Annotated in this window: 53 protein-coding genes and 1 riboswitch (1 of these 54 only partly in view); of the genes, 30 read left to right on the forward strand and 23 right to left on the reverse strand. The window is 63.5% G+C overall.

Features of this window, described 5'->3' with window-relative positions:
* The 4 genes from JQ574_RS35590 to JQ574_RS35600 form a co-directional block, all read right to left on the reverse strand.
* Positions 1-2,242 (reverse strand): autotransporter-associated beta strand repeat-containing protein (locus JQ574_RS35590; RefSeq protein WP_212384131.1); only part of this gene is annotated, 2,242 nt, incomplete at its 3' end.
* A gap of 262 nt (positions 2,243-2,504) precedes the next feature.
* A complete protein-coding gene (locus JQ574_RS35595) occupies positions 2,505-6,017 on the reverse strand; it encodes a cadherin-like domain-containing protein (protein WP_283813787.1) in 3,513 nt (1,170 codons plus the stop codon).
* Between the two features lie 180 nt (positions 6,018-6,197).
* Entirely contained in the window at positions 6,198-7,334 is a 1,137-nt protein-coding gene (locus tag JQ574_RS29955) for a helix-turn-helix transcriptional regulator (protein WP_212212912.1), read from the reverse strand.
* A 124-nt stretch (positions 7,335-7,458) separates the two neighbouring features.
* Positions 7,459-7,584 carry a hypothetical protein gene (locus JQ574_RS35600; protein WP_283813788.1) on the reverse strand — a complete coding sequence of 42 codons (126 nt, stop codon included), beginning with the start codon at positions 7,582-7,584 and terminating at the stop codon, positions 7,459-7,461.
* Between the two features lie 855 nt (positions 7,585-8,439).
* Between JQ574_RS35600 and JQ574_RS29960 the strand changes: the two genes are divergently transcribed.
* Complete coding sequence (locus JQ574_RS29960; RefSeq protein ID WP_212212915.1) at positions 8,440-8,649, forward strand: hypothetical protein; 210 nt, start codon at positions 8,440-8,442, stop codon at positions 8,647-8,649.
* Between the two features lie 369 nt (positions 8,650-9,018).
* Positions 9,019-10,533: a CYTH and CHAD domain-containing protein gene (locus JQ574_RS29965; protein ID WP_212212917.1), complete on the forward strand. Its 1,515-nt coding sequence runs from the start codon at positions 9,019-9,021 to the stop codon at positions 10,531-10,533.
* 119 nt (positions 10,534-10,652) lie between these two features.
* Here the strand turns inward: JQ574_RS29965 and JQ574_RS29970 are convergent, their stop codons facing one another.
* Both JQ574_RS29970 and JQ574_RS29975 read right to left on the reverse strand, forming a co-directional pair.
* Positions 10,653-11,309 carry a hypothetical protein gene (locus JQ574_RS29970; RefSeq protein ID WP_212212919.1) on the reverse strand — a complete coding sequence of 219 codons (657 nt, stop codon included), beginning with the start codon at positions 11,307-11,309 and terminating at the stop codon, positions 10,653-10,655.
* Positions 11,310-11,324: 15 nt separating this feature from the next.
* Complete coding sequence (locus tag JQ574_RS29975) at positions 11,325-12,338, reverse strand: TAXI family TRAP transporter solute-binding subunit (protein ID WP_312014708.1); 1,014 nt, start codon at positions 12,336-12,338, stop codon at positions 11,325-11,327.
* A gap of 648 nt (positions 12,339-12,986) precedes the next feature.
* Here JQ574_RS29975 and JQ574_RS29980 point away from each other — a divergent pair.
* Complete coding sequence (locus JQ574_RS29980) at positions 12,987-13,205, forward strand: hypothetical protein (RefSeq protein ID WP_192737681.1); 219 nt, start codon at positions 12,987-12,989, stop codon at positions 13,203-13,205.
* A 100-nt stretch (positions 13,206-13,305) separates the two neighbouring features.
* Here JQ574_RS29980 and JQ574_RS29985 read toward each other — a convergent pair whose 3' ends face one another.
* The 3 genes from JQ574_RS29985 to JQ574_RS29995 all read right to left on the reverse strand — a co-directional run bounded on the left by JQ574_RS29985 (position 13,306) and on the right by JQ574_RS29995 (position 16,235).
* On the reverse strand, positions 13,306-14,103 hold the full coding sequence (locus JQ574_RS29985; protein WP_249119693.1) for a substrate-binding periplasmic protein: 798 nt from the start codon (positions 14,101-14,103) through the stop codon (positions 13,306-13,308).
* The gene (locus tag JQ574_RS29990; protein WP_212212921.1) at positions 14,096-14,434 is read right to left on the reverse strand and encodes a cytochrome c; all 339 of its coding nucleotides are present in this window, start codon (positions 14,432-14,434) and stop codon (positions 14,096-14,098) included. The genes JQ574_RS29985 and JQ574_RS29990 overlap by 8 nt, the downstream gene beginning before the upstream one ends.
* A 76-nt stretch (positions 14,435-14,510) precedes the next feature.
* Positions 14,511-16,235, reverse strand: a complete 1,725-nt coding sequence (locus JQ574_RS29995) for a PQQ-binding-like beta-propeller repeat protein (protein WP_212212923.1) — start codon at positions 16,233-16,235, stop codon at positions 14,511-14,513.
* A 361-nt stretch (positions 16,236-16,596) separates the two neighbouring features.
* On the opposite strand from JQ574_RS29995, the gene JQ574_RS30000 reads away from it, so the two are divergent.
* Positions 16,597-17,475: a dihydrofolate reductase family protein gene (locus tag JQ574_RS30000; protein WP_249119694.1), complete on the forward strand. Its 879-nt coding sequence runs from the start codon at positions 16,597-16,599 to the stop codon at positions 17,473-17,475.
* 67 nt (positions 17,476-17,542) lie between these two features.
* On the opposite strand, the gene JQ574_RS30005 is transcribed toward JQ574_RS30000, so the two are convergent.
* From JQ574_RS30005 to JQ574_RS30015, 3 genes are all read right to left on the reverse strand, one after another.
* A complete protein-coding gene (locus JQ574_RS30005) occupies positions 17,543-18,352 on the reverse strand; it encodes an SDR family NAD(P)-dependent oxidoreductase (RefSeq protein WP_212212925.1) in 810 nt (269 codons plus the stop codon).
* 179 nt (positions 18,353-18,531) lie between these two features.
* Positions 18,532-19,158 (reverse strand): 6,7-dimethyl-8-ribityllumazine synthase, encoded by a 627-nt coding sequence (locus JQ574_RS30010; RefSeq protein WP_212212928.1) that lies wholly within the window; start codon positions 19,156-19,158, stop codon positions 18,532-18,534.
* A gap of 74 nt (positions 19,159-19,232) precedes the next feature.
* Positions 19,233-19,381: riboswitch (FMN riboswitch) on the reverse strand.
* Positions 19,382-19,687: 306 nt separating this feature from the next.
* Positions 19,688-20,506, reverse strand: coding sequence for an LON peptidase substrate-binding domain-containing protein (locus JQ574_RS30015; protein WP_212212931.1), 819 nt, complete (start codon positions 20,504-20,506; stop codon positions 19,688-19,690).
* Positions 20,507-21,019: 513 nt separating this feature from the next.
* Between JQ574_RS30015 and JQ574_RS30020 the strand changes: the two genes are divergently transcribed.
* Both JQ574_RS30020 and proC read left to right on the forward strand, forming a co-directional pair.
* Positions 21,020-21,520: a YbjN domain-containing protein gene (locus JQ574_RS30020; protein ID WP_212212934.1), complete on the forward strand. Its 501-nt coding sequence runs from the start codon at positions 21,020-21,022 to the stop codon at positions 21,518-21,520.
* Positions 21,521-21,722: 202 nt separating this feature from the next.
* On the forward strand, positions 21,723-22,550 hold the full coding sequence (gene proC, locus JQ574_RS30025) for a pyrroline-5-carboxylate reductase (RefSeq protein ID WP_249119695.1): 828 nt from the start codon (positions 21,723-21,725) through the stop codon (positions 22,548-22,550).
* 116 nt (positions 22,551-22,666) lie between these two features.
* On the opposite strand, the gene JQ574_RS30030 is transcribed toward proC, so the two are convergent.
* From JQ574_RS30030 to JQ574_RS30055, 6 genes are all read right to left on the reverse strand, one after another.
* Positions 22,667-23,062, reverse strand: a complete 396-nt coding sequence (locus tag JQ574_RS30030; protein WP_212212940.1) for a thioesterase family protein — start codon at positions 23,060-23,062, stop codon at positions 22,667-22,669.
* Positions 23,063-23,233: 171 nt separating this feature from the next.
* Positions 23,234-23,437: a tautomerase family protein gene (locus tag JQ574_RS30035; protein ID WP_025590867.1), complete on the reverse strand. Its 204-nt coding sequence runs from the start codon at positions 23,435-23,437 to the stop codon at positions 23,234-23,236.
* A 123-nt stretch (positions 23,438-23,560) separates the two neighbouring features.
* Positions 23,561-25,075 (reverse strand): histidine--tRNA ligase, encoded by a 1,515-nt coding sequence (gene hisS, locus JQ574_RS30040; RefSeq protein WP_212212943.1) that lies wholly within the window; start codon positions 25,073-25,075, stop codon positions 23,561-23,563.
* Positions 25,042-25,623 carry a DUF2314 domain-containing protein gene (locus JQ574_RS30045; RefSeq protein WP_312014709.1) on the reverse strand — a complete coding sequence of 194 codons (582 nt, stop codon included), beginning with the start codon at positions 25,621-25,623 and terminating at the stop codon, positions 25,042-25,044. The genes hisS and JQ574_RS30045 overlap by 34 nt, the downstream gene beginning before the upstream one ends.
* 409 nt (positions 25,624-26,032) lie before the next feature.
* Complete coding sequence (locus JQ574_RS30050) at positions 26,033-26,923, reverse strand: branched-chain amino acid aminotransferase (RefSeq protein WP_212212946.1); 891 nt, start codon at positions 26,921-26,923, stop codon at positions 26,033-26,035.
* 134 nt (positions 26,924-27,057) lie between these two features.
* Positions 27,058-28,134, reverse strand: a complete 1,077-nt coding sequence (locus JQ574_RS30055; protein ID WP_212276266.1) for a branched-chain amino acid aminotransferase — start codon at positions 28,132-28,134, stop codon at positions 27,058-27,060.
* A gap of 343 nt (positions 28,135-28,477) precedes the next feature.
* On the opposite strand from JQ574_RS30055, the gene JQ574_RS30060 reads away from it, so the two are divergent.
* From JQ574_RS30060 to JQ574_RS30070, 3 genes are all read left to right on the forward strand, one after another.
* Complete coding sequence (locus tag JQ574_RS30060) at positions 28,478-29,029, forward strand: MarR family winged helix-turn-helix transcriptional regulator (RefSeq protein ID WP_212212951.1); 552 nt, start codon at positions 28,478-28,480, stop codon at positions 29,027-29,029.
* 98 nt (positions 29,030-29,127) lie between these two features.
* Positions 29,128-29,811, forward strand: a complete 684-nt coding sequence (locus JQ574_RS30065) for a response regulator (RefSeq protein WP_212034236.1) — start codon at positions 29,128-29,130, stop codon at positions 29,809-29,811.
* A 19-nt stretch (positions 29,812-29,830) separates the two neighbouring features.
* A complete protein-coding gene (locus tag JQ574_RS30070; protein WP_212212954.1) occupies positions 29,831-31,216 on the forward strand; it encodes an ATP-binding protein in 1,386 nt (461 codons plus the stop codon).
* Positions 31,217-31,401: 185 nt separating this feature from the next.
* On the opposite strand, the gene JQ574_RS30075 is transcribed toward JQ574_RS30070, so the two are convergent.
* Positions 31,402-31,947: a DUF3617 family protein gene (locus JQ574_RS30075; protein WP_212212958.1), complete on the reverse strand. Its 546-nt coding sequence runs from the start codon at positions 31,945-31,947 to the stop codon at positions 31,402-31,404.
* Between the two features lie 43 nt (positions 31,948-31,990).
* Positions 31,991-32,281, reverse strand: a complete 291-nt coding sequence (locus JQ574_RS30080) for a hypothetical protein (protein ID WP_212212961.1) — start codon at positions 32,279-32,281, stop codon at positions 31,991-31,993.
* Positions 32,282-32,446: 165 nt separating this feature from the next.
* Here JQ574_RS30080 and JQ574_RS30085 point away from each other — a divergent pair, with 165 nt between their 5' ends.
* The 4 genes from JQ574_RS30085 (at position 32,447) to JQ574_RS30100 (ending at position 35,280) form a co-directional block, all read left to right on the forward strand.
* Complete coding sequence (locus tag JQ574_RS30085) at positions 32,447-32,905, forward strand: hypothetical protein (protein ID WP_212212963.1); 459 nt, start codon at positions 32,447-32,449, stop codon at positions 32,903-32,905.
* Between the two features lie 156 nt (positions 32,906-33,061).
* Complete coding sequence (locus JQ574_RS30090) at positions 33,062-33,745, forward strand: ribonuclease T2 family protein (protein WP_212212967.1); 684 nt, start codon at positions 33,062-33,064, stop codon at positions 33,743-33,745.
* Between the two features lie 132 nt (positions 33,746-33,877).
* Entirely contained in the window at positions 33,878-34,738 is an 861-nt protein-coding gene (locus JQ574_RS30095; RefSeq protein ID WP_212212970.1) for a 23S rRNA (adenine(2030)-N(6))-methyltransferase RlmJ, read from the forward strand.
* A 326-nt stretch (positions 34,739-35,064) separates the two neighbouring features.
* Complete coding sequence (locus tag JQ574_RS30100; RefSeq protein WP_028350729.1) at positions 35,065-35,280, forward strand: cold-shock protein; 216 nt, start codon at positions 35,065-35,067, stop codon at positions 35,278-35,280.
* 82 nt (positions 35,281-35,362) lie between these two features.
* On the opposite strand, the gene JQ574_RS30105 is transcribed toward JQ574_RS30100, so the two are convergent.
* Positions 35,363-36,202 carry a class I SAM-dependent methyltransferase gene (locus JQ574_RS30105; RefSeq protein ID WP_283813789.1) on the reverse strand — a complete coding sequence of 280 codons (840 nt, stop codon included), beginning with the start codon at positions 36,200-36,202 and terminating at the stop codon, positions 35,363-35,365.
* A 109-nt stretch (positions 36,203-36,311) separates the two neighbouring features.
* On the reverse strand, positions 36,312-36,935 hold the full coding sequence (locus JQ574_RS30110; protein WP_212212987.1) for an outer membrane protein: 624 nt from the start codon (positions 36,933-36,935) through the stop codon (positions 36,312-36,314).
* A gap of 220 nt (positions 36,936-37,155) precedes the next feature.
* Between JQ574_RS30110 and uvrC the strand changes: the two genes are divergently transcribed.
* The 10 genes from uvrC (at position 37,156) to JQ574_RS30160 (ending at position 47,500) form a co-directional block, all read left to right on the forward strand.
* Positions 37,156-39,270 carry an excinuclease ABC subunit UvrC gene (gene uvrC / locus JQ574_RS30115; protein ID WP_212212990.1) on the forward strand — a complete coding sequence of 705 codons (2,115 nt, stop codon included), beginning with the start codon at positions 37,156-37,158 and terminating at the stop codon, positions 39,268-39,270.
* Between the two features lie 114 nt (positions 39,271-39,384).
* Entirely contained in the window at positions 39,385-39,999 is a 615-nt protein-coding gene (gene pgsA / locus JQ574_RS30120; protein WP_212212993.1) for a CDP-diacylglycerol--glycerol-3-phosphate 3-phosphatidyltransferase, read from the forward strand.
* A complete protein-coding gene (moaD, locus tag JQ574_RS30125) occupies positions 39,996-40,247 on the forward strand; it encodes a molybdopterin converting factor subunit 1 (RefSeq protein ID WP_211998529.1) in 252 nt (83 codons plus the stop codon). Before pgsA ends, moaD begins: the two co-directional genes overlap by 4 nt.
* An 8-nt stretch (positions 40,248-40,255) precedes the next feature.
* Positions 40,256-40,717, forward strand: coding sequence for a molybdenum cofactor biosynthesis protein MoaE (locus tag JQ574_RS30130; RefSeq protein ID WP_212212995.1), 462 nt, complete (start codon positions 40,256-40,258; stop codon positions 40,715-40,717).
* Positions 40,717-41,700 carry a 50S ribosomal protein L3 N(5)-glutamine methyltransferase gene (prmB, locus tag JQ574_RS30135; protein ID WP_212212998.1) on the forward strand — a complete coding sequence of 328 codons (984 nt, stop codon included), beginning with the start codon at positions 40,717-40,719 and terminating at the stop codon, positions 41,698-41,700. Before JQ574_RS30130 ends, prmB begins: the two co-directional genes overlap by 1 nt.
* Before the next feature lie 122 nt (positions 41,701-41,822).
* Entirely contained in the window at positions 41,823-43,163 is a 1,341-nt protein-coding gene (locus tag JQ574_RS30140) for an aspartate aminotransferase family protein (RefSeq protein WP_212213001.1), read from the forward strand.
* A gap of 193 nt (positions 43,164-43,356) precedes the next feature.
* The gene (locus JQ574_RS30145) at positions 43,357-43,914 is read left to right on the forward strand and encodes a phage holin family protein (RefSeq protein ID WP_312017863.1); all 558 of its coding nucleotides are present in this window, start codon (positions 43,357-43,359) and stop codon (positions 43,912-43,914) included.
* Positions 43,914-45,035, forward strand: coding sequence for a YihY/virulence factor BrkB family protein (locus tag JQ574_RS30150; RefSeq protein ID WP_212213007.1), 1,122 nt, complete (start codon positions 43,914-43,916; stop codon positions 45,033-45,035). The genes JQ574_RS30145 and JQ574_RS30150 overlap by 1 nt, the downstream gene beginning before the upstream one ends.
* Positions 45,036-45,169: 134 nt before the next feature.
* Positions 45,170-46,630: an EAL domain-containing protein gene (locus tag JQ574_RS30155; protein ID WP_212213010.1), complete on the forward strand. Its 1,461-nt coding sequence runs from the start codon at positions 45,170-45,172 to the stop codon at positions 46,628-46,630.
* A 15-nt stretch (positions 46,631-46,645) separates the two neighbouring features.
* Positions 46,646-47,500, forward strand: coding sequence for a TIGR01459 family HAD-type hydrolase (locus JQ574_RS30160; protein ID WP_212213013.1), 855 nt, complete (start codon positions 46,646-46,648; stop codon positions 47,498-47,500).
* Positions 47,501-47,673: 173 nt separating this feature from the next.
* Here JQ574_RS30160 and JQ574_RS30165 read toward each other — a convergent pair whose 3' ends face one another.
* On the reverse strand, positions 47,674-48,069 hold the full coding sequence (locus tag JQ574_RS30165; RefSeq protein ID WP_192738834.1) for a response regulator: 396 nt from the start codon (positions 48,067-48,069) through the stop codon (positions 47,674-47,676).
* Between the two features lie 242 nt (positions 48,070-48,311).
* Between JQ574_RS30165 and JQ574_RS30170 the strand changes: the two genes are divergently transcribed.
* The 7 genes from JQ574_RS30170 to JQ574_RS30200 all read left to right on the forward strand — a co-directional run.
* On the forward strand, positions 48,312-49,283 hold the full coding sequence (locus tag JQ574_RS30170; protein WP_212384133.1) for a bifunctional riboflavin kinase/FAD synthetase: 972 nt from the start codon (positions 48,312-48,314) through the stop codon (positions 49,281-49,283).
* Positions 49,280-49,834: a sugar O-acetyltransferase gene (locus JQ574_RS30175; RefSeq protein WP_212213019.1), complete on the forward strand. Its 555-nt coding sequence runs from the start codon at positions 49,280-49,282 to the stop codon at positions 49,832-49,834. The genes JQ574_RS30170 and JQ574_RS30175 overlap by 4 nt, the downstream gene beginning before the upstream one ends.
* 193 nt (positions 49,835-50,027) lie before the next feature.
* Complete coding sequence (gene ileS / locus JQ574_RS30180) at positions 50,028-53,036, forward strand: isoleucine--tRNA ligase (RefSeq protein WP_212213022.1); 3,009 nt, start codon at positions 50,028-50,030, stop codon at positions 53,034-53,036.
* A 159-nt stretch (positions 53,037-53,195) separates the two neighbouring features.
* A complete protein-coding gene (lspA, locus tag JQ574_RS30185; protein ID WP_212213025.1) occupies positions 53,196-53,693 on the forward strand; it encodes a signal peptidase II in 498 nt (165 codons plus the stop codon).
* A gap of 137 nt (positions 53,694-53,830) precedes the next feature.
* Entirely contained in the window at positions 53,831-54,538 is a 708-nt protein-coding gene (locus JQ574_RS30190; RefSeq protein WP_212213091.1) for a hypothetical protein, read from the forward strand.
* A gap of 153 nt (positions 54,539-54,691) precedes the next feature.
* Positions 54,692-56,083 carry a M16 family metallopeptidase gene (locus JQ574_RS30195; protein ID WP_409411231.1) on the forward strand — a complete coding sequence of 464 codons (1,392 nt, stop codon included), beginning with the start codon at positions 54,692-54,694 and terminating at the stop codon, positions 56,081-56,083.
* Positions 56,080-57,267: the 5' portion of a pitrilysin family protein gene (locus JQ574_RS30200; RefSeq protein ID WP_312014906.1), read on the forward strand. 186 nt of this gene lie beyond the right edge of the window; the window shows 1,188 of its 1,374 coding nt (coding positions 1-1,188); it begins with the start codon at positions 56,080-56,082; its stop codon lies off the right edge, out of view. The genes JQ574_RS30195 and JQ574_RS30200 overlap by 4 nt, the downstream gene beginning before the upstream one ends.

Genomic DNA, 57,267 nt, shown 5'->3' on the forward strand with positions numbered 1-57,267 from the left:
TGTAGATCGCCGCCAGCGCGTCATTCGGATTGCGCTTCTTCGCGGCATAGGCCAGCGCTTCCTCATCGGCGAAACCGGATGCGTTGCCGCCGGCGGTTGCCGCGTCACCGCGCCCCGCAATGAACGGGTCCATCATCGCGCCCATGAACTGGTTCATGGCGTTGAACGTCGTCTGCTGCGATCCGGTCGCGGTCTCTCCGGCCGCCTGCGACAGGCCGTCGGCCGACATGTTGGCGAAAACAGCGGGAATGCCGCCGGTGGTGTTGAAGAAATTGGTCAGCGCGTTGGCGACGTTCTGCTGATTGCCGTTGAGGCCGCCCGGAATGGTGAAATCCAAGATCATACCGAGATAGACGTTATTGGCGTCGTAGCTCAACGTCGATGTGGCGTTTGATGGCGCATTCTCGGTGAGAAACGAAGAGAAGGTGCCATTGATGCCGCCGGTCGCGGTGAGGATCGTGTACTTCTTTTGCACATACGCGCCGTCAGCAAACACGACGCCTGCGGTCGCGCCACCAAGGGTAGCCGTGCCGGTGACATTGGCAAATGACGTCGTGGCCGGATTGACGAAAACTACATAGAGCGCACCGGACTGGAACGCGAGATTGCCGACAATCCTCATCGATGTGCCCGGCATGTTGAAATCACCAGCAAAAAATGCCCTGGAAATCGTGCTGTTGGCGCCCGTCACCGTGCCGGCACCACTCAGCTGAAGGAACGTCTGGTCGAAGCCGTTCAAGTCCACGGTCGCGCCGCCTGAAACCGCGAGTACATTGAATATTCCAAAAGCGCGAGCGGATCCGGCACGCAACGTGCCGGCGTTCACGATCGTGAAACCAGAATAATTATTCATCCCCGCCAACTCGAGGGTTCCGGCGCCGGTCTTGGTAAAGCCGCTTCCGACCAGCCCCGTGGTTGTGATCACGCCCTGGATTGTGCTGGTGGTGCCCCCCGCGATATCAAAGTTGGGATTGCCGCTGATGAAAAATCCAAAGTTATTGGCGAACGTGGCATTACCCGTAACGGCCAATCTCGCGCCATCGAGAATTGAGATAGACTTGTTGCCAATGCCGAGGTTGGTGTCGTTTGTGATGGACAACGTGCCAGCCCTGATGTTGACGAAATTGCCAAAGGTACTGGCTCCGGACAGGGTCAGAGTGCCGGCACCTGTCTTCTCTATTGCACCCGCGAAGCCGGTGATAGATGCGGCGAGCGTTGTATCGGTTGATTGCGCGAAAGTAAGTATGCTGGCCCCGATGTGAATATTTCCAATGATGCCCGCAGTCGCATTGCCGAACGTTATGGTGTTGACGTCGGCAGCGCCGCCCGTAAGGCGGATCGCTTCCGCCCTGGTTACGCCATCACCATTCAGTCCGCCGCTGATCGTGCCGTTGTTGATGATCGTCAGTCCCCTTCCGACAATACCGACACCACCCGCTCCGTTAGCGCCATTGCCGGCCCCGCCCATGCCACCGGCACCACCGGCCCCGCCGCTCAGCAGAGCTCCTGTCCCCACGTTCACGGTTCCACCGGGGTCGACAAATAGCACCCCGACCCCTCCTGTGCCGCCTGAACCACCAAACCCCGCTGCGCTCGACCCGCCTGCTCCGCCAGCACCACCTGTTAGCTGAACGTTGCTGGAGGCGTTGAAGGTAGCATTGGGGAGTCTAAACCCAGCTTGTTCTCCGCCGGCGCCACCCCCGCCACCGCCGCCGCTGCCATTCCCTGCACCGCCATTACCGCCGGCGCTTCCAGTGAAGTTTGTGTTGGATGTCACGAGGGTGGCGTTCTGGAACCAGTTCTGGAATCCGCCGCCGCCTCCGCCGCCGCCATCTCCGACAAGGCCACCGGCCGCGCCATTGTCACCAGACAGCATCAAAGTGGCCGCTCCCGATCCGCCCGAAGCGCCGCCGCTTCCTGGTCCACCTCCCCCTGGAACGCGCCCACCGCCAAGGCCACCACCAGCGCCGCCGCCGCCGCCGCCACCGCCGCCGCCCGGATCGGCCCCGCCCGCAACCCCGTCATCGCCCGTGTTTCCCGTTATCATGTCCGCGCCACCGCTTCCCGCTCCGGCACCCGTTGCACCGGCGCCGCCCGCGCCGCCGTCCGCGAACGCGGGAGCGCAACCGACGCCAACAGCAACCACCGTGATGAAAAGCGACAACCGCACCAGCGCGGTGCTTCTCAACAGGGCTGTGCGAAGCTGCGAAGCCGCAAACGATGATTTTTGGGAGAACGACATGGGCCGAGACCTCGAAGTAAAAACTGAAAGTTCAGCGAAACGACTGAACGTGGCGGTGGCCCAGGAATTCAGACGGGGCGATGCTGGTATACCGGGCGTCGCTGCGCATCATCGGAACCAATGAGGTCGACGAATTGAGAACATGTGTTGCATAAGGGTGCGCGGTGGGTTCCCTGATGCCGGGCATGTCGGCCGCCACCTTGGAAAGGCTCACCTGGCATCCGCGGGGCTTCGACGAGATCAGGCTCCGAAGCGCCTCGCATCACACCAGCCAGAAATCGGCGGCCATCGGCGGATGCTGAACGACGCTGAGGTCCAGGACATCGGTATCGCTGAGCGATCCGTCGCTGCTGGTCATGGTCAGGTGTTCGACGCCGCTGAAATCGAACGCGCTGTGGTAGAGCACATTGTTGGCAACGCCGAGCACGGCATTGATCTGCGCCACACTGCCGGACAGCGTCACCGTGGCTGACCCGCTGCCGACGACGGTGGCGCCGGCAAATGCCCCGACGCTCAGCGTGCCATGATCGACGTGAAGCGTGGTGGTCAACGACGTGCCATCGGCGTCGCTGACTGATAGCCCCGAGATCGCGATGTTCATGTTGGTTGCGACATTCCGCGACGCCGGCATGGTGTTGACCGGCGCGTCGTTGACACTGAGCCTGGCGCCCGCCGCAACGGACTCCAGGCCGTCGGTCACCTGGTAGGAGAACGTGACCGGAGCGCCGTCATTCGCCGCCGGCGTATAGCTCCAGGTGCCATTGTTGTTATTGAGCAGCGCGCCCGGGCCGGCCAAGATTTGCAGATTGGTGGCCACCAGCGCCGACGGACCGTCGGGATCGCTGGCGTTGACCAGCAGTTCGGCCTGCGTGATCAGCCGCGCGCCGGGGTTCGCATTGACCGCCGCGAGCGCCGCATCGGCGCTCACCACCGGCGCATCGTTCACCGGCGTGATGTCGAGCGTCGCGCCGTCGGTCACCGAAGTCGTGCCGTCAGTGACCGAATAGGAGAAGGACACCGAACTGTCATCGTTCGCCGCCGGCGCGTAGCTCCAGGTCCCGTTGTTGTTGTTGACCAGCGTGCCCGCGCCGGAAACGATGGCAAGAAAGGCTGCGGTCAGCGACGGCCCGTCGACATCCCCGACATTGCCCAGAAGCTCGGCCTGCGTGATCAGCCGCACGCCGGAGTCCTCGGCGATCGCATTCAGCGTCACGAGGCCGGTCACGACCGGTGCATCGTCCACCGGCGTGATGTCGAGTGAGGCGCTGTTGGCTACCGAGGTAAAGCCGTCGGTGACCTGAAACGAAAACGATGCCGACGCGTCATCGTGCAGCGCGGGCGTGAAGCTCCAGGTCCCGTCATTGTTGTCGACCAGGGTGCCCGCGCCGGCAATGATCGCAAGATTGGCTGCGGTTAGGGAGGGACCGTCGACATCCGTGACGTTGACCAACAGCTCCGCCTGCGTGATCAGCCGCGCGCCGGAGTCCTCGGCAATCGCACTCAGGGTGACCGCACCGGCGACGTCAGGCGCAATGCTGTTCGTCCTTCCCTGGATGGTGATTTTGAGGCTGGCCGAATTCGTGCCGCCATGTCCGTCGCTGATGCCGTAGGTAAAGCTGTCGACGAGCGTCTGGCCCGTATTCAGCGCATCCACAGCCGGATTGGTGTTGTCCAGCGTATAGGCGTAGCTGCCGTCGGCATGCATGACCAACGTGCCATGGCTCAGATTGAACGTGCCGGAGCTTGTTACGGTGAGGGCGTTCCCGTCGGGATCGCTGTCGTTCGTCAGCACATTTCCCATGATCAGGTTGGGTGCGGCGTCTTCCGTTACGGTCCCGACATCAGCCACGGCTACCGGCGGATCGTTCGCCGCAATCGCTGTGAGAACGACATCGTTGCCGTCGCCGCCGTGATAGCTGATCGCGTACCTGACGGCGCCGGAGAAGAATGTGCTGCCCTCGGCGTGACCCGCGAAGGTGCCGGTCACCGCATCCGCGGTGCCGTTATTATCGATGATGCGGAAGCTGTTGCCGACAGCGGGCACGAACCCGCTGAATAGCAACAGGTTGAGCGTCGCACCGCCCAGCGCGACGGTGCCGTTGACGACGACCTGATCGAAAACGCCGGCCTGGGCACCACCGAGCTGGACCGCGAAGGTCGCGCCGGACGAAAAGGACAGGCTACCCGTATTCATATCCCCTGCAACGGCATCGAACGTGAGATCGAACACACCGCCGCTCTGCACCGTGACCGCGCCGGTGGTGCCGCCGCCCGTCAGTGTGGCGCCGCTGTGCACGGTGACGGCGGATCTCGCGATCGAGCCCTCCACGTCCAGCGTTCCCTGCAAGACCGTTGTCGCGCCCGAATAGGTGTTGGTCGTAAGAAGCACGAGCGTGCCGGTGCCGTCGACGACGATACCGGTCTGGCCCATCGTATAACCGGCAGCACCGGCATAGCCGGCGGCGGCGGCGGAGCCGGCATCGTCACCGATCACGTCGAAGATGTACTGTCCGAGGAAGCCCGTCAGGTTGCCATTGGCATCGCGTGTGACCCCGGTGCCATCAGGCCGAAAGATCAGCGTGTTGTTGCCTTGCAGGTAGATGCCGCTGCCGAAGGCTTGGCCCGTCGGAATGCCGGCGATGATCGCGGGTTCGCCTGTCTGGACGACAGCTGGGGGGTTGGCGGTGCCGCCGCCCGCGACCGAATTGAAGACGATGCCCGTCGAGCCGGCGAAGCTCAGCGAGGCACCTTCTTGCACGAAGACGGCGCCACCCGCGCCAAGGCCGCCGCCGCCGTAGCCCCCGGTCAGCGTCCCGCCGCCCCCAAACCCGGCTGCGCCGTTCGTGACGGAGCCTCCTCCGCCGCCGCCGCCAAATCCGCCCTTGCCGAGGCCGGCGCCGCCGCCGCCGCCAAACCCGCCGTCCCCGCCGCCGCCACCACCACCACCGCCGTACCCGCCGTCGCCGCCGGTAAATGGGCTGCCCGCAGCGCCGCCGACGCCGCCGCCACCGCCGCCGCCGGGGCCGACGCCTCCGGGCTGATTACCAACCAACCAGCCAGCAAAAGTCCCATCGCCGCCGCCGCCACCGCCACCACCACCGCCGTTCAGGCCGCCTGCCCCCGGGGTGTAACTCCCCTGTTCGCCTATTCCGCCACTGGCACCGCCGGCGGCGCCGGAAACGAGGCCGGTCTCGCCGCTGCCACCCTGGAAATCATCGGCAGTGCCGCCGTCGCCCCCGATGCCGCCGCCTCCACTGCCGCCTTTAAAAATGTCCACGGCGCCGCCGTCGCCGCCGAGACCGCCGCCGCCCCCCGCAGCGGATCCGATGATTGCATTGAGCGAGCCCAGACCGCCCTCAGCCGCGTTCTGGGAGAAATTGACATTGCTCAGCGTCACGTTTCCGGGGTTGCCGGCCACATTGGCGCCGACGAAAAGCCCGCCGCCCAGCCCGGCTCCACCACCGCCGCCTCCGCCGACATCCGAAGTACCGCCGTCGCCGCCCTGCGCCAGCATGTTGTTGATGAGAAGGTCGTTGATCTCGACCGTTCCGGCGTAGACGAAAAAGCCGCGCTGGATGCCGCCGCCGTTCAGCGTATGGCCACCGCCCTCGATGACCAGCGTGACGCCGACATGCAGGTTGATCGCCTGCATCGCCGTGGCGCCGAGGCTGATGTTGTTGCCCAGCGTGATGGTGACGACGGTGCCGGGTGCGGTGACGCCGGCGGCCGACACGATGGCGGCGTTCAACTGGGCAATGTTGGTGACGGTGGTCATTTCAAATCTTTCGACAGGGGAATGCGTTCAGCGCCCAAAAATTCGGACGGGGGACGTTGGAACGTCCGGCGCAGCGGCACATCATCGGAACCAATGAGGTCGACGAATTGCAGCTCGAATTATTTGGTTGGCGGGGTCGGGGCGGGGATGCGCAAGATCCGACGCCTGCAGATCAAGCGGCTACGGCGCGCGAACCGCCGGCGTCGAGGCCTGCAACAGGCGCAGCAGGTCGGCCTGCCGCAGCGTGTGGGTTTTCGCGAACATGTGCTGCAGATGGGTGCGCACAGTAGGCTCGCTGATGCCGAGCATGTCGGCCGCCTCCTTGGCGCCCAGTCCCTGGGCCAGCGCCAGCAGGACGCGCAGTTCTCCGCCAGTCAGCTTGTGCAGCCTGGCAAAGGCCTCCCCCGGCATCATCGGGGCTTCGAGCGGATCCTGCATGAAGATCGCGACGGAAGCGGCGAACGGCGCCACGATGTCGGCTCGCTGACCGCGCTGAACCGGCAGCAGGGTCGCGATATAGCCCGCGCCGGTTCCACTGGGGATGGCGAGCGAACGCTGGCCCCCACCATCGTCTTCGCGGGCCGCGCGGTCGATCGCCATCGACAAGGCGGCGCTTGCGGCCGGATCGACGGGATCGAGGCGATTGTTCAGGATACGGATAGAGGTGCCGGCTCTGACCTGGCGCTCGGCCGCTTCATTCATGTACACGACACGGCCATCGCGCGCCGCGAGGAAAACGCCGGCGGCGAGGACATCGAGCGTCTTTTCCAGCATCTCCGAGCGCAGGGTGCGGATATCGAGCGCGTCCGAAATCGTCAGCGCGCGACAGACGTGCGGCGACAACAGCTTGAACAGCCCGATCTCGAGCTGCTGGTAATGCGGCGCCTGGTCTTTCCGGGACGCGTGCATCGAGGCCATGCGGCCGCCGGTCCGCAACGCCGGAAACCAGATCATGTCCGTCAGGGCGAACGGCGCCAGCACATCCCGGTAGAAGCGGCTTTCGAGCAACTCCTGGCGATCGGTAGAGAGGATGTTGACGTCGCCGACGCTGGCGACGATGTCCGCCGCCGCCATAGGGCTTTGCGCATACTGGCTTCCCAGCTTTTCAAGGAATTCCGGTTGGTACCCGAACACGAACAGTTGATCGTTCTGCACGTGCCGCATGTCGTGCACGCAAATGCCGCCGCCTGTGCTTTCACAGAGATCGGCGATCTTCCGGCAGGTCTCGGGCCAAAGCTGCGGATCGAGCGCGCAGTCATAGATCGCGCCGATCGTATCCGACAGCGCTTGAGCTGAGACGCCCTCCAGGTCGATCATGTTGACATAACGGCTGCATTCACGGCCCACAGGCCGACCAATGCACGGACCGCGTGCAGTAGATTTTCTTTACAATACATGGGGTTCACCAATGAAACGATTGTTTCAGGTTTGGGAAATCGGGTCAAACGATATTGCGCGGAACTCGCCAGCGCGCAGCCAGGCGCAACGGCTTGTTGGCGTGCTGCAGGTTGAACCAGCCGACCGTCATCGGAGCAACAGCGGTGGCCTTGCTCTCGCGATTGGCCAACGCTGCAACAATATCGTCCTCGAATGCGAACGAAGATGTCGGTGGCTTTGAGCCCGCGCCGGGGCATCGCTGACCACTGTCAAGCGGCCAGCAGCAACTCACGTCTCGGTCCCGCTACTTCTCGCGCCCGCACCGCTCGACGGGCTCGTCAGCGAGAGGGACCTTGAGTCTCGGAATTCGGCGTGACGGACGCATGATGCGTTGCACGATCACGATCATCGTTCGGGACCCATTCCTCCGCGCTTGAGTCCCAATGATGGGTATCGTCGAAGTGTTTCCAGAGTGGCGGCCTTCGCTTGCTTTCACCCTTCTGTCGCAATGCATTCAGGGCGCGGAGCACAACGAGCGCGCCAGCCATCGTCACCCATCCGCGAGCGTTATATCGGGAGTTCCATTTGAATGTCTCGAGCATGATGCCTCCTTCAAGAAAGAAGCCTTCCGCCATCCTAGCCCGGGCCAAGAACACAGGAATGTAAAGTACTTCACAGTCCGCCGACATCTTCGACATCGCCAGAGGCGAACCCATGAGGGCATGCGGCTGGCGGCGCCGGCGGGGACTGAGTGTCCCGGATCATATCCGCTCCATCATATCCTTTCTATCACAAGGACGGAATATCGTCGGCGATCGGGCACGTCCGAACGGCGGATGGTTGATGGAGATCGCAACAGCTGACGCGCGATCGACCCAATACGCAACGCATGCTGAGCCTGTCGATGTCGCCAATGCATTCCTCGCCAATCACCGCCTGCAAAGCGCGAGTGTGACTTTAATCACAGCACCCTTCCCGCACCTGCTTTACGCATCGTTGCACGGTCTGGATGATCCCGACCCCAACCAAAATGGTGGAGCTAGTCATGCAGACCTATTCGGCAGATCTGAACGCGATGCGTCCTCTTGCTGACCACGAACTTGACGCTGTATCAGGCGGCTTTGTTTATATCGCCGTCGTTGTAGGCTCGTTCCTTGCTGGAACGGGAATTCGGATGGGCCTTGACAAGATCGCCGAGGGAATCGCAGAGCCGCAAGGCACGCTGAAGGGCATAAAGCCCAGGGGCGGGAAGTAAGGCTAGCGACTTCATTCAATGCAGTGGAGCGCTCCCTGTTGATGCGGCGCTCCACTTCAACTTCTCCTTCTCTCGGCTGAGGAAGCGTTGCGGTGTCCACGGGTGTCGACAAGATAGCGCTCCGGCTTGAACGCTCATTTTCGTGACTTCAACGTGCCCCGTATCCCAACCGCCATGTCGTCGCTTCCTTCTGTTGCGAGTAATGAATAACCCTGCATTTCGGCGTTGGTGACGTGCGCACGCCCCTGTCGAGTGAGACGACTGCCGATATTCGGAACGGCAACGCCAAAAAGCATATCGAATCTTCGGCTTGAATACGGAACCTTTCGGGAAACGTCCGTTTTTTACCAACGCCCGACGGAGTCCACGATGAGCGTTGAAGCCGAACTGAAGTTCCGTGTTGCGCCCCGAAAGCTGTCCTCTGTTGCGAAGACCCGCCTGACGGGCGCGCGCCGCGGCGGCCGGTCCGAGCAAAATCTGGTGACAATCTATTTCGATACGGCCAAGCACAAGCTGAAACGCAACGGACTTACCCTGAGAGTCCGCCAGGCCGGCGATGACTATGTGCAGACGGTAAAGGCGGTAACGTCGGGAGCCCTCGCCCGCGGCGAGTGGGAAACGAAACTGGATGGCGCGACGCCCGATCTCACCAAAGCCAAAGACACGCCGCTCGATAGGCTGATCACCAGGAAGTTGCAGCGAAAGTTGAAACCTGTCTTCCGGACCTCCGTTCGTCGGATGGCGCTGCCGATCCGCACCCGGCGCAGCGAAATCGAACTCGCGGTTGACCGCGGAAAAATCGCGTCAGGCGGTCGCTCGAGACCGATCTCCGAATTTGAGCTCGAACTGAAGGGCGGAAGTTCCGCCGATCTGTTTCGGATAGCTCGCAGTTTCGAACGCAAGACCGGCGCCGAGCTTGATCTGCAATCAAAGTCTGAAAAAGGTTATCAGCTCGCCGGAGGCGGTCGCGAAAGCGCCAGCCATGCCGAACCGATCCACCTCGACAGGAAATTGTCAGCCAACGATGCGTTCACCGCAATTGCCTCCTCCACGTTCCGGCATTTCGCGGCCAATGCGGACGCCATACGCAACCTGGACGCAGAAGCCATCCATCAAATGCGGGTAGGCCTGCGACGAACGCGTGCAGCCATCTCGCTTTTTGACGACGTGCTGCCGCGCGCGAGTACCGCCGGCATCAAGGAGGAGCTCAAGTGGCTTACAGGCCAACTCGCACGGGCTCGTGAAATCGACGTCTTTCTGGAAGAGCGCGTTGGCCCGGTAGTGAAAGCCGGCCCACCCAAGCGAGGGTCTCGCGCGATCGAGAAAAAGTTTGCGGCGCAACGCACCAAGGCGTTCAAGCGCGCCGGTCAAGCCGTCGGGTCACCCCGGTTCCGTCGCCTGCTGATCGATATGCTCGAATGGATCGAAACCAGAAAAGCGCCAGCCGACAAAGACAGATCGATTGGGCCGTACGCCGCCGAACTTCTCGATCGCCGCATCAGAAAGGTGCGCAAGCAAGGCAAGCGCCTGGACGAACTCTCACCCGACCAACGCCATAAATTGCGGATCAGGATCAAGAAGATCCGTTACGCCCTCGATTTCTTTGAAGGTCTCTACGATGACAGCGATCGCAAGGAGATTGCGCAACTGTCAAGCCGGCTGAAAAACGTTCAGTCGGCGCTCGGAGCGTTGAACGATTTTATGGCGCACCGAAAGATGGCCACAGAAGCCGCCCTGACTGCTCCGCAGGCCAATCGAAGAGCCCAGGCCTTCGCGTCCGGTTTTCTGGTCGGTCAGGAGCGGGAGGCCGCAATTGGTCTGTTGAAGGCGGCACGTCGTGAGCTTCAGCACCTGCGTCCGCTGACCGTCGAGCCACTCCGATGAGGAAGCGTTGCGGTGTCCGCGGTTGACGAGATTGCGCTCTCAGGCCTTGGAAGGCCGCAATGACCCCGCCAGGATGCCGGTTCTGATGTCCAACCCCTCCCACGCGTACGTAGCGCGCGTCATTTCGCAACACGCGCTTCCTCCTTCCTGGTCACATGCCAGATCACGAGGTGGTAGTGCGGCACGTCCACGCCGGGGTGACCAGGGTTGAAATAGATGCTGACGTGGTCAAGCGGTGCACCGGCGAACCCCGGCGCCTCCAATGGCTTGTGATCGTCGATGTCTTTTGTCGGGACCATATACACGGTCGCCATCAAGCGATCCTTGCGGTCGAAGGTCACGAATGGCCCGAGCGGCAAGGTTTCGGGTTTGACAAAGACGATGCCCAGGCTGGGAAAGAACTTTGGGAAGTTCACGAGATCGCTGACGCGCTTGTATCCGTCCTTCTCGGCCATCTTCCGCTGATTTGGCGGCGCACGAACGACGGCGGGCCTCCTGTGCGCTTTGGCTGCTCTGCGAACGGCTGGTTTGGCTTTTCTGACCTTGTCGGCCGTTTGCACCCTGGTCGGTGCTTGCACTTGCGGGCGCACGGGTTGGGCCGGAGCAAACTGGGGTTGACCAAACGGGGGCTGACCAAATTGCGGTTGACCAAACTGGGGCTGGCCAAATGGGGCCTGACCAGATTGCGGCTGGCCAAACTGGGCGGCAGGCTGCCGCACATCGGCGATCAATCCGAGCGAAGCGACGAGAGCTGCGGTCACCAGCGCATTGCGCATCGTGATCTCCCAATCTCACCTGCCCTGCTTGCGTTCCTGCCACCGCATGAAGTCCTGGAACAACTCTTCGCGGTCCGGCGGATTGCTGGCTGGCTTCTGCTCGAGGAACCGGCCGAACGCCTTGCGAAGCGCAGCCTCTCCGCCCGATTGCCGCTGCAGCCAACGCTCTGCCGGACGAAATCGCCGCCACCCCGGCAGCACCTCGGGCAAATTCACCTCCCGCCATTTGGGGTGGTGAGCGTCACCGAGAAATTCGGGAAACCGCGAGAACAGCGTTTCGACAAAATGTTCCAGGAGCTGAAACCGCTCGCTTCGGGTCGGCCAGTTGTAGGCGAAAAGAGCGCATTTGATCGCGATCGTGTCGACGCTTTCACCGGTCCCAACGATGTTTGGGTAATCCTCGCGGCGGAACGTCGATGGCAGATAATCTTGCTGCAGCGCCCGGGAATACGGAATCGGCAGCAGGTGAATGCCATCCATTTGCACGGTGCGGGCCAGGGCGCTGACCGGCTTGCCCGAAACCAGCAGGCTGGCGAAGATTTGCCCCTTCCTCATGCCATCCAGCGCGGCGTCCAGCCCCAGGTTCAATTCGCTGAACTTGACCTCCAGACGGTTGAGCACCTCACGGCCAAGCAGCGCGGCAGCACTGCCTTCTTCGCCGAGATTGACCGTCTTTCCCTCAAGATCCGCCAGGCTCTTGATCTCGGAGCGCGCGAGGAGATGGAACTCTTCGACAAAAAGCGGGGTGATGTAGATGAGCTTGTTCTGGATGTCCGGGATCGTCCTTGCATCCCGCAGCCGGTCGACCAGGACGACAGGCGCGATCGCCATGTCGGCACCTGCCAGCGTAAGCACGTCCAGGATGTTGCGGATGCCGCCGTTTCCCACCATCGGGAGCACCCGTAATGCGACCTCGCCGCGCGGACCGGTCTCCTGGCCGGTGGCCAACGTGGTCGCAATGTCCTGAGTGATGGCGAACTCGGTGCTTTGCGGCGGACCGGTTACCAATCCCGCGGTGTAAGGGCTCACAGCTGCTCCCGCTTCCTTCCGGGGAGCGCTTGCCTTGGGCGCAGATGCTTTGGCGGGTTCACTCGCAGAAGTGGATGGTCGGGTTTGGGCGAGGCCCTCCCGGACCGGTTGGCCGAGCCAAGCCGCCGCAATGAATGCGGTCAACAAACCGACCCGCACCACTCCGCAGACCCTCATTGTTCCCACCTGTTCGACCGGACCGGCCCCGGGCGTGACATTCGCTCGCCGTCAGGGAAAAGGCTTGAGCCGACAAATCGTCACCCCGCGACGTCACAAGCACGACCGGGCAAAATGGATTTGCTTCGCCTTTTTTAACGCGCCTGAACCAGCGGCGTTCCTTTGTCGGGAATGCGTATGAACGGACGTCGTCCGGCCGCTTCGGCAGGCCTGAAAACTGCCGATAGCAGGCTCGTGCACTGCAGCGAAGAGCAGGGCTATTCAATTACGGCGTCAGCGCGCAAGAAGAGGGGCCGGGACTTCGAGACCGAATGTTCTGGCAGTTTTGAGGTTGGTGTGAATCTCGTATCGATCTGGTTGTTCGACCGGGAGGTCGGCGGGCTTGATCCTTGGGCGGTCCGATCGCGTACCACCCTATTTTGATGTGTGCTACTTAGATGGGTAGCAAACTGGCAGCAGGAGAAACCGATCATGACTGACGATCAGGTCAATCTCGTCGTTCAGCATCTTTGCGAGCAATTGCACCTGGCGCTCCGATTGAAGGGCAGCGAAGCACATCCACCAAACGCCAAGGAAATTGGATTTGATCCTGCCTCTGTGAGAACTGTATTGCTGACCGGATTGCGTTCGGCAGGTGTCACGACCCACCACGAGGCAGCCGGGGCCAGCGAAGAGCCGCCGTGGTCCTAAAACAAGGCATTTTCCGCAGCGTCGTTTGACTCACCATACGTAACAGCGCGCGAGTGTTTTCCGGTCGCCAAGCCCGGGGCATCTGGCGCGATACCGCGCCTCACTGCGGAGGTCGCAGCTCGATGCCGTAGCGGGCGTAGATCCGCGCGATGGTGCCATCGGCCAGCAGGGCCTCGATCGCCGCATCGACACGCGCGCGCAGCTGGTCGTCGGGCCGAAGCAGCCCGGCGGCAATATTCCAGTTCAGGTCCTGATCGTCGCCGAACGCCGGAATCAGGCGCAACGGCTTGTCGGCGTGCTGCAGGTTGAACCAGCCGACCGTCATCGGGGTGACGGCGGCGGCCTCGATCTCGCGATTGGCGAGCGCCGCAACGATATCGTCCTCGAAGGCGAACGGAGACGTGGCGGCGCCGCCCTTGGCGAGCGTCATCGAGACCACCGAGCCGACCGGTACCCCGACCCGCTGATCGGGACCGAGACCGGCCAGCGAGGACGCCTGTGAATCGCCGCGCACCGCGAGCACGACGCCGCTGCGGTGGTAAGGACGCGACGTCCGCACCCCGCCGGAGGGCGGCGTATCCTTGCGGGCGATGACGTCGAGCACGAGGTCGCAATCGGCGCGGCGATACTGGATTGCGCTGATCACCCATTCCCGCGTCAGCTTGACCCCGAGTTGCTCGGCAATCTTCTCGCCTAGCTCGATCTGGAATCCCGGAATCGGTCCGGACTTGCTGGCAAACGGCAGCGCGTTGGGGCTGGCGCAGAGCGTCAACGCGCCGCGCTCGATGACGGCTTCGAGCGAGCGGGCATCCGCCGGCGCGCTCCAGATCATCAGCAGAGCGAGACCTGCCGTATATCGCGAGTGGCGATATCGCGGTTTCCACGCCGCTTTAGTCATCGAGCCCTCGAATGTAGGCCAGGATCGCGATGATCTGGCCATCGCTGAACACCGAACCATAGGCGGGCATGGCGCCTACCTTGCCCTTCTTGATGCGCTCGATGAGGTATTCGTCGCTGCGCTCGGACTTCGACAGCTTCGGGCCCCTGCCCGCATGGCGGCCGCCCTCCTGGTGACAGAAGCCGCAGGTGGTGGCGAACATTTTCCCGCCCTCGATGTCGTCAGGCGAGGCTTCGGCCTGGGGCAGCGGATTTGCAGCCTGCTGGGCCAACGCGGCGGTCGACAGAAATGGCCAGATGATGGCCGCAACAATCAGCAACGGTATTCGCATTCCAGCATCCGTATTGACCTCGGGAGCAGCAGCGCAAGGGCGGCAAGGAGATCGATCCCTGCCGCCCGCGCCACCATCATTGTCTGAGTGCGTAGACAATCAGAGCGCCGGTATTCTTCGACATGCTCTTGAAGGGCTCGCCATAGAGCGCGACGAACTCGTCGGCCACCAGGCTGCCCCAGCCCGCCGGTACGGCGACATACTGCTTGCCGCCGGCCATGTAGCTGATGATGCCGGCATTGTGTCCCATGCCGTTGTTGCGCGACCACAGCTCTTCGCCGGTATCGGCATTGTAGGCGTGCACGATGCCTTCGGCGTCGGGCACGAATACCAGATTGCCCGCGGTGGCGAGAACGCTGGCGAGCGGCGGCTGCTTGTAGTTGACCTCCCACTTCTTGGCGCCGGTGACGGGATCGCGGGCGCTGAGATGGCCACGGGCCGGTCCGTCCGGCGGCGCCACGATCTTGAACGTGGCGCCGAGGTTGAGCTGGGCCATCGGCTCCGTGATCGGCGTGGTCTTCTCGACCGTCATCTCCATGCACCACTCCTGCCCGATCCGGTAGAACAGCCCGTTCTTGGGGCTGTAGGCGCCGGAGTTCCAGCTGATGCCGCCGGCGATGGCCGGGCACAATGGCGGGTCCACCTTGCCTTCTACGAGGTCGCGGCGACCGATCAGTTCGCCGGTCTTCGGGTCGATGCTCTTGACGAAGTTGATGTTCTTTACCAGCGGCCAGACGTTCTCGACCTTGGCGTTGGAACGGTCATAGACGAAGATGTATCCGCTCTTGTTGGCATGCACCACGAGCTTCTTGCCGCCGCGCTCGATCATGACGAACTCGCCCACGGAAGAGTCGAAGTCCCAGGCATCGTGCGGCAGCTCCTGATGATAGAATTTGAGCTTGCCGGTATCGGGATCGAGCGCGATGACCGATGTCGTGTGGAGATTGTCGCCCGGCCGCGGCCCGCTCTTCTTCCAGTCTGCGCCGGACCAGTCGTACAGCGGCGCCGGGTTGGCGGTGCCCCACCACACCGAATTGGTTTCCGGGTCATAGGTTCCGGGCATCCAGCCGCCGCCGCCGCCGGTCCGCCAGGAGTCACCACCCCAGGTCTTCATGGCCTCTTCGGTTCCGGCCACCGTGAAGAATTCCCATTTCTTCTGGCCGGTCTTGCCGTCCACGCCGAAGATCGGTCCGCGACCGGTCCACTCGCCGCCCTGCGCACCAATGATCACCATGTCCTTGACCACCAGCGGCGCACCGGTGAAGCCGACGGTTACCTTCTTGGAATCCAGCAGCTTGGTGTCCCACACCGGTTTGCCGGATTTCAGATCGAGTGCGATCAGGCGCCCGTCGACGGTGCCGACATAGAGATTGCCGCCTCCGATGGCGATGCCGCGGTTGTACGGCGAATGCGTCTGCTTGGCGACCAGCTCCTCGTCGAGCTCCGGCGCATAGGCCCAGATCGTCTTGCCGGTCGCGCCATCAAGCGCGTAGACGCGGCTGTAGGAGCCCGAATAATACAGCACGCCGTCAAGCGCCAGCGGCGTCGACTGCAGGCCGCGGGTGGCGCGCTCCGGGAAATGCATCCAGGCGACTTCGAGATTCTTGACGTTGCCGGCATTGATCTGGTCGAGGCCGCTGTAATGGTAGGACTTGTAGGTGCCGTGATAGGTCGGCCAGTCGTTCATGGCCGCCTCGGCATTCAGCGCCGCAGGGTTCTGCGCGCGCGCCGGCGAGACGGTGACCAATGCAGCCACCGCCAGCGCGGCGCAGCCGACAACAGATCGTCCATAGAAAATCATCTGCATCCTCCCTTTGTGTTTGTTTGTTGGGCCGAATTTCCGTCGCGACTCGTGCAGAATGTTCTGGTGTCAAAGCCTCATCAGGTATCAAAGCCTCATGGGGCCGGCAGTTCGAGATGGAGGGGTGGACCGGCGGGACTGCCGTCGAGGAGACCGCAGCACTTCATGCCGCCTGACCGAGAAGCGGCAATGGTCCGAACGAAGGAGTGTTGTCGAGGCGGGGACGATTTCAGCGCAGCGCGGCACACGCGGTCACGGCCGGGGCTTGCCTGCCCCAAACGGTCCCCGGCGACGTCGGTGCGGTGCACCATGACATGTCCCTCGATGCGCCACGCTATTAGCTGACCGGATTGTTGTTTTTTTGTGGAGCACCGTCGGCTTTGGCAACCCTAAGCTGAATGGCCTGATCCGCAAAAAATTTCCTGTCGGCTTCTTTGCAAATTTCGGTCAGGCTCGCACGCGCCGCCATCACGGCAACGACACACGTCCGGCGACAATACAATCAGCAGGAAAGAGACCAGCGATGCGGCCTTACATCATCTGCCACATGAGCACATCGATTGATGGACGCCTGCATCCCAGCCGCTTCACCCGGGCGGCCACGGGCATCCCGGCGGATGTTTTGCGAGGACATTATGAAAAAATACATGAAGGGTTCGAAGCCGAGGGATGGATCGTCGGTCGCAAGACCATGAGTGAAATGGCCAAGGGAACCGAACGGCGCCTTGCCGAAGCGCCAAAAGCGCCACGTCAGGCGCATATCGGCGAACGCCGTGGCCGCAAGCTCGCTATTGCCATCGACCCGTCGGGGCGGGTCCATTACGGCAATGACAATGTCGGCGGCGACCACGTAGTTGCGGTACTCGGCGAGCAGGTCGCCGACGCTTACCTCGCCGAACTTCGCGAAGACGGGGTTTCCTATGTCTTCGCCGGCGCGAAAGGCGATGATCTGTTGCACGGGATGGAGCAACTGACCGCTGTTTTGGGCGTCGAGAAGCTGCTGCTCGAAGGCGGCGGCAGGATCAACGGCGCATTCCTCAAGCACAGACTGATCGACGAGTTCAGCACATTGATCTGGCCCGCCGTCGACGGCGTGGCCGGCACGCAAAGCATCGTCGATTACGACGGCCCGGAGGGCGACCGTCCCGGCGCGGGTCAGTCGTTGCGGCTCACCCACTGCGAGACGCTGGAGGGCGGCATGATCTGGCTCCGTCACGCCGTGGAGCGCGCGCCCGGGTAGGGCCTCAATGCGCAACTCGCCGACCGAGCCATCACCGGCGCGTGTCAGCGACACATTCACCTCTTCGTCACTCAAAGCCCGGCCGCGGTACCAAATTCATCAGCATGTTGGCATAGCCGCCGTCGACGGTGATCTCGTCGCCATTGACGTAGGACGAGCGGTCGCTGGCGAGGTAGAGGATGGCGTCCGCGATGTCCTGCGGCAAGCCGACCCGCCGTAACGGCACCACGGCGGAGCGGCGTTCGGTGACACCGGGCGTATCGTAGAACGCCTGGCTCATCGGCGTGATCACCATGCCGGGGCTGACGACGTTGCTGCGGATGCCTGCCGGTCCCCACTCGCTGGCGAGCTGGCGCGAGAGCATGATGACGCCGGCCTTGCTGACGCTGTAGGCGCCGCTCTGGCCCTGCGCATGGCTGCCGGCGATCGACGACACGTGAACGATGCTGCCGCGCCCGGTTTTGCGCATCTGCCGGCCGAAGCTTTGCGCGCAGAGGAAGTAGCCGGTGAGATTGACCGACAGCACCGCGTTCCATTCGGCCAGCGTGAGATTCTCAAGGCCGCCCGGCCGCAGCACGGCGGCGGTGTTGACGAGCACGCCGCATGGCCCGAGCGATTGCTCGACCGCCTCGGACACGCCGGCAACGCTCTCGGCATTCGCGGTGTCGCAGCGCCCGACGAAATGCCCGGCGCCGAACTGGCGCAGCTCACTGCGCGTGGTCTCAAGGCCGCGCTCATCGAGATCGATCGCGGCGACGCGGGCGCCGGCCTGCGCAAGGCTGAGCGCCGTGGCGCGGCCGATGCCGCCGCCGCCGCCCGTCACCACGCACACGCGGCCTGTCAGGCCGAGCCAATCGGGTGGATTTTGTCCGGTCATGATGGCGATGCTCCCTGCTGTGGTTTTTTCTATTTGCGAAATTTCCTCATGGCCGCGGCGGCAATATAGCCGCCGCGACCTGTTCGTAGTTCGTAGGATGGGTTGAGCTCTTGCGAAACCCATCAGTTGCCGATCGAGATGATGATGGGTTTCGCGAAGAGCTCAACCCATCCTACGGTTCACCCCGTAATTCCCGCGGCGACCTGGCCGCGCAGCCGCTCCAGGCTGTGCAGGGTGTTGGCGCAGGCTTCGGCGACTTCGATGCCCTTGATGACGAAATGCTTGCGGAAGAAATCGTGGTGCACGGCGCTTTCATGGAACTGCTGCGGCGTCAGCACCGCCGAGAAGATCGGCACTTCGGTCTTCAGCTGCACGTCCATCAACGCCTTGATCACGGTGTCGGCGACGAATTCGTGGCGGTAGATGCCGCCATCGACCACGAGGCCCGCCGCCACGATCGCGGTGTAGCGCCGCGTCTTGGCGAGCAACTGAGCATGCAGCGGGATCTCGAACGAGCCGGGCACCTCGAACAGGTCGACCTGCGCGCGCGAGATATGGCGCGCCTCGATCTCTTCCAGGAACGCGATACGGCATTCCTCCACCACGTCGCGGTGCCAGGACGCCTGCACGAAGGCGACCCGCTGCGGCTTGACGAAACGCGGATGCACGGGCGCCGGCGGGCGCTCGGGCGTGTCGGGAACGCCGGTGCGTTCGGGAACGCTGGCGCGTTCGGGAACGCTGACTTGCGTTTCCTGGGGCTGGGCCAGCTGGGTTTGGGCTTCAGGCTCTTGCAACATCTGATTCATGGCTTTCCTCTTTCAGGACCAGAATCAGGGCACACGGAACGACGATTGACCCACGCAAACGCGCGGGCCGCCGCAACCGTTCTCTTTCATCCGGACTTTAACCGTCGGCTTCGGAATCACACCGAATCTGCTGACCCTTCTTCGGGAGAAGAAGGCGCTCGCGGGCTTGGGCTACGTCACCCTTACCGCCGGTGGGGATTTTCACCCCGCCCTGAGAACATCGGCCGCCCGGAATGGACGACCTGACGACAAATATGACCAAAGGCCGCGGCATCGGCAAGCGCCATCAGCACCGGGAATCTGCATGATCCCCATGACGGCGAGACAGGGCAGCGGGATTTGCGCGGTCTCGCTTCACCTTTCCCGCTTGCGGGGGAGGTCGCGGCGCTCGAAGAGCGCGGCGGGTGGGGGCTCTCTCCACTCGAAGAGCGTGACTCGCGGAGGCGCCCCCACCCCAGCCCTCCCCCGCAAGCGCGGGAGAGGAGCGCAGTCGCACCGTGGACGCAGTTTGGTCCTATCTCTTCATACTCTACGCCGCCTTTTGAGCCGCCTTGATCAGTTCAAGGATCGCTTCCAGCCGCGCGGTGACATCGCTGGTTTCCAGGAGTTGCTGCCGCTGCTCGATGCTGACCGGCAGCAGCGGCGCGACGGTATCGGCCAGCAGGCTGGGATTGCCAATGTCGGGAAGGTGGAAGCGCGCCTGCACTTGCGGCGGCACGTTGGAGTAATCGACGTTGGCGAACATCCGGTAGGCGTCGAGGACGAGCCGTGACAGCAGTACCGCCTGATCCGTCTGGCCATTGCTTTCTTCGATCGGCGCGCTTTCGGCCGCCAAAAACTCGTCCGCGGCGGGCTTGCCGACAGCGGCACGCTGCAGGCCAGATATCACCAGCTTGAGCGTTCCGTCCGTCAGCTTCACGCGATTGATGACGGCGGCGGTAACGCCCACCGAATACAGCGCGTCCAGTTGCGGATCGTCGTCGGCCGAGCGTCGCTGCGTGACCACGAGCAGGCGGCGATCCGTCGCCAGCGCGCACTCGATCGCACGCTTGGTTTTTTCGCGCCCGACAAAAATCGGCACGACCATCTGTGGAAACATCACGAGGTCGCGCATCGGCACGATCGGCATCGCCGCGCCAGCCGAAACGATGGTCGTGTCCGCGGTCCCGGACGGGACGGGTTGGGGCTGGCTCGACTGAATTAGCGCCGCGAGATGATTCCAGTCGGGCAGGCCTAGTGTCCTGGCGACAAGTTCCAGGCTCTCGCTGTGGGTGAGAGAAACCGATTTGGTCTTGAGAGCTTCGCGCAACGAATGCGCCATAGCCTTGGCATCGCGAAAATCGCGCATAGGATGAATCCTCTGCATTGGCGAACGAGATGATGTCAGGCGCTTGCGTTACTGACTCGTTCGCTGGGCAAAGGAGGCCTCGAACGGCTCGATACGTTCACCGTACCCTCGAAGGGGCGCAAGCAGCGGGTCGTATCCACCCTGTGGAAAAATATGCGCCTCTGCGGAAGCGGCTGTCAATTCAGGTTAAGAAAAAATTAACCATTGTGGCGGGCCGGTGCTCTTCCGGTGGCCGCCGACACCAATCCACAGAATCCGATTCCGATTTGTTCTCAAATCAATAATTACGACCACGAAGAGCTGTGGACGGCCCGCGCATTGGCTGTGGACGGACTCAGGGGTCGGTTGCGCAGATTCCGCAAATCACATCACTTGAGCCGGCAAGCCTCGGAACGATCAAGAACAAGGTCAGGAACGATCAGGGGATTGCAGTCGGCCGCGACGCATCAGCTCCCGCGCGCGCCGGTCCCCGTGTGCGTATCAACTCACGTGAAATGGCAAGGTCGAGACGGAATGTCCCTCCTCGAAGGCATTATCGATTCCCCGAACAACCCGCTCGCGGTTGTCGAGGACATCGCCAGCGATAACAACTGGGCGTATGAGCGTTCCGGCGAAGACGAGGTGACGATCGTCTCCAAGGGCGACTGGACCGACTATCAGCTCTCCTTTACCTGGATGGCCGAGATCGAGGCGCTGCATCTGGCCTGCGCCTTCGACATGAAGATTCCACCCGCGCGCCGGCCCGAGGTGCAGCGGCTGATATCCGCGATCAACGAGCAATTGTGGATCGGCCATTTCGACATCTGGACCCATACCGGCATGATCATGTACCGGCAGGCGCTGGTGCTGCCGAACGGGCTCACCGCCTCGACCGCGCAATGCGAAGCCATGCTGGTCGGCGCCATCCACGCCTGCGAACGCTATTACCCCGCGTTCCAGTTCGTGGTCTGGGCCGGCAAGACCGCCGCGGAAGCCATGAGCGCCGCGATGTTTGATACCGAGGGCGAGGCGTAGGCGCTTTAGCGCGAACCGCCACCACATATTCGGTGTCGTCCCGGGCTTGACCCGGGACCCATACGCCGTGACGTGAATGGCTAAAGCAAACTGCTTGTGGCCTGTCCTTCGCTTCACTAGAACCGCTGGTGGTTATGGGTCCCGGCTCCTGGTGCGCAATTGCGCACCGGGCCGGGACGACAGCGAATTCGTGGTGAGCACCTTGAGCACAACCAACGCACTCAAAAACGTCCACGGCACCATCGCGCTCGCGGGCGCCGGCAAGATGGGCGGCGCGATGCTGACCGGCTGGCTGGCGCAGGGGCTCGATCCCCAGCGCGTCGTGGTGATCGAGCCGCATCCCGCCAGCGAGATCAACGCGCTGGCGGCGCAGGGCATCCGGCTGAACCCGACGGCCAAGGATGTCGGCGAGGTCGATACGCTGGTGGTGGCGGTGAAGCCGCAATCCTTCCGCGAAGCCGGTGCGGCGCTGAAGGCTTTCGTAGGATCGTCGACGCTGGTGGTCTCGATCATGGCGGGCACGACGATCGCCGTGCTTGAATCGATCGTCGGCGGCAGCGTGGTTCGCGCCATGCCGAACACGCCGGCCGCGATCGGCCGCGGCATTACGGTCGCGGTCGCGGCGAAGAAAGTCAGCGCGGCGCAACGCGGAATCGCGGACGCGCTGCTGCGCGCGACGGGCTCGGTCGAATGGGTCGACAAGGAAAGCCTGATGGACGCGGTGACGGCGGTGTCCGGTTCGGGGCCAGCTTACGTGTTCCTGCTCGCCGAAGAACTCGCGCGCGCCGGTGTCGCGGCCGGACTGCCGGAGGAACTGGCGACCAAGCTCGCGCGCGAAACCGTCGCCGGCTCCGGCGAGCTCCTGCACCGTTCGGACCTGTCGTCGGCGACCTTGCGCCAGAACGTCACCTCGCCCGGCGGCACCACCGCGGCAGCGCTCGAAGTGCTGATGGGTCCTGACGGAATGCAGAAGCTGATGACGCGCGCGGTGGCCGCGGCGACGCAGCGCTCGAAGGATCTGGCGAAATGAACTCTATTGTCATTGCCGGGCTTGACCCGGCAATCCATCCCCTTCGATCGACTCTTCCGAAGAGGGGATGGATGCGCGGGTCAAGCCCGCGCATGACGAGTTAGTGGCGAGTGCAGCTACTTCACGCCCAGCCGCTTGTTAAACATCTCGACATTGACGAGGCCGCGGGCGTGGCGGCCGTCGCCGATCTTGCGCTCGCCTTCAAAGGCCTCGACCTCGAAGCGGATCACGCGGCGTTCCACCGCGACCACTTTCGCCGTGGTCCGCACGGTCGCGCCGACCAGCGAAGCGCCGAGATGGCGGATATCGACCTCGGTGCCGACCGTGATCCAGCCCGGCTGAAGATGGTCCCGGACGGCGTCGCCCGATGCCATCTCCATCTCCAGGATCATCATCGGCGTCGCATAGACCATCGGCATATCAGGCACGAAATGCCCGACCGTGCGCTCCGGCGGCACCACCAGCGTGCGCTCGGCGCTCATGCCGATTTTTATGATTTCGCGTGCGTCCATGGGGCTGGTCCAAATCACTCGCCGTCGTCCCGGCCTTGAGCCGGGACCCATAACCACAAAACGTTGTTGTTGCTGAAGGTGTCAGCCACCTTGCTCCAACCGAGAGCACAACGCGGTATGGGTCCCGGCTCCTGGTGCGCAATTGCGCACGGGGCCGGACGACGGATGAAATTACTTCTTCGCGGCAGCCGCGCGTTCCACAAACGTCTTGCCGCCCTTCATCTTGTGGGCGAGCGGGGCTTCGTTGATCTGGATCACGACCGCATCGGCATCGACGCCGAGGTTCTTGACCAGCGCCTGGGTGATGTCGCGCATCATGCCGGCCTTCTGCTCGTCGGTGCGGCCGGCGGCCATGCTCACGGTAATCTCGGGCATTTTTTTCTTTCTCCCTCTTTACTTCGTCATGGCCGGGCTTGTCCCGGGCCATCCACGATCCTTTGCATCAAACAAGACGTGGATATCAGGCACAAGGCCCGGCACCACGTCTGAAATGAATGGCTAGCCCCACTTCACGTCATGGCGCGCCAAGACTTCGCGCACGGCGTCGACGAGCTTGCTGGCATCGACCTCGTATTGGGCCTCGGACTGCTTCTTCAGATACTCCTCGCGGTCCTTGATCTCGGTCAGCCCCGTCCCGAGGATGAGGTCCTTGAGCTGAACCTTGCCGTTTGCCCGCTCGTCCGAGCCCTGGATGATCGCGCAGGGCGCGTTGCGGCGGTCGGCATATTTCATCTGCTGGCCGAGGCTGTGCTTCGGGTTTCCAAGATACAGTTCCGCACGGATACCGGCGTTGCGCAACGTCGCGACCATTTTCTGGTAATCGGCGATTTCGCCGCCGAACACGGTGACGACAACAGGCCCGACAGCGGGCCTGGTATCGACCTTGCCGATCAGTGTCAGCGCCGCCTGCAGCCGCGAGACGCCAATGGAGAAGCCAGTTGCAGGAACGGGTTCGCCGCGAAAGCGCGAGACCAGGCCATCGTAACGCCCGCCGCCGCCGACCGAGCCGAAACGCACCGGACGGCCCTTTTCGTCTTTGGTCTCCAGCAGCAGCTCAACTTCGTAGACCGCGCCGGTGTAGTATTCGAGACCGCGCACGACGGAAGGATCGATCCGGATGCGATCCGATGCGTAACCGGAGGCTGTGACCAGTTTGGCAATCTCTTCCAATTCGCTGACGCCGGCCTGACCCACGTCGCTCCTGGCGAGATAAACATCGGCGGCGGCAATGGCCTCTTTCCAGTCGTCGCGTTTTTGCGTGACGGCCAAAACGATGTCAGCGTCCGCGGCGCTCAGGCCGGCTCCGTTTGTGAAGTCGCCCTTGCCTTCTTCGCCTCCATCCCATCGTCCGGGACCGAGCAACTTGCGAACTTCGTCGGCGGAAAATTTGTCGAGCTTGTCGATAGCGCGCAGCACCGTGAGGCGGCGTCCGGCATTCTCCTCCCCGCCGAGACCGATCGCTTCCAGCGCCCCGTCGAGCACCTTGCGGTTGTTGACCTTCACCACATAGCTGCCGCGCGGAATGCCGAGCGCTTCCATGGTGTCCGCCGCCATCATGCACATCTCGGCATCGGCGGCCGGCGTCGGCGCGCCGACGGTATCGGCGTCGAACTGCATGAACTGGCGGAAGCGACCCGGACCCGGCTTCTCGTTGCGAAACACCCACCCGAAACGATAGGAACGATAGGGCTTCGGCAGTGAGTCAAAATTCTCCGCGACATAGCGCGCCAGCGGCGCGGTCAAATCGTAGCGCAGCGAGATCCACTGCTCGTCATCGTCCTGGAACGAGAACACGCCTTCGTTGGGCCGATCCTGGTCGGGCAGGAATTTGCCGAGCGCGTCGGTGAATTCCATCGCCGGGGTTTCCACCGGCTCAAAACCGTAGCGCTCATAGACTTCGCGGATCTTCTCGACCATCCGCCGTGTCGCCGAGATCGCAGCGGGACCGCGATCCTCCAGCCCGCGCGGCAGGCGCGCCTTCAGCTTCTGGGGTTTTTTGGATTTGTCTGCCATGGGCGGCGTTGCAACTTGTGTAGGGTGGGCAAAGCCGCTTCTGGCGCCGCGCTCACCGGGAAAAACAGGGTGGGCTCTTTGCTCGGCCCATCCCTCGCACTTAGCCCACCGGGCCGGTTTTGACCAGAACGTCCTGCCCGGCGTTTAAGGGGTTTCCATCCTGGCTGCAGCGCATCGGCGTCGGCCTTCGACATCTTTTTCAGCATCGGCCGGATGGTCTCGCCGCCGACGATCTTGCCGTTCCGCAAGAACATCCAGTCCGAGATGTCGGCCTCCCTGAACTCGGCCAGGTCGCCGGCCCGCTTGCCGCGCAAATGGACCGGCGCATTGGCGAACCTGCCCGAATAGCGGCCGTTTCCAATCTTCTTTACCTCGGCCATCCAGATGTGTTCGCCGCTGTTGTTCGGATATGGAAAACGCGCCTTGAGAGAGTGACCGGTCTCCGATGGTTTTGGCGCGTCGTAGGAGGCCCAGAATTTCGGCAGCGTGGAACGCGCCTGTGCGATCGCTGCAATGATCTCCGGGTCCCCGTTGCGAAAGTCGATCACGGGGGAGCGGTCCTCGGCCCTGACACTCGTTGTAGGGGAGCCGAGAAGCGCAAGCGCCGCCGCGAAGGCAGCCGCCACGACGCATTTCGAGCATGTCGAGAGGGCTGAGCTCATTGTAACCATTTCACGCACCGCTATCCGCAAATCCGGAGTTGGTCGCGCAAGGGGGCGAAACAGTTCACGGCGGAAGGGCACACCCAAGAGCGAGAACGCGGCCGTTCTTCCCTTCTCCCCTTGTGGGAGAAGGTGGCGCGAAGCGCCGGATGAGGGGTCTCCATCCAAGGGAGAGGTCTATGTCCGAGGAGACAGACCCCTCACCCGTCTTCGCTTCGCGAAGCCACCCTCTCCCACAAGGGGAGAGGGTGCACCGAGCAAGCGGGACGAGGTAGATAGAGAAAGCGTGCCCGTCCTACGCCGCGACCGCCTTGCCCTTCGGCTGCACTTCGACCGCAAAATCCGCCATCAGCTGTTCCGAAATCTGGCCGGGCGTAAACTTCCACGCGGCGATCTCAGCCACCGGGGTGATTTCGGCGGCGGTGCCGGTGATGAAGCATTCCGTAAAGCCAGAGAGCTCCTCCGGCATGATGCGGCGTTCGATCACTTCGATGCCGCGGCGCTGCGCGAGATCGATTGCGGTGGCGCGGGTGATGCCAGCGAGGAAGCAGTCGGCAATCGGGGTGTGGATCTTGCCATCTTTGATGAAGAAGATGTTGGCGCCGGTGCATTCGGCGACCCGCCCCTGCCAGTCCAGCATCATGGCGTCGGCATAGCCGGCACGCTCCGCCCTGTGCTTTGAGATGGTGCAGATCATGTAGAGACCGGAGGCCTTCGCCATCGCCGGGATCGTCATCGGATCGGGCCGCCGGTATTCGGCAAGGCACATGCGGATGCCCTTCATCTTGGTGGCCGGATCGAAATAGCTCGGCCAATCCCAGGCGGCGATCGCCAGATGAATGGTGTTCGATGACGCCGACACGCCCATCATCTCCGAACCGCGCCAGGCGATCGGGCGGAGATAGGCGTCAGGCAGATTGTTCTTGTCGATCACGAGCTGCTTAGCGGCATCGATCTCGGCCACCGAATACGGAATCTCGAAATCGAGGATGTTGGCCGAGTTCTTCAGCCGCTCGGAATGTTCCGTGCTCTTGAACACCCTGCCGCCATAGGCGCGCTCGCCCTCGAACACGCAGCTCGCGTAATGCAGCCCGTGGGTCAGCACATGGACTGTGGCGTCGGCCCACGGCACCAGCGCGCCATCGTACCAGATCACACCATCGATCTTGTCGAAGGAAACTCCCATGGGCTTTCTCCTTTTATGGACGCAGTTCGTCAATCGCGCAGGCGCACGGCTCCGCGGGGCGCGCACGCCCCGCGCTCACATTCAATGAAACGCTGCTTGTTGTTTCAGAGGCGGCGGAATAATTCCGCCGCCGGTTAGAGAACCTTTCGGATCCACTCGTGCGGATCTTCCGCGCGGCCGTACTGGATGTCGACCAGCTTCTTGCGCATCCCCATCGCGACCGGGCCGGCCGCGCCGCCGCTGATGAGGAAATCGCCGCTTGCCGAACATACCTTGCCGATCGGCGAGATCACCGCGGCCGTGCCACAGGCGAACGCTTCTTTCAGCTTTCCGCTGGCGGCGTCGCTGCGCCACTGGTCGATCGTGTAGAGCTCCTCGCGCACGCGGGTGCCGGAGTCCTTCGCCAGCGCAATGATCGAATCGCGGGTGATACCCGGCAGGATGGTGCCGAGCGGCGGCGTCAGCAGCGAGCCGTCGTCAAACACGAAGAACACGTTCATGCCGCCCAGTTCTTCGATGTAGCGACGTTCGACCGCATCGAGGAACACCACCTGGTCGCAGCCGTGCTCGATCGCCTCGGCCTGCGCCCGCAGGCTGGCGGCGTAATTGCCGCCGCATTTGACGGCGCCGGTGCCGCCGATCGCCGCGCGCGTGTAGTTCTCCGACACCCAGATCGACACCGGAGCAGGTCCGCCCTTGAAATAGGAGCCGACCGGCGAGGCGATGACGGCGAAGATGTATTCGGAAGAAGGCTTGACGCCGAGAAAGGTCTCGCTCGCGATCATGAAGGGCCGCAAATAGAGGCTGCCCTCGCCGCCGGGTATCCAGGCGCTGTCGATGCGGACGAGCTGCTCGACCGCTTCGATGAAGACGTCCTCAGGGATCGGCGCCATCGCCATGCGCTCGGCCGAATTCCTGAAGCGCCTCGCATTGGCGTCGGGGCGGAACAGGTTCACGCCGTTGTCGCGCTTGTAGGCCTTGAGGCCTTCGAAAATCTCCTGCGCGTAGTGCAGGACGGCGGCCGCCGGATCGAGCGGAAAATTGGCGCGGGATTCGACCCGCGCGTCATGCCAGCCCTTGGCCTGGTTGTAGCGGACGATCGCCATGTGGTCGGTGAAGACCCGGCCGAAGCCGGGGTCCACGAGCTTTGCCGCGCGGTCCTGCTCGGACGTCGGAGTAGGCGTTGGCCGGATTTCGAATTTCAAACTCATTGTCTTGCTTCCCGCCCTTGCTTCCTGCTGTCGAAACCGGTGCGTTTCCTGGTGCAGGCCTGTTTCGTCAAGCCTGCTTGCTTGATTGGTCCGAACTTCACCACCACCGGCCTTGCCGCTGGTTTCCATCGCTGGCAAGTCCCTTGAGGACACGCTTTTGCGGAATGCCGAAGTCCAGTATGTTTGTGCAAATGCCGCTCGACAATCGCACGGTAGTCCAATTCGCGGCCGTTGCCGCCATCGCTGGCTTACTCCGGCCGCCCCTTACGTTGCCAAGGCCGAAACGACTTAAAGTTTCGTCGTGGCTGGCAGTTTTGTAACATTGAACCCAAGATATGTCAACATGACTGACATAAATTTCTCAAGGCCTGCCGGTGACCCTGATTCGAGGGGGCCTGACGGCGTGTCGCCAACCCCGCGCGCGGGCGAATTGCGCTGGGATATCATCGAGCTCCTGTTCTTCGCCTATCGCGACTTCGTCGGCGATGCCGACCATGAGCTCGAGGCGTTCGGATTCGGTCGCGCCCATCACCGGGTGATGCATTTCGTCCACCGCTACCCCGGCCTCAAGGTCGCCGACCTCCTGGACGTATTGCGCATCACCAAGCAGTCGCTGGGCCGGGTGCTCAAGCAATTGCTGGACGAAGGCTATATCGTGCAGAAGACCGGCAATAACGACCGCAGGCAGCGCCTTCTTTACGCTACGGCGAAGGGCGAGGCCCTGGTGGGCAAGCTCGCCGGGCTGCAGACCGATCGCATCAACCGCGCCATGCAGGATATCGATCCTGCCGGCCAGGAAACGGTGCGGCAGTTCCTGCGCGCGATGATCGATCGCGACGACCCGGACAAGGTGCTGGAGACGATCTTCGGCAGCGGAAAGAAGCCAAGGGAGTGACTGTGGCCCAAGGAACCCCAAACGGAACCCCGAACGGAATTCCAAACGCAACTGCCAACCCGACCATCGCCGCAGCCTCCGTGCGGACGCCGCGGCAAATGGCCGACGACGCCCCGCATCTGCTGCTGGTCGATGACGACCGCCGTATCCGCGACTTGCTGTCGCGCTTCCTGTCCGGCGAGGGCTATCGCGTCACGACCGCGGCGAGCGCCACCGACGCCCGCGCCAAGCTGCTCGGCCTGCATTTCGATCTCCTGATCCTCGACGTCATGATGCCCGGAGAAACCGGTTTCGATCTCGCCCGCTTCATCCGCACCTCCTCCTCGGTGCCGATCATCATGCTGACGGCGCGCCATGAGGCGGAAGCCCGCATCGAAGGGCTGCAGATCGGCGCCGACGATTATGTGGCCAAGCCGTTCGAGCCGCGCGAACTGGTCCTGCGGATCGGCAACATCCTCAAGCGCACCGCGACGCCACCGGTGGAGACGCTGGAGCAGATCGCGTTCGGGCCCTACGTCTATCATCTCGAACGCGGCGAGCTGCGCGAAGGCGAGGAGATCATCCATTTGACGGACCGCGAACGCGAGATGCTGCGCATCCTGAGCCTGAGCCCCGGCGAGACCGTGCCGCGCGCGGCGCTGACCGGCGGCGGCACCGTCAACGAGCGCGCCGTCGACGTGCAGATCAACCGGCTGCGCCGCAAGATCGAAAAAGATCCGGCCAATCCGTTGTTCCTGCAGGCGGTGCGCGGCATCGGCTATCGCCTGGTGGCGTCGCCGTGAGCCAAACGAACCAAGCGCGATGAGCACGCTCGACACCGGCCTCACGCTGATCCGCACCGCCGCCGGCCGGGTCTCCAAGGTCAATGGCTGGATGGGCAACGCCTTCAAGGGCTGGATGCCGACCGGCCTCTATGCCCGCGCGCTCTTGATCATGATCGTGCCGATGGTGGTGCTGCAGACCGTGGTCGCGTTCGTGTTCATGGAGCGGCACTGGAACACGGTGACGCGGCGCCTGTCGGCCGCGGTGGTGCAGGATATCGCCAGCCTGATCGACATCTACAAGTTCTTTCCGCAGGACAAGGACCGCGCGCAATTGCGCCTCGTCGGGCAGCGGCTGCAGCTGGTGGTCGATTTTCTCCCGGTCGGCGACATGCCGCCGCCAGGGCCGAAGCCGTTCTTCTCGCTGCTCGACCAGACCCTGTCGGCACAGATCGGCCGCCAGATCCGCCGCCCGTTCTGGATCGACACCGTCGGCAAATCCAACCTCGTCGAGATCCGCATCCAGCTCGATGACGCTGTCATGCGCATCTTTGCGCAAAGAAGTGCGGCCTACGCCTCCAATTCGGAGATCTTCATCTTCTGGATGCTGGGCACGTCCTCGATCCTGTTGATCGTCGCGGTGCTGTTCCTGCGCAACCAGATCAGGCCGATCCTGCGGCTGGCCGACGCCGCCGAAAGTTTCGGCAAGGGCCGCGAGGCGCCGAACTTCCGTCCCCGCGGCGCGCGGGAAGTGCGGCGCGCGGCGCAGGCTTTCCTGGAGATGAAGGCGCGCATCGAGCGCTCGATCGAGCAGCGCACCGCGATGCTCGCCGGCGTCAGCCACGATCTGCGCACCATCCTGACCCGCTTCAAGCTCGAGCTCGCGCTGATCGGCGACATTCCCGAGGTCGACGGCATGCGCAAGGACGTCGACGAAATGTCCGCGATGCTCGAGGCCTATCTCGCCTTTGCCCGCGGCGACAGCGGCGAGGTCGCGCAGCCGACCGACATGTCGATGGCGCTGGAGGAATTGCGCAGCGATGCCGAGCGCCACGGCCATACCGCCACGGTGGCTTTCCACGGCCTGCCGGTGGTGACCGTAAAACCGGCCTCGTTCAAGCGCTGTCTTGCCAACCTCGTCTCCAACGCCGCGCGGCACGCCAATGCGATTTCGATCACCGGCCATCGCGACCACCGCTATCTGACGGTCACGATCGACGACGACGGACCGGGCATTCCGGCCAACATGCGCGAGGAAGTGTTCAAGCCGTTCCTGCGGCTCGACGACGCCCGCAACCAGGACGAAGGCGGCACCGGCCTTGGGCTGGCGATCGCCCGCGACATCGCCCGTTCGCATGGCGGCGACATCACGCTCGGCGACAGTCCGATGGGCGGATTAAGGGCGGCGGTCAGGGTGCCGGTGTAGGGCACTTCTCCCGCACCACTTCTTGGATCGCTATCTCGTCATGGCCGGGCATAGCCGTCTGAAGGACGGCGTCGCTTCCGCTCGCCTGTGCCCGGCCATCCACGTCTTGGCGGCAAAGGAAGTCGTGGATGCCCGGGACAGGCCCGGGCATGACGGCATTGGTTAGGCGGGGAGATTCAAGCGAATTACTTCGGAGCCTGCTTCGGCAACAAACCCTTCAGCTTTTCCATGTCCTTGAGGTTTATCTTCATGCCGCCCGGCATGATGATGTCGCCGGGCTTTTGATCGGCCTTGCAGGCGCCGAGCCACTTCGCCTCGATCGTGGCCGTGGAATCACGCGGCACGCCGGCCGGAGCGCCGGTGCTGTTCGAAGTCGACTTCACGGTGTAGGCGGAGTTGAAGTCGCCGGTGATCTCGGCACGCGATTTGACCGACATGCCGCCGAAGCCGCAGACGGAATCGGTGACGTAGCCGGTCGCGGTCTTCTGGATATCGTTTTTCGAGCAGGCGTCCTTGGTCATCGGCGAGAACGAGGTGCTCATATCCTTGTCGGTGGTCGCGTCGGTGCACTGCTGCATCGTCATCTCGGGCACCGGCGAGCCGGTCTGCACCACCTTCATTTCCCACAGGCCGGCCTTGCGCACCGGCAGCTCGACGGCGCTGGCATGGCTCGCAGGCCACACCGCGAGCAGGCCAAGCGCCAAACAAACGGAATCAAGCTGTCGCGCCATGCTCGCGCTCCCCTTATTCGTGGTTCAGGCGCTCAGGTCCCGCTCAGTAGAGCGTGCGCAGCGGCCGGGCGTCGGTCCCATAGGGCACCCAGCGGCAGGCAAAGGAGAGGTATCCGCCCTCATAGGGCTGCACCGCCAGGAACTTCACCACCTTGCCGTAACCGGCGCAGTGATCGACCGCGAGCTGGCGCGCATCCGCCTGTCTCGCCAGCGAATAGGCGACAATGCCGCCGGTATCATTGCCCTTGAACGGCGGCACCCAGTCGGCCTGCGCCGGCGCAGCCGCCAGCAACCCGCATATCGCAACCAGGCACGCGGCCCCAATTCTCTGCATCGCCGACTCCATTTCGCTGGGGCCACCATAGAGTGCGCCGGCGGCCATGAAAAGAATGGGTTACGGCCAAACCCCGACTTGCCTGCAAGGTGTTGCCGCGCTGCACTTGACCTCGTCCGGGCTTCACGGCACGGTCCTGACGGTTGGATGACCGGCGGAATTTCCATGCGCACCCTCTTCACATCGTTGAAAACCCTCGGCCTGGCCGCGGCACTCGCCGTCCTGGCATTCGGCCAGTCGGCGCAGGCCGCCAATCCGCTGGAATTGAATTTCTGGCTGTCCGGTCCCCGCTATGACGGACGCGTTGCGCCGTGCGAATCGGCGCTGCCGACCATCATTTCGCAGTTCCGGGAGAAGGAAAGCACCTTCTGGAATTCGCCCCTGACCATCACCGCCTATGGCCGGATCCACGAAACCACGTTCCGGCCCTGGCAATCCGACAACATTCCGCGCCGCTATTGCACCGGCGACGTGATGCTGAGCGACGGCAAGGTGCGCAACGTGCACTATTCGATCCTCGAGGATGGCGGCTTTGCCGGCTTCGGCCAGGGTGTCGAATGGTGCGTCACCGGGCTGGACCGCAACTGGGCCTATAACCCCGGCTGCAAGGCCGCACGGCCTTAAGCTTACCCTAAGTTTCCTGCCTGAGTTTTTCGATCGCGGTGGCCGACGCCACCCGATTCGCACCTAGCGCCATTTTTGTTCTTGAAATGTTCCGGTTCCCTGCTAGGCTCGGGTGATCGAGTACCGTCATGCTTTTGCGAGTTAAGGGAGCGTTTGATGTTTCCATCGGTCATTGTTTCGCGGCTGCTGATTTCCCTGGCACTTGTTTTGGTCTCCGCGGGCCACGCCGCCGCGCAGGACCGCCGGCAGAACGCCCCTGGCGAGTTCGATTTCTACGTGCTGGCCCTGTCATGGTCGCCCTCCTTCTGCGAGGCCGCCTCCGAACGCGGCAATAGCGGCCGTTCTGCGCAGATCCAGTGCGAGCGCCCGTTTTCCTTCGTGGTTCACGGCCTGTGGCCGCAATACGAGCGCGGCTTTCCCGAATATTGCCAGCGGCCGTCGCCCCGTCTCGACCGCAACGTCATGTCGTCGATGCTCGACCTGATGCCGGCGCCCGGGCTGATCTTCAACGAATGGGACAAGCACGGCACCTGTTCCGGCCTTGGCGCGCGGGCCTATTTCGAGAACATCCGCAAAGCCCGCGCCGCGGTAAAGATCCCCGAGGAATTCCTGCAATTGTCGGAATCGAAGACGATCGCCCCCGAGGCGCTCGAGGCAGCCTTCATCAAGGTCAATCCCGGCCTGAGCAGCTCGGCGATTTCGGTCGTCTGCAGCAGCCGGCGGCTCAGCGAAGTCAGGGTCTGCATGAGCAAGGACCTGCAATTCCGCTCCTGCGAGGAAATCGACCGCCGCGCCTGCCGCCGCGACGAGGTCGTGATGCCGCCGGTGCGCGGGAGTTAGAGGTCCCTCTACCGTCATTGCGAGCGCAGCGAAGCAATCCATGGTCCCGCAAGAGGAAGAATGGATTGCTTCGTCGCTTCGCTCCTCGCAATGACGGTTACTTTCCTCGCCGCGATGTCGTAACCCCTTATCATGAACTACCGACACGCCTTTCATGCCGGCGGCTTTGCCGATGTCATCAAGCACATCGTGCTGGTGCGGATGCTGACCTATCTGCAGGAAAAGCCCGCCGCCTTTCGCGTCATCGACACCCATGCCGGCGCCGGGCGCTACGATCTGTCCGGCGATGAGGCCAGCCGCAGCGGCGAATGGCTGACCGGCATCGCACGGGTGATGCAGGCACGGTTCTCGGAAAATGCGTTGCCGCTGGTGGCGCCCTATCTCGACATCGTCAGGGCCTTCAACGCGCAAGCCGAGCTGAAAGCCTATCCCGGATCGCCCTTGATCGCGCGTGCGCTGCTGCGGCCGCAGGACCGCCTCACCGCGTGCGAGATCGAGCCGAAAGCCCACAAGCAATTGATCGATGCGCTGCGCCGCGACACCCAGGCCCGGGTGGTCGATCTCGACGGCTGGACGGCGTTGCCGGCCTTCGTGCCGCCGAACGAGCGGCGCGGCCTGGTGCTGATCGACCCGTCGTTCGAGCAAAAGGACGAGTTCGACAAGCTCGCCGACGGCTTTGCGGAGGCCTATGCGAAATGGCCGACCGGCAGCTATCTGTTGTGGTATCCGGTCAAGAGCCGGCGCATCACCGACGGCCTGGCGCGACATGTCGCCGCCGTGGCTGAGACCGGCAAGCCGGCCGGGAAATGTCTGCGGCTCGAATTCAGCGTCGCACCGCAGCAGGCCGGCGGTCCGCTCACCTCCACCGGGCTTCTGATCGTCAACCCGCCGTGGACGCTGGCGGGCGAGCTGAAGACCATTTTACCCGAACTGGAAAAGCCGCTCGGCCAGGGCGGCGCCGGCCGGTTCAGGCTTGAGACGCCCAAACCTTGAAGGCTCGTCTTGAACGCAATCCTTGAAAGCAAGCCTTGAAAGCAAGCCTTTCGAGGTAAGCCTTCAAGGCAGGGCATTGGGCCGAAAAGTGCGATTGAGCCATAGTCAATTTGCGCGGAACCGTATTATGCTCGGCCGTTATGACTGGCTTTACGTTCCGCTTCCGCGAATGGTTGCGGCGGAGTGATCAAGGCCTAAAAAAATCCAGACTGATCGGTGCGTGACCCGATCAGTTCAGGTGGCCAAGCTTCCGGCAGCGAATATCCGGTCGGCCGATACGCGAATTGCGCGTAGCGGCACAGCAATGCGGGGGAGGAGTTTTCCCGATGGCCATGACTGGTACAGTCAAGTTCTTCAATGGAGAACGCGGCTACGGCTTCATCAAGCCAGATGACGGCGGCCGCGACGTGTTCGTTCACATCACTGCCGTTGAGCGGGCCGGATTGAAGGATTTGACTGAAGGACAGCGCATTACATTCGAGGTTGAACCGGACAAGAAGGGCAAGGGCCCCAAGGCGGTCAACCTGGTGATTTCATCGTAGGCTGACGCGCGAGCTGAAGCTTCTCGGTGAAAGCGGACTGAAGTTTTGCCTGCACCAAATCCCGCTGAGCGCGAGGCGCGGCTCAGAACGTGGACGCGTGCATGATGTGGCCGCCGAGCGCCGGTGCGTTGCGTTCGCTCTCGGGGAAGAACCGCGCCGCGATCCTGTCAGGGCCGACATCATCGACATGCCGGAAGCCGGCCGCGCTCATGCGGGCGCAAAGCGATGCGGTATCAAAATAGCTCTGAAGGCTTTCGCCAACCGCGGCCACCCGCTCGGCAAGCGCTTGATGCGCCGCGCGGCCGGCCGGTGCGACCGAGCTTGCGGGATTGACATAGTCGAACACCACTTCAGCGCCGCCTTCGAGCTGCGCGATATAGCCGAGCGTCGAGAACATTGCCGTCTCGGTCAGATAGGGCACCACGCCGAGCCAGCTGAAGAAGCTGCGTTTGGCGGCGACAAAGCCTGCGGCGTCCAGCGCTTCGGCCAATGTCTGCCGTTCGAAATCTATCCCGACATAAGTCAGCGTGTCCGGCACGGCGATTGTCGCAGCGGCCAGCATGTCGCGCTTGCGTGCTTGCGTGGCGGGAAAATCGACCTCGAAAATCCGCAGGCCACCCGCGAGCGGCGTCCGGTAGGCCAGCGTATCGAGCCCTGCGCCGAGCACCACGAGCTGCGTCGCACCATTTTTCACCGCTTCCGTCAGCGCTTCTTCCGAGATGCGCGAGCGCGCGGCGATGAACCAGCGCAGCCGTGGCCCGGACGTGTGGGCCCGGGCATGGTCGAGCGAGACCTGGATATCGTCGCCGAGAATGCGTAACGCCAGCGGATCCCAAAGGATCGATGCGTTATCCAGCACCTGATGCGCCGCGCGCAAGCGAGCGGCGCCCAACGCGGTCAGACTTGGCTGCCCCGGCTGCATCGACGAATTTTAGGCGTGCCGCCGCGCACTGTCCACGAGACAAAAAAATCCCGGCGGCTTGGCGCCGCCGGGAGGCTGCAACAGACGGTTTCTTTGCGTTTTCTTGATCTCAGAACCGATAGTTCACGCCGGCGCGGATCAGCCCGAAGCTGTAGCCGTTTGATGCTCCGGTGATGACAAAATTGGTGTTGGCGAGGTCGACATAGAGATATTCGACCTTGGCGCTCCAGTTCGGCGCAAAGCCCATTTCTGCGCCGACGCCCGCGGTCCAGCCCGCCGTGGTGTGGGATTCCGACAGGCCGAACGTGGTGGCGCGCAGTTCGCCGAAGGCGAGACCGCCGGTGCCGTAGAACATTACGTTGTTGAAGGCGTAGCCGACCCGGCCGCGCAGCGTGCCGAACCAGGGGTTGGAGAACTTCCACGGCGCGAAAGTGTCCGCCGCGCCGCTCGCGTTGATATCGCCCTCGAGGCCGAACACCCACGGCCCGTTCTGAAAGTTGTAGCCGGCCTGCACGCCGCCTGCGAAGCCCGACGGCTTGGTCGGGTTGTTGGCGACCGAACCCCAGGCATAGCCGAGATTGCCGCCGAGATAGGGACCGGCCCAGCTATAGGCGTTGAGCGGCTGATTGACGGTATAGGGCGCGCGCGATCCGTAATTCACATCGGCCGCCTGCGCCGACATCGTCCAGGCTGCGGCGACTACCGCCAGCGCTCGCAAAACAAAGCTGCCCATCACTCAACTCCACTACGCAACAGCCGCACCCTTCCGGCCGAGGCCGGCTTGGTTACGGAATTCCACTTTTTTCCTGTAAGATTTATCGAGAGTTTTAAGTTAAAGGGTTGTTAAGCCCTCTTACCGCCCGATCATCAGTCTTAAGAATGTGTTACCCGGCATGGCCTCGGTCGCCGCCGGCACGCTGGCGATGCCGGCCAGCAGCGCTTAATTTAGGCCCATGGATCACGATTCTACCGACCATCCGAAAGCTCCGGGCAAGCCGCGGCGGGGTTCCCAGCCGGATTTGCTTTCAAAGGACCCTGCAAAGGACCCCGCGCAGGAGCTTGGCTCCGCCGATCTCGATCCGGCGACGTCCGCGGCCGAGGAGGAGGATGAGGCCCGCCTGCCGGAACCCGCGGAGGAGACCGCCGAGGACGCCATGGAGACCGTGGCCGAGGGCCCGCTCGCGGTCGGCCACGCCGCGATCGAAAATGCCGTGCGCCTGGCGCCGACCTCGGCCGGTGTCTACCGCATGCTCAACACCGGCCACGACGTACTCTACGTCGGCAAGGCGAAGAACGTCCGCAAGCGGCTTGCCTCCTACGCCCGCGTCAACGCGCCGCTGCCGGCGCGGATCCTGCGCATGATTGCGGCCACCGTTGCGGTCGAGATCGTCTCGACCACGACGGAGACCGAGGCGCTGTTGCTCGAAGCCAATCTGATCAAGCAGCTGCGGCCGCGCTTCAACGTGCAGCTGCGCGACGACAAGTCATTTCCCTATATCCTGATCACCGGCGACCACTGGGCGCCGCAGATCCTCAAACATCGCGGTGCGCAGTCGCGGCCGGGACGGTATTTCGGGCCGTTCGCCAACGCCGGCGCAGTCAACCGCACCATCACGGCACTGCAGCGCGCGTTTTTGATCCGCTCCTGCACCGACGGCTTCTTCGAGAGCCGCACCCGGCCCTGCCTGCTCTATCAAATCCGCCGCTGCTCCGGACCCTGCACCCGCGAGATCGATTTCCCCGGCTATACCGAACTGGTGCGTGAGGCCAACGACTTCCTGTCCGGCCGTAGCCATCTGGTCAAAAAAGAACTGGCCGGCGAGATGGAGAAGGCGTCCGCCGAACTCGAATTCGAGACTGCCGCACTCTACCGCGACCGCCTCGCCGCACTGTCGGCGATCCAGTCGCAGCAGGGCATCAATCCGCGCACCGTGGAAGAAGCCGATGTGTTCGCCATCCACCAGGAGGGCGGCTATTCCTGCGTCGAGGTGTTCTTCTTCCGCACCGGCCAGAACTGGGGCAACCGCGCCTATTTCCCGCGCGCGGAGAAATCCTTCACGCCGGAGGAAGTGCTGGCCTCGTTCCTAGCGCAATTCTACGACGACAAGCCGCCGCCGAAACTGATCCTGCTGTCGCACGAGATCGAGGAAAGCGCTCTGCTGGCGGATGCCCTCGCCGTCAAGGCCGGCTACAAGGTGGAAGTCTCGACGCCGAAGCGCGGCGAGAAAAAGGAATTGATCGCGCACGCGCTGACCAACGCGCGCGAGGCGCTCGGCCGCAAGCTCAGCGATACCGCGACCCAGGGCCGCCTGCTGCAGGGGATGGTCACGACGCTCGGGCTGCCGCATGCGCCCAAGCGCATCGAGGTCTACGACAACAGCCACATCCAGGGCACCAATGCGGTCGGCGCGATGATCGTGGCGGGACCCGACGGATTTATCAAAAACCAGTACCGCAAGTTCAACATCAAGTCGGAAGGCCTGACGCCCGGCGACGATTACGCGATGATGCGCGAGGTGCTGGAGCGTCGCTTCAAGCGGCTGTTGAAACCGCCGGAAGACGATACCGCCAAAGCAAAGGCCGCGATCAAGGCCGACGACGATTCGTTTCCGCAATGGCCGGATCTGGTCATTATCGACGGCGGCCGCGGCCAGCTCAACGCGGCGAGGGAGATCTTCCAGACGCTGGGACTAACGCAAGTCACGCTGCTGGCGGTGGCCAAGGGGCCGGACCGCGACGCCGGCCGGGAAACCCTGTTCATGCCGGACCGCGAGGCGATCAAGCTCGAACCGCGCGACCCCGTGCTGTATTTCATCCAGCGGCTGCGCGACGAGGCACATCGTTTCGTAATCGGATCGCACCGCAAACTGCGCAAAAAGGACATCCGCGAAGCGGGTTTGCAGGAGATTCCGGGCATCGGCCCGTCACGCAAACGTGCCTTGCTGCATCACTTTGGAACGCTGAAGGAAATCGAGCGGGCCTCGATCACCGACCTTGGCAAGGTTCCAGGGGTCAGCGCCGAAAGCGCCCGCAAGATTTTCGAGTTTTTCCATGCGCAACCGGGTTAAAGGGAGCCGATTCACATGACGTTCACCTGGACGTTTCATTTGGCCGTCGCCTGCGACAGATCATCTGGGGCCTGCACGGTTGACCTTCACGCCTGAGCGGTATTGGTAAGACGGATGAACATCGCGACCACAAAGGGCCAGTCCAAGAGCCTGTCCCTCCCGAATATCCTGACCTATGCCCGCATCGCCGCCATCCCGGTGGTGGTCGGCTGCGTTTATGCCCAATCCATCATGGACGGCCCGCTGTGGCTGCGCTGGGTGGCGCTGGCGCTCTTTATCGCCGCCGCCGTGACCGACGTTCTCGATGGCTATTATGCACGGATGTGGGACCAGCAATCCGCCTTCGGCCGCATGCTCGACCCGATCGCCGATAAATTGCTGGTCGCGTCCTGCCTGTTGATGCTGGCCGCCGACAACAGCATCCATGGCTGGACGCTGTGGGCCGCCATCGTGATCCTGTGCCGCGAAATCCTGGTCTCGGGCTTGCGGGAGTATCTCGCGGCGCTCCGGGTCAGCGTCCCCGTGACCAAGCTCGCGAAATGGAAGACCACCGTGCAGCTGGTCGCGATCGGCTTTCTGATCGCCGGCGAAGCGGGTGAACAGATTTTCCCCCCGACCACCATGATCGGGATCGCCCTGCTGTGGACATCGGCGATTGTCACGATCTACACCGGCTGGGACTATTTCCGCGCCGGCATCCACCACCTCATCAAGGAGGATGAGGGATGAAGGTCAAATATTTCGCCTGGGTGCGCGAACGGATCGGCATTTCGGAAGAAATGGTCGAGCCGCCGGCCGCCGTGCGTACGGTGGACGATTTGATCGGCTGGCTCTCCCAGCGCGGCGAGACCTATGCCTACGCGTTCGAGAAGCCGAAGGTGATCCGCGCCGCGATCGACCATACCCATGTCAAGCCCGATGCGATGATATCAGGCGCCCGCGAGATCGCGTTCTTTCCGCCGATGACCGGCGGTTGATCTCTACAATGACCGCGACCATCCGCATCCAGCAAGCCGATTTCGACATCGCGCAGGAGATTGCGGCGCTGACCAAGGGCCGCAACGATGTCGGCGCGGTCGTGACCTTCAGCGGCATCTGCCGCGGCAGCGAGAATGGCGAACCGATCGCGGCACTGACGCTCGAGCACTATCCCGGCATGGCGGAGGCCGAAATCAAGCGGCACACCGACGAAGCGATGTCACGCTGGCCGTTGACCGGCCTCACCGTGGTGCATCGCGTCGGGCGCATCGCGCCGGGCGAGAACATCGTGCTGGTGCTGGCGGCGTCGGCGCACCGCCAGGCGGCGTTTCAGGCGGCGGAGTTCCTGATGGATTATCTGAAGGCCAATGCGCCGTTCTGGAAGCGCGAGGAAAGCGCGAAAGGAACCAGCTGGATCGAGGCGCGCGGCCATGACGACGAGGCCGCGGCGCGCTGGACCAAACCCTGATGGCCAAACAGAGCAAGGCGCCCGTCAAACCCGGTCTGCCGAAATACACCAAGCCGAGATTTCCAAAAGTCCGCGCCGGCGAATTACTGACGCTCCTGGATTTCGTTCGCTTTGCGGCAAGCCGCTTCATCGAAGCCGACCTGGTATTCGCGCACGGCACCACCGATCCGGTCGCCGAGGCCGCGTTCCTGGTCTGCGAATCGCTGCACCTTCACCCCGACCAGTTCGAGGCATTTGCCACCGCCCGGGTCACGGCGGCCGAAGGCAAGGCGATCCTCGCCCTGATCGAGCGCCGCGTCACCACGCGGACACCGACCGCCTATCTCGTCAACAAGATCTACATGCGCGGCCTGCCGTTCTATGTCGACGAGCGCACCATCGTGCCACGCTCTTTCATCGGCGAACTGCTCGACTCGCATTTTGGCCAGGAAAACGAAGGTGACGACGTGACCGGCGGTTCGCTGATCCCGGACTCGGCGGCGGTGGAAAATGTGCTCGACCTCTGCACCGGCTCGGGCTGCCTTGCCATCCTGGCGAGCCGGAGTTTCCCCAACGCCGAAATCGACGCGGTGGATATTTCCAAGGATGCGCTCGATGTCGCCGCGCACAATGTTGCCGATTACGGGCTGCAAGATCGCCTGACGCTGCACCGCGGCGACCTGTTCGAGCCGCTGGGCGACAAGCGCTACGACCTCATCATTTCAAACCCGCCCTATGTCGATGCGCAAGGCATGGCCGCCCTGCCGCGCGAATGCCGCGCCGAACCGAAACTCGCCTTCGACGGCGGCGCTGACGGGCTCGACATCGTCAGGCGGATCCTCGACGAGGCCAAACACCATCTGACGCCGGATGGCGGGCTGCTCTGCGAGATCGGCCGCTGCCGGCCCGCGCTTGAAGCGGCCTATCCGCAACTACCGCTGATGTGGCTCGACACCGAGGATTCGGAAGCCGAAGTATTTTATATCACGGCCGACGATCTGTAGCGCGTTTTGGCGCTTGAACCGCCGGATTGCGCGGAAATATCACGCACCATTGGCGTTCCCGACGCAGCGCGAAACTGGTAGTTTGGCGGTAATTCCACTCCGCAATACCAGAGAGGCCTGCCATGCTGGACAAGAGCCCCACCAAGGTCAACGTTCCGAACGACCTCGCCGCGCACTGGATGCCGTTCACCGCAAACCGCGCCTTCAAGAAGAACCCGCGGCTGCTCGCCGGCGCCAAGGACATGCATTACTTCACCGTCGACGGCCGCAAGATCATCGACGGTGCCGCCGGCATGTGGTGCTGCAATGCCGGCCACGGCCGCAGCCAGATTTCAGAGGCGATCGGCAAGCAGGCCGCCGACCTCGATTACGCGCCGCCGTTCCAGTTCGGCATCCCGCAGGCCTTCGAACTCGCAAGCCGCCTCGCCGATCTTGCGCCTGCCGGCCTCGACCATGTGTTCTTCTGCAACTCCGGCTCGGAAGCGGCCGACACCGCACTCAAGATTGCGCTGGCCTATCACCAGATCGGCGGCCAGGGCGGCCGCAACAGGCTGATCGGCCGCGAGCGCGGCTATCACGGCGTCGGCTTCGGCGGCACGTCCGTCGGCGGCATTGTCGGCAACCGCAAGATCTACGGCTCCTTGCTGACCGGTGTCGATCATATTTCCCATACCTACGACCGCGAGAAGCAGGCCTTCAGCAAGGGCGAGCCGGAATATGGCGCGCATTTCGCCGACGATGTGGAGCGGCTGGTCAATCTGCACGGCGCCAACACGATTGCCGCCGTCATGGTCGAGCCGATGGCGGGATCGACCGGGGTGCTGCCGGCGCCGAAGGGCTATCTCAAGCGCTTGCGCGAGATCACCCAGAAGCACGGCATCCTCCTGATCTTCGACGAGGTCATCACCGGCTTTGGCCGGCTCGGCTTTGCCTTTTCCGCCGAACGCTATGGCGTGGTGCCTGACATGCTGACCTTCGCCAAGGGCGTCACCAATGGTGCGGCGCCGATGGGTGGCGTGCTGGTGCGCGACACCATCCACGACGCCTTCATGAGCGGCCCGGAACATGCCGTGGAACTGACCCATGGCTATACCTATTCGGCCCATCCGCTGGCTTGCGCCGCGGCGCTTGCCACGCTCGACATCTACCGCGACGAAAAACTGTTCGAGCGGGCGGGCAAGCTCGAACCGAAGTTCGCCGAAGCGGTCATGTCGCTGCGGAAGGAACCCGGCGTGGTGGATATCCGCACCGTCGGCCTCACTGCCGGCATCGACCTCGCGCCGCGTCCGGATCTGCCCGGCAAGCGCGGCTTTGACGGGCTCAACAGCGCCTTCCACGACAACGATTTGATGATACGGGTCGCCGGCGATACTTTGGTGCTGACCCCGCCCTTGATCATCAGCGAGGACCAGATCGGCGAAGTCATCGACAAGGTCGCCAAGGTGATCCGCGCGACGGCGTAAGGGGCCTACTCTCGTGTCCCGGCCTTGAGCCGGGACCCATCTCTCCACATCCGATCTGCAACACGGGTCCCGGCTCAAGGCCGGGACACGCGCGCTGTCGGAACATTCGAAACCAACTCGCGTTCACTCCCGGCGGAGGCAATCATGCCTCTGCCGACGGAGGAAAGCTGACATGCCCGGGCCTTCGAGCGGCTTGTTGCGCGCTGGCATTGCGCTGAAGCTCAACCAGGTCAAGCGCGCGACGCAATCCTATCTGCGCGACCGGACCGACCAGGCCACCGGCACCGTCACCTCCTACGCGATCGCCGCCGGTCTCTTCGCGGCCGCCGGTATTTTTCTGATCGCGGCGCTCCTCGTCGGCGCAGCAGCGCTGTTTCGCTGGGTTGAAATCAACTACGGACAGTTTTGGGCGTTCGGCGCCATCGGCGGCCTGCTCGCGGTCATCGCCGGCATCTGCGCCGCGGTAGCCGTCATCAAGCTCAAGCGCCCTCCGCCGCAGTTCCCGTCGCTCGCCAGCCGCTTGCGGGTGGCGATCAAGGCCAGCCCCGTGAAGCCCGATCAGATCGAGGCCGTCCGGGATACCGCCGCGGCGATCCTGCAAGCCCCTGCGGCGCCGGTTGGACATCGGAGGCGGCGAAGCCGGCCGGGGCACGGCAATAGAAACGCGAATATCGGCTTGATCCTGATGGCAAGCTTGTTGGGCTACGCGGCGGTGCGGCGGCGGCAACAGGCACGACACGCGGGGATCTGATGTCCCGCGCCCACTCCGACCATACGGACAATCTGATCCTGATTGCGGCCACCACCCTCGTGATCCTGACCGCGCAGCGCTATTTCCAGACGTCCGCGCCTGAACACGCCAATCCCGCGACCGATCCGGCGGTCACCAAAGGCAACGACTTTACCCCCGAACTTTCCCAACGCGGCCGCGGGCGGCGCGCGCGCAGCCCGTTCAGCATTCCCTGGGCGGGCTGGAAAGACATTCTGTGGCGCACCTATCAGCAGGCCAATGACGACCGCCTGCTCGCCACGGCCGCAGGCGTGGTCTTCTTCGGCCTGCTCGCGGTGTTCCCAGCCGTGACGGCGCTGGTTTCTTCCTATGGCCTGTTCGCCGATCCCTCGACCATCGGCGCCAACCTGCAGACGCTGGCGCTGATGCTGCCGGAAGGCTCGTTCCAGATCGTGCAGGACCAGATTGCGCGTGTGCTCGACAAGGGCAGCACTGCGCTCGGCGGAGCCTTCCTGTTCGGCCTCGCCCTTGCAATCTGGAGTGCCAACGCGGGGGTCAAAGCCGTGATCGACGCCCTCAACGCGGTCGATGGAGAACGGGAGAAGCGCAGCTTCATCAGGTTGAACCTGATTTCGCTGGCGTTCACGATCAGCGGGATCGCGGCGCTGTTGTTGATGGTCGGGGCCGTGGTGGCGTTTCCTTTGGCGCTCAATCATCTGGGCCTGCCTCCGGACATCCTGTTCATCGTGAGCCTGGCGCGTTGGCCGTTCTTGTTCGCGGTGCTGCTGGCGGCGCTCGGCGTTCTCTACCGGTTCGGACCGAGCCGGCGCCCGGCGCAGTGGAAATGGCTCAGTGTCGGCACGCTGCTCGCCGCCCTGCTGTGGATCGCCGGCTCCGCGGCGCTGTCCTGGTATCTGTCGAACTTCGGCAATTACAATGCGACCTACGGTTCGCTCGGCGCCGCCATCGGCCTGATGATGTGGATGTGGATGTCGGCCATCATCGTGCTGTTCGGCGCGGAACTGAATTCGGAAATCGAGCACCAGACCGCGGTCGATACCACCGCCGGCCACCCAAAGCCGATGGGCAACCGTGGCGCCACCATGGCCGATACGCTGGGACCGGCGGTTCCAGCCTCCTGAAAGAACACTAGACCCGCGAATCAACATTGATGCTAAGGTCGTTGCGCTTGGGGGAGCGCAAACCGGACGATGCCTGACGACACCAGCGTTTTCCCGGGCGGGGGTAGTTCGGACCTGAAGGCGTAGCGCGCGACATGATTCGCATTTCGACGATTTTTATCGCCATCTGCATGGTGCTGGTCGCAGCCTCGCTTGGCTTGGTCCTGCATGCGGTCGCCGGTATCAGCGGAACCGAATCCGCGATCGTGGCGCTGACGGCGCTGACCTTCCTGATCCTCTACAACGCAGTTTCGATGCGGCTGCGCGATCGCTCCGATGTCGGCAGCCAGATCGCGGACCTGTCCCGCGGCACCGCCGACCTCGCCCGCCAGGTCGCCGAATTCGGCCGCCGGCTCGCGGCCGTCGAGGGCCGCGTGGTGTCGGCGAATTCCGCCAGCAGCGACCGCATCCAGGCCGTGGTCGGCGAGATCAATGAACTCGGCGTGCTGGTCAAGCAGCTCGCGGTCTCCGTCGCCAGCCATGAGGATTTGATTGCCTCGGGCGCCGCTGCCGCGCCACCGGCACCGGCACCGATCGTGGCTGCGCCTGTCGCCGGGCCGCAAATCTCACCACCATTGTCCATCGAATCCGCAGCGCCGCCCGTCATCGCCAGGCCGGCACCCGTCGCGCCGGCCGAAGCCGCCGCGCGCAGCCAGCCGCAGCTTCTCGCCGCGGTGAAGAACGCCATCGAGGAGAACCGGCTCGACATCTATCTGCAGCCGATGGTGACGCTGCCGCAGCGCAAGGTGCGCTTCTACGAGGCGGTGACGCGGCTGCGCGACGACAACGACCAGATTCTTGCCGCCGACGATTTCATCGCCACCGCCGAAGCCGGCGGCCTGATGGGGCGCATCGACCACATGGTGATGCTGCGCTGTGTGCAGGTGCTGCGCCGCCTGATGGTGCGCAACAAGGATGTCGGCGTGTTCTGCAACGTCTCCGCGGCGACGCTGGCCAATCCCACCACCTTCGCGCAATGCCTCGACTTCCTCGAAGCCAATCGCGCGCTGGCGCCGTCCTTCGTGCTCGAGTTCAAGCAGGCCACGTTCCGCAACCTCGGCCCGACCGAGAGCGAGCATCTCGCGGCGCTGTCGCAGCGCGGCTACCGTTTCTCGATCGACCATGTCAGCGACCTCCGGGTCGAACCGCGGGAACTCGCCGACCGCGGCGTCCGCTTCATCAAGGTTCCAGCGGCGCTGCTGCTCGATCCGAGGCAGAGCTCGACGTCGGACATTCACCCCTCTGACCTGTCGGATCTGCTCGGCCGCTTCGGCATCGACCTGATTGCCGAAAAGATCGAGGGCGAGCGCGCGGTGGTCGATCTCTTGGATTTCGACGTGCGGTTCGGCCAGGGCTTCCTGTTCGCGCCGCCCCGGCCGTTGCGGCCCGAGGGGGCATCTGCTACCGGCGGGACGACTTCGAACAGCACCAATGGTTCCAATGGCCCAAGCCCGCCTGCAAGCCCCCCCGCTCCCGTCGCCAGCCCGGCGATCGAACCTTCGACGCGGGCGACCGGCAATGCCGCGCTGGCCCGCCGCGCCGCCGGACCGGGCTAACCGGCGCCCGATGTCATGACCGCACTCCGGTTCGTCGAAAAACTGAGCGACCTCGTCGATGGCGTGGAAGTCATCCTGTCCGATATCTGGGGCGTGGTGCACAACGGGCTCGAGGCATTTCCCGAGGCCTGCGCGGCGCTGCATACCTTTCGCCAGCGCGGCGGCACCGTCATCCTCATCACCAACGCGCCGCGGCCCGCTGATTCGGTGCAGCGGCAGTTGCGCAAGCTCGGCGTTGCCGACGAGACCTATGACGCGATCGTCTCTTCCGGCGATCTGACCCGGCACTTTGTCGCCGACCATCCGGGGCAGAAAGTTTTCTGGCTCGGTCCGGAGCGCGACAATTCGATCTACCGCGGCCTTGATCCGGTGATGGCTCCGCTCGAACAGGCTGATTACATTGTCTGCACCGGACCGTTCGACGACGAAACCGAATCGGCTGAAGATTATCGCGCGATGATGCTGCAGGCGCGCGAGCGCAAGCTGCCGCTGATCTGCGCCAACCCTGACATCGTCGTCGAACGCGGCGACCGGCTGGTCTATTGCGCGGGCGCGATCGCCGAGCTCTATCGCGAACTCGGCGGCGAGGTGATCTTCTACGGCAAGCCGCACCGGCCGATCTATGAACGCGCGATGGCGCTCGCCGCCGAGCACCGCGGCCATGCCGCCCCGCTCGACCGGGTGCTGGCGATCGGCGATTCCGTCCGCACCGACCTCACCGGTGCATTGGGTTTCGGCATCGACTGCCTGTTCGTGACCCGCGGCATCCATTCCGAGGAATTCGAAGGCATCGACCAGCTCGACCCGGCCTCGGTCAGGGAATTGTTCGGCCATCCGCCAAAGGCGTTGATGCGGGAACTGAAGTGGTAGTGGCGGCACGCGCCTCTTCTCCCTCGCCCCGCTCTTGCGGGGAGAGGGTTGGGATGAGGGGCCTCTCTCGGCGAATTCTGAAGATGTGGTGAGAGCGGTACCCCCTCACCCGGCGCTACGCGCCGACCTCTCTCCGCAAGCGGGGCGAGGTTAAGAAAGAAGCTAGAGCAACTTTACGCCGTCGCCATGTCCGGGAAGACCGCCTCGATCTTGGTCTTCAGCGTCGCCGCGTTGAACGGCTTGACGATGTAATTGTTCACGCCGGCCTTCTTGGCCGCGATCACGTTCTCGGTTTTGGATTCCGCCGTGATCATGATGAAGGGCGTGGTGGCCAAATTGGGATCGGCACGGACTTCCTTGAGCAGGTCGTAGCCGGTCATCGGCTCCATGTTCCAGTCGGAAATCACGAGCCCGTATTTCTTGCCGCGCATCTTGTTCAGCGCTTCCGAACCGTCGCTGGCATCGTCGATATTCTCAAAGCCAAGCTGCTTCAAAAGATTTCGGATGATCCGGATCATGGTGTTGTAGTCATCGACCACCAGAACCGACATCGACAAATCAACCGCCATCTCTTCCCCCACTAACGCTTACGCCACTAAATATCGGCAGGCCTGCGCGACCCGCAGTCCTCGCCCCACCCCTAGCATCAAGGCGTTAAACAGCGCGTTAATCGGGCGCGGCTGGATTGCCTCGGTTTTGAACCAAAGCCGTCCGGCTTGACTTCGCCCGCGCGCCCACGTCACGGTCCGGCCGCGCGCATCGCGACCCAAGGTCTTTTTGAATCCGCAAGAATCCTGCAAGAATCCGTCACATGACAACTGGTTTTACCGTTATTCGAGACACCACCCCCGCCGCCGACATCCCCAAAGGGGCGGTGGTCGCCATGGGCAATTTCGACGGCGTCCATCTCGGTCACCGCGCCGTGATTGCGGCTGCGCTGAACATGGGGCACGCCCACGGCAAACCCGCTTTTGCGGTAACCTTCGAGCCGCATCCGCGCAGCTTTTTCAGCCCGAACAGCCCGCAATTCCGTCTCACGGACGAGACCAACAAGCTGCGGCTCCTGGCCGCCACCGGGCTCGCCGGCGCCGTGGTGATGACCTTCGACAAGGGCCGCGCCGGAACGTCGGCGCAAGATTTCATTCACCATGACCTGATCGGCCGGCTCGGCATCAGCGGCATCGCGGTCGGCTACGACTTCCATTTCGGCAAAGGCCGGGTCGGCTCGCCGAGCCTCCTGGTCAGCGAGGCGCCGCGGCTCGGGATCGAGGTCGACGTCCAGGCCCATGTCGACATCGCCGAGCGGCCGGTGTCCTCCAGCGCCATCCGCATGGCGCTGGCGGAGGGCCAGATCGACGACGCCACCGCGATGCTGGGCGGACCGTGGTTTGCGACCGGCGAGGTGATCCATGGCGAGAAGCGCGGCCGCGACCTCGGCTATCCCACCGCCAACATCCGGCTCGACAAGAACTGCGCGCTCAAGCACGGCATCTATGCGGTGCGGGTCGGCCGCGGAGCCGAGCGGCTCAACGGCGTGGCGAGCTATGGCCGCCGTCCGACCTTCGACAATGGCGCGCCGCTGCTGGAAGTGTTCCTGTTCGACTTCAAAGGCGATCTCTATGGCTCGGTGCTCGACGTCGCCTTCATCGCCTTCATCCGCGATGAACTTAAATTCGACGGCATCGAGGCGTTGATCCGCCAGATGGACGACGACAGCGCCCGGGCCCGGGCAGCGCTCGCAGCCGCGCCCGATGCGTTTCCGAAGCTTGGAGTGATCGATTGAGCAGAAGCGAAAAGCAAAAGATGCTTGCGGGCGAACTGTATCGCCCCGACGCCGAACTCGGCGCGGAACAGGCGGTCAACAAGGCCTGGCTGGCGCGCTACAATGCGGCGCTGGCGCAGCCGGTCTCGGAACGGCACGCGTTGCTCTGCGAACGCCTGGGCCATGTCGGCAAGGATGCCGTGATCCGGCCGCCGTTCTTTTGCGACTACGGCTACAACATCCGCCTCGGCGACGGCGTGTTCATGAACTTCAACTGCGTCATCCTCGATGTCGTCGAGGTCTCGATCGGCGACCGCACCCAGATCGGACCCGCGGTGCAGATTTACGCGGCCGACCATCCCCGCGACGCCAGGACACGGCGCGAAGGCCTCGAATTCGGGCGCCCGGTCCGGATCGGCAGCGACGTCTGGATTGGCGGCGGTGCCATCATCCTGCCGGGCGTCACCATCGGCGACGGTGCGGTGATCGGCGCCGGCAGCGTGGTCACGCGCGACGTCGGCGCTGAGGTGACCGTCACGGGAAACCCGGCAAGGCCGAAACGGTCGTCCTGAGATGCGGGGCCCGGCGGGCCTTTGCGATTTCCGCTTCCGGCTGCTATGGAAAGCCCATGTTTGCGCGGCGCACCATCCCCATTAGCGGCCCGGCTTCCGCCTGAGCTTTGGCTCGGCGCAAGACCGGGATTTCCCCGTTTACCCCGCGAATGACCAGCGTATCTCGCGCCTTTTCAGCCAAACCAGAGCATTCATGTCCGAAAAACCGCAAAAGTCCGAAAAGTCCGAAGGACCAGACTATTCCAAGACCCTGTTCCTGCCGCTGACGGAATTCCCGATGCGCGCCGGCCTGCCCAAGCTCGAGCCTGAGATCCTCAACCACTGGAACAAGATCGGTCTCTACGAGAAGCTGCGCGAGGCGGCCGAGGGGCGACCGAAATTCGTGCTGCATGACGGCCCGCCCTACGCCAACGGCAACATCCATATCGGGCACGCGCTGAACAAGATCCTCAAGGACGTCGTGACCAAGAGCCAGCAGATGCTCGGCTTCGACTCCAACTATGTGCCGGGCTGGGACTGTCACGGCCTGCCGATCGAATGGAAGATCGAGGAAGAGAACTACCGCTCCAAGGGCAAGCCGAAGCCCGACTTCCGCGACTCCACGGCGATGGTGGCGTTCCGCAAGGAATGCCGCGCCTATGCCACGCATTGGCTCAACGTGCAGCGCGAGGAATTCAAGCGGCTCGGCATCATCGGCGACTGGGACCATCCCTACGCCACCATGAGCTATCCCGCCGAAGCCCAGATCGCGCGCGAACTGATGAAGTTCGCCGCCAACGGCACGCTGTATCGCGGCTCCAAGCCCGTGATGTGGAGCGTGGTGGAAAAGACCGCGCTCGCCGAGGCCGAGGTCGAATATGAGGACTACACCTCGGATACGGTGTGGGTGAAATTTCCGGTGACCTCGCCGGCGCATGGGGCGCTGGCCAATGCATCCGTCGTGATCTGGACCACGACGCCATGGACGCTGCCCGGCAACCGCGCCATCAGCTTCTCGCCCAAGATCGCCTACGGTCTGTTTGAGGTCACCGATGCGCCGGCGGACAATTGGGCCAAGAACGGCGACCTCCTGATCCTCGCCGACGCGCTGGCCGAGAGCGTGTTCAAGCAGGCGCGCGTCACCGCCTACAAGAAGGTTCGCGAGCTGCCGGCCGACACGCTCGACGCGGTGGAATGCGCCCATCCGCTGAAAGGCTTCAGCGGCGGATACGAGTTCACCGTACCGCTGCTGCCCGGCGACCACGTCACCGACGATGCCGGCACCGGCTTCGTGCATACCGCGCCCGGCCACGGCCGCGAAGACTTCGACGCCTGGATGGCGAATGGGCGCGAACTCGACAGCCGCGGCATCAATACCGCGATCCCCTATACCGTCGACGAGAACGGCGCCTTCACCGACCACGCCCCGGGCTTTGTCGGCAAGCGCGTGATCAACGACAAGGGCGAAAAGGGCGACGCCAACGAGGCCGTGATCAAGGTTCTGGTCGAAGGCGGCAAGCTCTTGGCGCGCGGCCGCCTCAAACATCAGTATCCGCATTCCTGGCGCTCGAAGAAGCCGGTGATCTTCCGCAATACGCCGCAATGGTTCATCGCGATGGACAAGGACATCGCCGACAACGGCAAGGCCAAGCCCGGCGACACGCTGCGCGCCCGCGCGCTGCATGCGATCTCGGTGACGCAATGGGTGCCGCCGGCCGGGCAAAACCGCATCAACGGCATGATCGCCGGCCGCCCCGACTGGGTGATCTCGCGCCAGCGCGCCTGGGGCGTTCCGATCGCGGTGTTCGTCCGCGAAAAGGGCGACGGCTCCGCCGAAATCCTGCAGGATGAAATCGTCAACCAGCGCATCGCCGAGGCTTTCATGGAGGAAGGCGCCGACGCCTGGTACATGGAAGGCGCCCGCGAACGCTTTCTTGGGTCCCGTGCGAGCGAAGACTGGAAGAAGGTCGACGACATCTGCGACGTCTGGTTCGATTCCGGCTCGACGCATGCCTTCGTGCTGGAAGACCGCCAGAATTTTCCCACGCTCGGCAACATCGTCCGCAAGGTCGATGGCGGCGAGGATACCGTGATGTATCTGGAAGGCTCAGACCAGCATCGCGGCTGGTTTCATTCCTCGCTGCTGGAAAGCTGCGGCACCCGCGGCCGCGCGCCTTACGACGTGGTGCTGACGCACGGCTTCACGCTGGACGAGAACGGCCGCAAGATGTCGAAATCGCTCGGCAACACCGTCGAGCCGCAGAAGGTGATGAAGGATTCCGGCGCCGATATCCTGCGGCTCTGGGTCAGTTCGACCGACTATGCCGACGACCAGCGCATCGGGCCGGAAATCCTGAAAAATACCATCGAGACCTACAAGAAGCTGCGCAACTCGATCCGCTGGATGCTCGGCACGCTGCACCACTTCAAGCCCAGTGACGCGGTCGCGCATGAGGAGATGCCGGAACTCGAGCGGCTGATGCTGCATCAACTGGCGGGACAAGCCGCGATCGTGCGGCAGGCCTATGCCGAGTTCGATTACAAGACGGTTGTCGCCAGCCTGTCGGCGTTCATGAACACCGAATTGTCGGCGTTCTATTTCGACATCCGGAAAGACGTGCTGTATTGCGATGCGCCGTCCTCGCCGGTGCGCAAGGCGGCGCTGACCGCGATCGACATCATCTGCGACGCGATCCTGAAATGGCTGGCGCCGGTGCTCAGCTTCACCACCGACGAAGCCTGGCGGATGTACCGGCCGGGCGCCGCGCCGTCGGTGCACCTGACACTGTTCCCGACCGATCTAGGTTCATTCCAGGACGGTGCGCTGGCTGCGAAATGGGAAACCATCCGCGACGTCAGGCGCGTCGTCACCGGCGCGCTCGAACTCGAACGCGCCGCCAAGAACATCGGCTCGTCGCTGGAAGCTTCGCCCCTGGTCTATGTGTCGGACAAGGCGATCTTCAACACGCTGTTCGACGTCGATCTGGCCGAAGTGTGCATCACCTCGAACGCGATGGTGACCAATGACGACGCGCCGGCCGCGGCCTTCACCCTCGCCGACGTTCCCGGCGTCGCGGTCGTGGTCGAAAAGGCCCAGGGCATCAAATGCGCGCGGTCGTGGAGGATCCTGCCGACCGTGGGCGATGACGCCGAATACCCTGATGTCTCGCCGCGCGACGCGCAGGCGCTACGGGAGTGGAAAGCGCTCGGAGTGAGTGTCTAAAATTCTATCGTCGTCCCTGCGAACGCAGGGACCCATAACCACCGGCGTCTGAGATCGACAAAGGAAGATGACCCAAAGTCTTTCCAACAAAATCCGACACGGCGTATGGGTCCCGGCCTTCGCCGGGACGACACCGGAGTTTGTGTCGGGCACGTCGCCATGAGCCCTCACCTCCGCCCCGGCATCATCGCCGCCGTCGCAGCCCTGGTGCTCGACCAGGCTTCGAAACTCTGGCTGCTGTTCGTGTTCGATATCGGCCGGCGGGGCGCGGTGAAGGTGACGCCGTTTTTCGATCTGGTGCTGGCCTGGAATGTCGGGATCAGCTTCGGCTGGTTCCAGAACGACGGTTTTCTGGCCCAGGCTATCCTGACCGCGATCAAGGCGGTGGCCGTGGTCGTTCTGGCGGTCTGGATGGCCCACTCGCGCAATTGGCTGGCCACCGTGGCGCTTGGCCTGATCATCGGCGGGGCTATTGGTAACGCCATCGACCGGATCGCCTATGGCGCGGTGGTCGATTTTGCCCTTTTCCACGTCCAGATCGGGGGAAATACCTTCAATTGGTACGTGTTTAACCTTGCGGATGTGGCCATTGTTGCCGGGGTAGCAGGCCTATTGTATGATTCCTTCCTGGGGGTACCCGCCGCAAAAGCGCCCTGATCCCGGTCGATACGGGCCGTTGGCGGCTCCTTGGCGGTAATATTGCCTCGCAAACTCGGGATTGTGCCTCTAGGCCAGCCGGCAAGTTTTGTAGAAATTTGCAAGTTGTGCGGAAATTTGAAATGGGAACGAGCGCGATGCGCGAGACCGAAGCCAGCTTCTGGATGGTGCAGACAACCTCGCTGACGCGGGCGATGCGGTTCGCCGCCATTGCCCTGGGCGTCGGCCTCGTGATGGCCGCCGGTCCCGTGCGCGCGGCCGATGACGATGACGAAGACGACAGGACCTTCGAGGAAAAGATCATCGGCAACATCATGAGCGGCCTCGGCGGCAAGAACATGGAAAGCAAGGGCATCGAATACCGCGAGCGTTCCCCGCTGGTGGTGCCCCCGAAACTCGATCTGCCGCAGCCGGCCTCTTCGGCCGCAGCAAATGCGCCGAACTGGCCAAAGGATCCCGACGAGGCACGCCGCAAGGCTGCGATCGCGGCCCGCAAGAAAGAGAACAAGGACAACTCCCAGTCGGCTCGAGCCCTGTCGCCGGCAGAACTCAACGTCGGCAGAACCGCCGCGCCCGCCCGCACCAATAACGATCCGGTCCAGCCGGGCGTCACCAACAACGCCCCGCAACTGAGCCCATCGCAGCTCGGCTATGAAGGCGGTTTGTTCGGCATGTTCAAGGGCAACAAGGCCGAGTCGGCGGAGTTCAAGGGCGAACCGCCGCGACAGTCGCTGGTCGAGCCTCCGGCTGGGTACCAGACGCCCTCGCCGAACTTTGCCTACGGCACCGGGCCCAAGGAATCGCTGAACAAGAACTACGACGTCATGACGGGCAAGGAACGCTGACGCCAATTTCGGCTCCGCGCCGTCGCCTGCGAGGACCGCTGTTGGAACCGCCAGGCGTTTTGCTCTCTGCATCGTGACATCAGGCGTGATACGCGCGGTATACGATGCCGCGGCTTTGTCCCGAACGCTTGGGTTCGGGCTTCCAGATAGGTCATGATGTCCCCACATCGCTTTGCCGTTTCGCTCGTTGCCGCTTTTATTTCGACAATCGCTTTTTCCAGCAGCGGCGCGCCGGCCCAGACCACGGTGACATCGGAGCGGCCCGCCAGCTTCACGCTCGGCAACGGCCTACAGGTGGTGGTGATCCCCGATCACCGCACCCCCGTCGTGACGCAGATGATCTGGTACAAGGTCGGCTCCGCCGACGAGACGCCGGGAAAATCGGGACTGGCGCATTTCCTCGAGCATTTGATGTTCAAGGGCACCGCCAAGCATCCCGCCGGTGAATTCTCCGAAACCGTGCGCCGGATCGGCGGCAACGAAAACGCCTTCACCTCGGTCGACTATACCGGCTATTTCCAGCGCGTGCCGCGAGACCAGCTGGGGCGGATGATGGAATTCGAGGCCGACCGCATGACCGGCCTCATTCTGAAGGACGAAAATGTTCTGCCCGAGCGCGACGTCGTGCTGGAGGAATACAACATGCGGGTCGCCAACAACCCGGACGCGCGGCTGAACGAACAGATGATGGCCGCGCTGTATCTCAACCATCCCTATGGCCGCCCCGTGATCGGCTGGCGACAGGAGATCGAGAAGCTCGACCGCGAGGACGCGCTGGCGTTCTACAAGCGCTTCTACGCGCCGAACAACGCCACCCTGGTGATTGCCGGCGATGTCGATGCCAAGGAGATTCGCCCAATGGTGGAGCGCGCCTATGGCGCGATCCCCGCGCAGCCGGCGATTCCCGCGCAGCGGATTCGTCCGCAAGAGCCGGTGCCTGCAGCTCCGCGCACCGTGACGCTGTCCGATCCGCGCGTCGAACAGTCCGGCCTGCGGCGCTATTACCTCGTTCCCTCCTCCACAACCGCGGCTGCCGGCGAAAGCCCGGCGCTCGACGTGCTTGCGCAACTGATGGGCGGCGGCTCCAACTCCTATCTCTACCGCGCGCTGGTGATCGACCGCCCGCTCGCGATCAACGCCGGTGCCGGCTATCAGGGCACCTCGCTCGATCCGTCGCAATTCTCGATCTCGGTCTCGCCGAAACCCGGCGTGGAGTTCTCGGCAATCGAGCAAGCGATCGACGACGTGATAACGGACGTCATCCAAAATCCCGCCCGCGCCGAGGATATCGAACGGGTCAAGACCCAGCTGATCGCGGAGGCGATCTACGCGCAGGACAACCAGGCGACGCTGGCGCGCTGGTATGGCGGCGCGCTCACCACGGGCCTGAGCATCGAGGACATCCGCAGCTGGCCTGATCGCATCCGCGCCGTCACCGCCGAACAGGTCCGTGACGCCGCTCATAAATGGCTCGACAAGAAGCGTTCGGTGACGGGCTATCTGATCAAGGACCCCGCACCGAAACGCGACGAGAAGCGCTCGTGATCCATTTTTCGATTGGCGCGCAGCGCTTCACATCAACCATTGTCGCCCTCGCGGCACTGCTGTTGCTGAGTTCGGCACCATCGCACGCCGCCGCAAAAATCCAGCACCTGGTGTCACCCGGCGGCATTGAAGCCTGGTTCGTGCAGGACGCCACCGTGCCCCTGATCGCGATGGAATATGCCTTCCGCGGCGGCTCGAGCCAGGACCCGGCCGACAAGCCCGGCACCGGCAATCTGGTCGCCGGTCTGCTCGACGAAGGTGCCGCCGATCTCGACTCCAAGACCTTTCACGAGCGGCTTGACCGCCGCGCCATCGAACTGAGCTTCTCGTCGACGCGGGATTACTTCCGCGGCAGCTTGCGCATGCTCAAGGACAACAAGGACGAAGCCTTCAACCTGCTGCAGCTGGCATTGACCTCGGCACGTTTCGACGCCGCCGACGTCGAGCGCATCCGCGCGCAGGTGATCTCCGGTCTGCGGCGTGAGACCACCAACCCCTCCTCGCTGGCGAGCCGCAAATTCCTGGAAGTCGCGTTCGGCAATCATCCCTATGGCCGTCCGTCCAACGGCACGCTGGACGGCGTGCCCAAGATCGACGTGTCGGACATGAAGGCCTATGCCGGCCGCATCATCGCCAAAGACACATTGCGGATATCCGTGGTGGGCGATGTCGACGCCGACACGCTCGGCAAACTCCTCGACAAGACGTTCGGCGGATTGCCGGCCAAAGCCAGCCTGACGCCGGTCGCCGAAATCCAGGCCGCCCAGCCGCCGCAGCGCGCCTTCGTTCCGCTCGACGTGCCGCAGACCGTGGTCATGTTCGGCGGCCCCGGCATCCGCCGCCATGATCCGAATTTCATGGCCGGCTATGTCGTGAACCATATCCTCGGTAGCGGATCATCGTCGCGGCTCTACAGGGAAGTCCGCGAGAAACGCGGGCTGGCTTATTCGATTTCTGAATCCCTGCTCTGGATGGAACGCTCTGCCTTGTTCGTAGGCAATACCGGCACCCGCGCCGACCGCGCCGGTGAAACCGTCGATGCCATTGAAAAGGAGATCCGCCGTATCGCCGAGGACGGCCCGACCCAGAAGGAACTGGATGAGGCCAAGTCCTATCTGAAGGGCTCGCAGATGCTGGCGCTCGACACCTCCTCGAAGCTCGCCGCGGCACTGCTGCAATACCAG

The sequence above is a fragment of the Bradyrhizobium sp. AUGA SZCCT0158 genome (assembly GCF_018130065.1).
In the GTDB taxonomy this organism is placed as follows: Bacteria; Pseudomonadota; Alphaproteobacteria; order Rhizobiales; family Xanthobacteraceae; genus Bradyrhizobium.

Coding starts and splice junctions, on each gene's coding strand:
- moaD (WP_211998529.1), top strand. CDS start 39,996: ATGAAGGTCAAATATTTCGCCTGGGTGCGCGAACGGATCGGCATTTCG.
- JQ574_RS30140 (WP_212213001.1), top strand. CDS start 41,823: ATGCTGGACAAGAGCCCCACCAAGGTCAACGTTCCGAACGACCTCGCC.
- JQ574_RS30010 (WP_212212928.1), bottom strand. CDS start 19,158: ATGAATCAGATGTTGCAAGAGCCTGAAGCCCAAACCCAGCTGGCCCAG.
- prmB (WP_212212998.1), top strand. CDS start 40,717: ATGGCCAAACAGAGCAAGGCGCCCGTCAAACCCGGTCTGCCGAAATAC.
- JQ574_RS29985 (WP_249119693.1), bottom strand. CDS start 14,103: ATGACTAAAGCGGCGTGGAAACCGCGATATCGCCACTCGCGATATACG.
- JQ574_RS30105 (WP_283813789.1), bottom strand. CDS start 36,202: ATGCAGCCGGGGCAGCCAAGTCTGACCGCGTTGGGCGCCGCTCGCTTG.
- JQ574_RS30130 (WP_212212995.1), top strand. CDS start 40,256: ATGACCGCGACCATCCGCATCCAGCAAGCCGATTTCGACATCGCGCAG.
- JQ574_RS30095 (WP_212212970.1), top strand. CDS start 33,878: ATGAACTACCGACACGCCTTTCATGCCGGCGGCTTTGCCGATGTCATC.
- JQ574_RS30100 (WP_028350729.1), top strand. CDS start 35,065: ATGGCCATGACTGGTACAGTCAAGTTCTTCAATGGAGAACGCGGCTAC.
- JQ574_RS29965 (WP_212212917.1), top strand. CDS start 9,019: ATGAGCGTTGAAGCCGAACTGAAGTTCCGTGTTGCGCCCCGAAAGCTG.
- uvrC (WP_212212990.1), top strand. CDS start 37,156: ATGGATCACGATTCTACCGACCATCCGAAAGCTCCGGGCAAGCCGCGG.
- JQ574_RS30165 (WP_192738834.1), bottom strand. CDS start 48,069: ATGGCGGTTGATTTGTCGATGTCGGTTCTGGTGGTCGATGACTACAAC.
- JQ574_RS29955 (WP_212212912.1), bottom strand. CDS start 7,334: ATGATCGACCTGGAGGGCGTCTCAGCTCAAGCGCTGTCGGATACGATC.
- JQ574_RS30030 (WP_212212940.1), bottom strand. CDS start 23,062: ATGGACGCACGCGAAATCATAAAAATCGGCATGAGCGCCGAGCGCACG.
- JQ574_RS30020 (WP_212212934.1), top strand. CDS start 21,020: ATGTCCCTCCTCGAAGGCATTATCGATTCCCCGAACAACCCGCTCGCG.
- JQ574_RS30015 (WP_212212931.1), bottom strand. CDS start 20,506: ATGCGCGATTTTCGCGATGCCAAGGCTATGGCGCATTCGTTGCGCGAA.
- JQ574_RS29995 (WP_212212923.1), bottom strand. CDS start 16,235: ATGATTTTCTATGGACGATCTGTTGTCGGCTGCGCCGCGCTGGCGGTG.
- JQ574_RS30110 (WP_212212987.1), bottom strand. CDS start 36,935: ATGGGCAGCTTTGTTTTGCGAGCGCTGGCGGTAGTCGCCGCAGCCTGG.
- JQ574_RS29990 (WP_212212921.1), bottom strand. CDS start 14,434: ATGCGAATACCGTTGCTGATTGTTGCGGCCATCATCTGGCCATTTCTG.
- JQ574_RS30190 (WP_212213091.1), top strand. CDS start 53,831: ATGCGCGAGACCGAAGCCAGCTTCTGGATGGTGCAGACAACCTCGCTG.
- JQ574_RS30005 (WP_212212925.1), bottom strand. CDS start 18,352: ATGACCGGACAAAATCCACCCGATTGGCTCGGCCTGACAGGCCGCGTG.
- JQ574_RS30160 (WP_212213013.1), top strand. CDS start 46,646: ATGACCGCACTCCGGTTCGTCGAAAAACTGAGCGACCTCGTCGATGGC.
- JQ574_RS30170 (WP_212384133.1), top strand. CDS start 48,312: ATGACAACTGGTTTTACCGTTATTCGAGACACCACCCCCGCCGCCGAC.
- JQ574_RS30195 (WP_409411231.1), top strand. CDS start 54,692: ATGATGTCCCCACATCGCTTTGCCGTTTCGCTCGTTGCCGCTTTTATT.
- JQ574_RS30050 (WP_212212946.1), bottom strand. CDS start 26,923: ATGGGAGTTTCCTTCGACAAGATCGATGGTGTGATCTGGTACGATGGC.
- JQ574_RS29960 (WP_212212915.1), top strand. CDS start 8,440: ATGCAGACCTATTCGGCAGATCTGAACGCGATGCGTCCTCTTGCTGAC.
- JQ574_RS30055 (WP_212276266.1), bottom strand. CDS start 28,134: ATGAGTTTGAAATTCGAAATCCGGCCAACGCCTACTCCGACGTCCGAG.
- JQ574_RS29970 (WP_212212919.1), bottom strand. CDS start 11,309: ATGCGCAATGCGCTGGTGACCGCAGCTCTCGTCGCTTCGCTCGGATTG.
- ileS (WP_212213022.1), top strand. CDS start 50,028: ATGTCCGAAAAACCGCAAAAGTCCGAAAAGTCCGAAGGACCAGACTAT.
- pgsA (WP_212212993.1), top strand. CDS start 39,385: ATGAACATCGCGACCACAAAGGGCCAGTCCAAGAGCCTGTCCCTCCCG.
- hisS (WP_212212943.1), bottom strand. CDS start 25,075: ATGGCAGACAAATCCAAAAAACCCCAGAAGCTGAAGGCGCGCCTGCCG.
- JQ574_RS30150 (WP_212213007.1), top strand. CDS start 43,914: ATGTCCCGCGCCCACTCCGACCATACGGACAATCTGATCCTGATTGCG.
- JQ574_RS29980 (WP_192737681.1), top strand. CDS start 12,987: ATGACTGACGATCAGGTCAATCTCGTCGTTCAGCATCTTTGCGAGCAA.
- JQ574_RS35595 (WP_283813787.1), bottom strand. CDS start 6,017: ATGACCACCGTCACCAACATTGCCCAGTTGAACGCCGCCATCGTGTCG.
- JQ574_RS30070 (WP_212212954.1), top strand. CDS start 29,831: ATGAGCACGCTCGACACCGGCCTCACGCTGATCCGCACCGCCGCCGGC.
- JQ574_RS30085 (WP_212212963.1), top strand. CDS start 32,447: ATGCGCACCCTCTTCACATCGTTGAAAACCCTCGGCCTGGCCGCGGCA.
- JQ574_RS30065 (WP_212034236.1), top strand. CDS start 29,128: ATGGCCGACGACGCCCCGCATCTGCTGCTGGTCGATGACGACCGCCGT.
- lspA (WP_212213025.1), top strand. CDS start 53,196: ATGAGCCCTCACCTCCGCCCCGGCATCATCGCCGCCGTCGCAGCCCTG.
- JQ574_RS30075 (WP_212212958.1), bottom strand. CDS start 31,947: ATGGCGCGACAGCTTGATTCCGTTTGTTTGGCGCTTGGCCTGCTCGCG.
- JQ574_RS30035 (WP_025590867.1), bottom strand. CDS start 23,437: ATGCCCGAGATTACCGTGAGCATGGCCGCCGGCCGCACCGACGAGCAG.
- JQ574_RS30080 (WP_212212961.1), bottom strand. CDS start 32,281: ATGCAGAGAATTGGGGCCGCGTGCCTGGTTGCGATATGCGGGTTGCTG.
- JQ574_RS30155 (WP_212213010.1), top strand. CDS start 45,170: ATGATTCGCATTTCGACGATTTTTATCGCCATCTGCATGGTGCTGGTC.
- JQ574_RS30090 (WP_212212967.1), top strand. CDS start 33,062: ATGTTTCCATCGGTCATTGTTTCGCGGCTGCTGATTTCCCTGGCACTT.
- JQ574_RS30060 (WP_212212951.1), top strand. CDS start 28,478: ATGACTGACATAAATTTCTCAAGGCCTGCCGGTGACCCTGATTCGAGG.